Source organism: Rhizorhabdus histidinilytica (genome assembly GCF_900167915.1).
Classification (GTDB): domain Bacteria; phylum Pseudomonadota; class Alphaproteobacteria; order Sphingomonadales; family Sphingomonadaceae; genus Rhizorhabdus; species Rhizorhabdus histidinilytica.
In genome coordinates, this window is sequence record NZ_FUYM01000005.1 from 227,040 (window position 1) to 281,312 (window position 54,273).

57 protein-coding genes and 1 pseudogene (2 of these 58 running past the window's edge) are annotated in these 54,273 nt (G+C 68.7%); 36 read left to right on the forward strand and 22 right to left on the reverse strand.

What is annotated here, in order from left to right:
- Together B5X82_RS12960 and B5X82_RS12965 are read right to left on the reverse strand one after the other, a co-directional pair.
- Window positions 1-171, reverse strand: the start of a protein-coding gene (locus B5X82_RS12960) for a ketopantoate reductase family protein (RefSeq protein ID WP_079648579.1). 798 nt of this gene lie to the left of the window's left edge; the window shows 171 of its 969 coding nt (coding positions 1-171); the start codon lies at window positions 169-171; its stop codon lies off the left edge, out of view.
- Window positions 172-173: 2 nt separating this feature from the next.
- Complete coding sequence (locus B5X82_RS12965) at window positions 174-1,364, reverse strand: aromatic amino acid transaminase (RefSeq protein WP_079648580.1); 1,191 nt, start codon at window positions 1,362-1,364, stop codon at window positions 174-176.
- 174 nt (window positions 1,365-1,538) lie between these two features.
- Here B5X82_RS12965 and B5X82_RS12970 point away from each other — a divergent pair, with 174 nt between their 5' ends.
- Together B5X82_RS12970 and B5X82_RS12975 are read left to right on the forward strand one after the other, a co-directional pair.
- Window positions 1,539-2,018, forward strand: coding sequence for an Lrp/AsnC family transcriptional regulator (locus tag B5X82_RS12970; protein WP_079648581.1), 480 nt, complete (start codon window positions 1,539-1,541; stop codon window positions 2,016-2,018).
- 239 nt (window positions 2,019-2,257) lie between these two features.
- Window positions 2,258-2,998: pseudogene (locus tag B5X82_RS12975) on the forward strand (class II aldolase/adducin family protein); the annotation flags it as partial.
- Window positions 2,999-3,005: 7 nt separating this feature from the next.
- Here the strand turns inward: B5X82_RS12975 and rsmD are convergent.
- From rsmD to B5X82_RS12995, 4 genes are all read right to left on the reverse strand, one after another.
- Window positions 3,006-3,527 carry a 16S rRNA (guanine(966)-N(2))-methyltransferase RsmD gene (rsmD, locus tag B5X82_RS12980; RefSeq protein ID WP_079648583.1) on the reverse strand — a complete coding sequence of 174 codons (522 nt, stop codon included), beginning with the start codon at window positions 3,525-3,527 and terminating at the stop codon, window positions 3,006-3,008.
- Window positions 3,524-4,384 carry a pseudouridine synthase gene (locus B5X82_RS12985; RefSeq protein ID WP_139385100.1) on the reverse strand — a complete coding sequence of 287 codons (861 nt, stop codon included), beginning with the start codon at window positions 4,382-4,384 and terminating at the stop codon, window positions 3,524-3,526. The genes rsmD and B5X82_RS12985 overlap by 4 nt, the downstream gene beginning before the upstream one ends.
- A gap of 46 nt (window positions 4,385-4,430) precedes the next feature.
- A complete protein-coding gene (locus tag B5X82_RS12990) occupies window positions 4,431-5,117 on the reverse strand; it encodes a Crp/Fnr family transcriptional regulator (RefSeq protein WP_079648584.1) in 687 nt (228 codons plus the stop codon).
- 156 nt (window positions 5,118-5,273) lie between these two features.
- On the reverse strand, window positions 5,274-5,495 hold the full coding sequence (locus B5X82_RS12995) for a hypothetical protein (protein WP_012048915.1): 222 nt from the start codon (window positions 5,493-5,495) through the stop codon (window positions 5,274-5,276).
- Between the two features lie 95 nt (window positions 5,496-5,590).
- Between B5X82_RS12995 and B5X82_RS13000 the strand changes: the two genes are divergently transcribed.
- The 5 genes from B5X82_RS13000 (at window position 5,591) to B5X82_RS13020 (ending at window position 9,142) form a co-directional block, all read left to right on the forward strand.
- The gene (locus B5X82_RS13000) at window positions 5,591-6,127 is read left to right on the forward strand and encodes a hypothetical protein (protein WP_079648769.1); all 537 of its coding nucleotides are present in this window, start codon (window positions 5,591-5,593) and stop codon (window positions 6,125-6,127) included.
- 156 nt (window positions 6,128-6,283) lie between these two features.
- Complete coding sequence (crcB, locus tag B5X82_RS13005) at window positions 6,284-6,661, forward strand: fluoride efflux transporter CrcB (protein WP_079648585.1); 378 nt, start codon at window positions 6,284-6,286, stop codon at window positions 6,659-6,661.
- A complete protein-coding gene (locus tag B5X82_RS13010) occupies window positions 6,658-7,764 on the forward strand; it encodes an RluA family pseudouridine synthase (RefSeq protein WP_079648586.1) in 1,107 nt (368 codons plus the stop codon). The genes crcB and B5X82_RS13010 overlap by 4 nt, the downstream gene beginning before the upstream one ends.
- Window positions 7,761-8,453, forward strand: coding sequence for an HAD hydrolase-like protein (locus tag B5X82_RS13015; protein ID WP_079648587.1), 693 nt, complete (start codon window positions 7,761-7,763; stop codon window positions 8,451-8,453). Before B5X82_RS13010 ends, B5X82_RS13015 begins: the two co-directional genes overlap by 4 nt.
- Window positions 8,450-9,142 (forward strand): ATP12 family chaperone protein, encoded by a 693-nt coding sequence (locus tag B5X82_RS13020; RefSeq protein WP_079648588.1) that lies wholly within the window; start codon window positions 8,450-8,452, stop codon window positions 9,140-9,142. Before B5X82_RS13015 ends, B5X82_RS13020 begins: the two co-directional genes overlap by 4 nt.
- A gap of 4 nt (window positions 9,143-9,146) precedes the next feature.
- On the opposite strand, the gene B5X82_RS13025 is transcribed toward B5X82_RS13020, so the two are convergent.
- The 5 genes from B5X82_RS13025 to B5X82_RS13045 all read right to left on the reverse strand — a co-directional run bounded on the left by B5X82_RS13025 (window position 9,147) and on the right by B5X82_RS13045 (window position 13,176).
- Window positions 9,147-9,710, reverse strand: a complete 564-nt coding sequence (locus tag B5X82_RS13025) for a hypothetical protein (RefSeq protein ID WP_079648589.1) — start codon at window positions 9,708-9,710, stop codon at window positions 9,147-9,149.
- A 240-nt stretch (window positions 9,711-9,950) separates the two neighbouring features.
- Window positions 9,951-10,592: a guanylate kinase gene (gene gmk / locus B5X82_RS13030; RefSeq protein WP_079648590.1), complete on the reverse strand. Its 642-nt coding sequence runs from the start codon at window positions 10,590-10,592 to the stop codon at window positions 9,951-9,953.
- 179 nt (window positions 10,593-10,771) lie between these two features.
- Window positions 10,772-11,002 (reverse strand): hypothetical protein, encoded by a 231-nt coding sequence (locus tag B5X82_RS13035; RefSeq protein WP_079648770.1) that lies wholly within the window; start codon window positions 11,000-11,002, stop codon window positions 10,772-10,774.
- A gap of 79 nt (window positions 11,003-11,081) precedes the next feature.
- Window positions 11,082-12,476 carry a class II fumarate hydratase gene (gene fumC / locus B5X82_RS13040; protein WP_079648591.1) on the reverse strand — a complete coding sequence of 465 codons (1,395 nt, stop codon included), beginning with the start codon at window positions 12,474-12,476 and terminating at the stop codon, window positions 11,082-11,084.
- Window positions 12,477-12,684: 208 nt separating this feature from the next.
- Window positions 12,685-13,176, reverse strand: a complete 492-nt coding sequence (locus tag B5X82_RS13045; RefSeq protein ID WP_079648592.1) for an SspB family protein — start codon at window positions 13,174-13,176, stop codon at window positions 12,685-12,687.
- Window positions 13,177-13,315: 139 nt separating this feature from the next.
- Here B5X82_RS13045 and hisB point away from each other — a divergent pair, with 139 nt between their 5' ends.
- From hisB to hisF, 4 genes are all read left to right on the forward strand, one after another.
- Window positions 13,316-13,903 carry an imidazoleglycerol-phosphate dehydratase HisB gene (gene hisB / locus B5X82_RS13050; protein ID WP_079648593.1) on the forward strand — a complete coding sequence of 196 codons (588 nt, stop codon included), beginning with the start codon at window positions 13,316-13,318 and terminating at the stop codon, window positions 13,901-13,903.
- Between the two features lies 1 nt (window position 13,904).
- A complete protein-coding gene (gene hisH, locus B5X82_RS13055; RefSeq protein ID WP_079648594.1) occupies window positions 13,905-14,531 on the forward strand; it encodes an imidazole glycerol phosphate synthase subunit HisH in 627 nt (208 codons plus the stop codon).
- A 120-nt stretch (window positions 14,532-14,651) separates the two neighbouring features.
- Entirely contained in the window at window positions 14,652-15,398 is a 747-nt protein-coding gene (gene hisA / locus B5X82_RS13060; protein WP_079648595.1) for a 1-(5-phosphoribosyl)-5-[(5-phosphoribosylamino)methylideneamino]imidazole-4-carboxamide isomerase, read from the forward strand.
- Complete coding sequence (gene hisF, locus B5X82_RS13065) at window positions 15,395-16,156, forward strand: imidazole glycerol phosphate synthase subunit HisF (protein ID WP_079648596.1); 762 nt, start codon at window positions 15,395-15,397, stop codon at window positions 16,154-16,156. Before hisA ends, hisF begins: the two co-directional genes overlap by 4 nt.
- Here hisF and B5X82_RS13070 read toward each other — a convergent pair whose 3' ends face one another.
- The 3 genes from B5X82_RS13070 to pgi all read right to left on the reverse strand — a co-directional run bounded on the left by B5X82_RS13070 (window position 16,157) and on the right by pgi (window position 20,286).
- Window positions 16,157-17,293, reverse strand: coding sequence for a glycosyltransferase family protein (locus B5X82_RS13070; RefSeq protein WP_079648597.1), 1,137 nt, complete (start codon window positions 17,291-17,293; stop codon window positions 16,157-16,159). It abuts the gene before it with no gap.
- A gap of 27 nt (window positions 17,294-17,320) precedes the next feature.
- Complete coding sequence (gene gor, locus B5X82_RS13075; protein ID WP_079648598.1) at window positions 17,321-18,667, reverse strand: glutathione-disulfide reductase; 1,347 nt, start codon at window positions 18,665-18,667, stop codon at window positions 17,321-17,323.
- Window positions 18,668-18,783: 116 nt separating this feature from the next.
- A complete protein-coding gene (pgi, locus tag B5X82_RS13080) occupies window positions 18,784-20,286 on the reverse strand; it encodes a glucose-6-phosphate isomerase (protein WP_079648771.1) in 1,503 nt (500 codons plus the stop codon).
- A 173-nt stretch (window positions 20,287-20,459) separates the two neighbouring features.
- On the opposite strand from pgi, the gene B5X82_RS27245 reads away from it, so the two are divergent.
- From B5X82_RS27245 to acnA, 8 genes are all read left to right on the forward strand, one after another.
- The gene (locus B5X82_RS27245; RefSeq protein WP_079648599.1) at window positions 20,460-21,485 is read left to right on the forward strand and encodes a cache domain-containing protein; all 1,026 of its coding nucleotides are present in this window, start codon (window positions 20,460-20,462) and stop codon (window positions 21,483-21,485) included.
- Between the two features lie 150 nt (window positions 21,486-21,635).
- Entirely contained in the window at window positions 21,636-22,289 is a 654-nt protein-coding gene (locus tag B5X82_RS13090) for a phosphoribosylanthranilate isomerase (protein ID WP_079648600.1), read from the forward strand.
- Window positions 22,286-23,515 (forward strand): tryptophan synthase subunit beta, encoded by a 1,230-nt coding sequence (gene trpB, locus B5X82_RS13095; RefSeq protein WP_079648601.1) that lies wholly within the window; start codon window positions 22,286-22,288, stop codon window positions 23,513-23,515. The genes B5X82_RS13090 and trpB overlap by 4 nt, the downstream gene beginning before the upstream one ends.
- A 127-nt stretch (window positions 23,516-23,642) precedes the next feature.
- Entirely contained in the window at window positions 23,643-24,458 is an 816-nt protein-coding gene (trpA, locus tag B5X82_RS13100) for a tryptophan synthase subunit alpha (RefSeq protein WP_079648602.1), read from the forward strand.
- A complete protein-coding gene (gene accD / locus B5X82_RS13105) occupies window positions 24,455-25,309 on the forward strand; it encodes an acetyl-CoA carboxylase, carboxyltransferase subunit beta (RefSeq protein ID WP_079648603.1) in 855 nt (284 codons plus the stop codon). The genes trpA and accD overlap by 4 nt, the downstream gene beginning before the upstream one ends.
- 127 nt (window positions 25,310-25,436) lie before the next feature.
- Window positions 25,437-26,762: a bifunctional folylpolyglutamate synthase/dihydrofolate synthase gene (locus tag B5X82_RS13110; protein WP_079648604.1), complete on the forward strand. Its 1,326-nt coding sequence runs from the start codon at window positions 25,437-25,439 to the stop codon at window positions 26,760-26,762.
- A gap of 286 nt (window positions 26,763-27,048) precedes the next feature.
- Window positions 27,049-27,486, forward strand: a complete 438-nt coding sequence (locus B5X82_RS13115) for a DUF6628 family protein (protein WP_079648605.1) — start codon at window positions 27,049-27,051, stop codon at window positions 27,484-27,486.
- Between the two features lie 201 nt (window positions 27,487-27,687).
- The gene (acnA, locus tag B5X82_RS13120; RefSeq protein ID WP_079648606.1) at window positions 27,688-30,372 is read left to right on the forward strand and encodes an aconitate hydratase AcnA; all 2,685 of its coding nucleotides are present in this window, start codon (window positions 27,688-27,690) and stop codon (window positions 30,370-30,372) included.
- A 141-nt stretch (window positions 30,373-30,513) separates the two neighbouring features.
- On the opposite strand, the gene B5X82_RS13125 is transcribed toward acnA, so the two are convergent.
- Window positions 30,514-33,279: a bifunctional aconitate hydratase 2/2-methylisocitrate dehydratase gene (locus tag B5X82_RS13125; RefSeq protein WP_079648607.1), complete on the reverse strand. Its 2,766-nt coding sequence runs from the start codon at window positions 33,277-33,279 to the stop codon at window positions 30,514-30,516.
- Between the two features lie 133 nt (window positions 33,280-33,412).
- On the opposite strand from B5X82_RS13125, the gene B5X82_RS26380 reads away from it, so the two are divergent.
- The 5 genes from B5X82_RS26380 (at window position 33,413) to B5X82_RS13145 (ending at window position 36,809) form a co-directional block, all read left to right on the forward strand.
- Window positions 33,413-33,613 (forward strand): hypothetical protein, encoded by a 201-nt coding sequence (locus B5X82_RS26380; protein WP_139385101.1) that lies wholly within the window; start codon window positions 33,413-33,415, stop codon window positions 33,611-33,613.
- Between the two features lie 82 nt (window positions 33,614-33,695).
- The gene (locus tag B5X82_RS13130) at window positions 33,696-33,875 is read left to right on the forward strand and encodes a hypothetical protein (protein WP_079648608.1); all 180 of its coding nucleotides are present in this window, start codon (window positions 33,696-33,698) and stop codon (window positions 33,873-33,875) included.
- Window positions 33,875-34,162, forward strand: a complete 288-nt coding sequence (locus tag B5X82_RS13135) for a hypothetical protein (RefSeq protein WP_079648609.1) — start codon at window positions 33,875-33,877, stop codon at window positions 34,160-34,162. The genes B5X82_RS13130 and B5X82_RS13135 overlap by 1 nt, the downstream gene beginning before the upstream one ends.
- Before the next feature lie 444 nt (window positions 34,163-34,606).
- Window positions 34,607-35,410, forward strand: a complete 804-nt coding sequence (locus B5X82_RS13140) for a LytTR family DNA-binding domain-containing protein (RefSeq protein ID WP_176152554.1) — start codon at window positions 34,607-34,609, stop codon at window positions 35,408-35,410.
- A 67-nt stretch (window positions 35,411-35,477) separates the two neighbouring features.
- Complete coding sequence (locus tag B5X82_RS13145) at window positions 35,478-36,809, forward strand: MFS transporter (protein ID WP_079648611.1); 1,332 nt, start codon at window positions 35,478-35,480, stop codon at window positions 36,807-36,809.
- A gap of 9 nt (window positions 36,810-36,818) precedes the next feature.
- On the opposite strand, the gene ygfZ is transcribed toward B5X82_RS13145, so the two are convergent.
- Window positions 36,819-37,487: a CAF17-like 4Fe-4S cluster assembly/insertion protein YgfZ gene (gene ygfZ / locus B5X82_RS13150; RefSeq protein WP_079648772.1), complete on the reverse strand. Its 669-nt coding sequence runs from the start codon at window positions 37,485-37,487 to the stop codon at window positions 36,819-36,821.
- Window positions 37,488-37,527: 40 nt separating this feature from the next.
- On the opposite strand from ygfZ, the gene B5X82_RS13155 reads away from it, so the two are divergent.
- Window positions 37,528-38,853 (forward strand): dihydroorotase, encoded by a 1,326-nt coding sequence (locus B5X82_RS13155; protein WP_079648612.1) that lies wholly within the window; start codon window positions 37,528-37,530, stop codon window positions 38,851-38,853.
- Window positions 38,854-39,094: 241 nt separating this feature from the next.
- A complete protein-coding gene (locus B5X82_RS13160) occupies window positions 39,095-39,601 on the forward strand; it encodes a CHAP domain-containing protein (protein ID WP_377266482.1) in 507 nt (168 codons plus the stop codon).
- Between the two features lie 67 nt (window positions 39,602-39,668).
- Here B5X82_RS13160 and B5X82_RS13165 read toward each other — a convergent pair whose 3' ends face one another.
- From B5X82_RS13165 to B5X82_RS13175, 3 genes are read right to left on the reverse strand one after another with little or no spacing between them, the layout of a single operon-like run.
- Complete coding sequence (locus B5X82_RS13165; RefSeq protein ID WP_079648614.1) at window positions 39,669-40,025, reverse strand: type II toxin-antitoxin system RelE/ParE family toxin; 357 nt, start codon at window positions 40,023-40,025, stop codon at window positions 39,669-39,671.
- 3 nt (window positions 40,026-40,028) lie between these two features.
- A complete protein-coding gene (locus B5X82_RS13170; protein ID WP_012048947.1) occupies window positions 40,029-40,292 on the reverse strand; it encodes a type II toxin-antitoxin system Phd/YefM family antitoxin in 264 nt (87 codons plus the stop codon).
- A 54-nt stretch (window positions 40,293-40,346) separates the two neighbouring features.
- On the reverse strand, window positions 40,347-41,018 hold the full coding sequence (locus tag B5X82_RS13175; RefSeq protein WP_079648615.1) for an HAD family hydrolase: 672 nt from the start codon (window positions 41,016-41,018) through the stop codon (window positions 40,347-40,349).
- 122 nt (window positions 41,019-41,140) lie between these two features.
- On the opposite strand from B5X82_RS13175, the gene B5X82_RS13180 reads away from it, so the two are divergent.
- The 7 genes from B5X82_RS13180 to infC all read left to right on the forward strand — a co-directional run bounded on the left by B5X82_RS13180 (window position 41,141) and on the right by infC (window position 47,813).
- Window positions 41,141-42,238 (forward strand): ABC transporter permease, encoded by a 1,098-nt coding sequence (locus B5X82_RS13180; RefSeq protein ID WP_079648616.1) that lies wholly within the window; start codon window positions 41,141-41,143, stop codon window positions 42,236-42,238.
- Window positions 42,238-43,056, forward strand: coding sequence for an ABC transporter ATP-binding protein (locus B5X82_RS13185; protein WP_079648617.1), 819 nt, complete (start codon window positions 42,238-42,240; stop codon window positions 43,054-43,056). The genes B5X82_RS13180 and B5X82_RS13185 overlap by 1 nt, the downstream gene beginning before the upstream one ends.
- Window positions 43,057-43,063: 7 nt before the next feature.
- A complete protein-coding gene (locus tag B5X82_RS13190) occupies window positions 43,064-44,011 on the forward strand; it encodes an MlaD family protein (protein ID WP_079648618.1) in 948 nt (315 codons plus the stop codon).
- 4 nt (window positions 44,012-44,015) lie between these two features.
- The gene (locus B5X82_RS13195; RefSeq protein WP_079648619.1) at window positions 44,016-44,603 is read left to right on the forward strand and encodes an ABC-type transport auxiliary lipoprotein family protein; all 588 of its coding nucleotides are present in this window, start codon (window positions 44,016-44,018) and stop codon (window positions 44,601-44,603) included.
- A gap of 130 nt (window positions 44,604-44,733) precedes the next feature.
- Complete coding sequence (gene thrS, locus B5X82_RS13200) at window positions 44,734-46,740, forward strand: threonine--tRNA ligase (RefSeq protein WP_079648620.1); 2,007 nt, start codon at window positions 44,734-44,736, stop codon at window positions 46,738-46,740.
- Window positions 46,737-47,147 carry a putative quinol monooxygenase gene (locus B5X82_RS13205; protein ID WP_209047213.1) on the forward strand — a complete coding sequence of 137 codons (411 nt, stop codon included), beginning with the start codon at window positions 46,737-46,739 and terminating at the stop codon, window positions 47,145-47,147. Before thrS ends, B5X82_RS13205 begins: the two co-directional genes overlap by 4 nt.
- 126 nt (window positions 47,148-47,273) lie before the next feature.
- Window positions 47,274-47,813: a translation initiation factor IF-3 gene (gene infC / locus B5X82_RS13210; RefSeq protein ID WP_016745460.1), complete on the forward strand. Its 540-nt coding sequence runs from the start codon at window positions 47,274-47,276 to the stop codon at window positions 47,811-47,813.
- 26 nt (window positions 47,814-47,839) lie between these two features.
- Here infC and B5X82_RS13215 read toward each other — a convergent pair whose 3' ends face one another.
- The 3 genes from B5X82_RS13215 to B5X82_RS13225 form a co-directional block, all read right to left on the reverse strand.
- Window positions 47,840-48,493: a Pr6Pr family membrane protein gene (locus tag B5X82_RS13215; RefSeq protein ID WP_079648774.1), complete on the reverse strand. Its 654-nt coding sequence runs from the start codon at window positions 48,491-48,493 to the stop codon at window positions 47,840-47,842.
- Complete coding sequence (locus B5X82_RS13220; RefSeq protein WP_079648621.1) at window positions 48,490-48,879, reverse strand: VOC family protein; 390 nt, start codon at window positions 48,877-48,879, stop codon at window positions 48,490-48,492. Before B5X82_RS13220 ends, B5X82_RS13215 begins: the two co-directional genes overlap by 4 nt.
- Before the next feature lie 233 nt (window positions 48,880-49,112).
- Complete coding sequence (locus tag B5X82_RS13225) at window positions 49,113-49,364, reverse strand: hypothetical protein (RefSeq protein WP_079648622.1); 252 nt, start codon at window positions 49,362-49,364, stop codon at window positions 49,113-49,115.
- A 105-nt stretch (window positions 49,365-49,469) separates the two neighbouring features.
- Between B5X82_RS13225 and B5X82_RS13230 the strand changes: the two genes are divergently transcribed.
- The 3 genes in view from B5X82_RS13230 to B5X82_RS13240 are tightly spaced (at most 47 nt apart) and all read left to right on the forward strand, a layout consistent with a single transcriptional unit that may run on beyond the window.
- On the forward strand, window positions 49,470-52,826 hold the full coding sequence (locus B5X82_RS13230) for a polysaccharide deacetylase family protein (RefSeq protein WP_079648623.1): 3,357 nt from the start codon (window positions 49,470-49,472) through the stop codon (window positions 52,824-52,826).
- Window positions 52,827-52,873: 47 nt separating this feature from the next.
- Complete coding sequence (locus B5X82_RS13235) at window positions 52,874-53,173, forward strand: hypothetical protein (RefSeq protein ID WP_079648624.1); 300 nt, start codon at window positions 52,874-52,876, stop codon at window positions 53,171-53,173.
- Between the two features lie 15 nt (window positions 53,174-53,188).
- A protein-coding gene (locus B5X82_RS13240) for a DUF2029 domain-containing protein (RefSeq protein WP_079648625.1) crosses the window boundary here: on the forward strand, window positions 53,189-54,273 show its 5' portion. 283 nt of this gene lie beyond the right edge of the window; 1,085 of the gene's 1,368 nt are visible here — the first part of the coding sequence; it begins with the start codon at window positions 53,189-53,191; the stop codon falls past the right edge of the window.

Genomic DNA, 54,273 nt, shown 5'->3' on the forward strand with positions numbered 1-54,273 from the left:
CGGCCGCGCCGCCTGCACCGTGTCGCCGATGCGGACGCGCAGTCCGTCGCGTTCCACCGCCGCGCGGCGCGGTCCCCGCGCGAACAGCACGACCTCCTCGCCCGCCGCGGCGAGGCGGCAGGCGATGGTGCTGCCGATCGCGCCGGCGCCGATCACGCCGAACCGCGCCATGGTCAGGCGGCCGAGCGCATCTGCGCCGCACGCAACGCCGCGACGAAGCCGTCGACGCGCTCGGCGGCGAGCCCGGCGATGTTGATCCGGCCCGAATCGGGAATGTAGACCGCATGGTCGCCGCGCAGCCGCGCGACGAGCTCGGCGCCGAACGGCAGCAGGCTGAACATGCCCGACTGTCCCGCGACGGGGCCGAGGTCGATCGCGCCGACGACGCCATGGCCGGCGAGCGCCTGCCGCACCGCGTGGACGCGGGCGACCATCGCCGCCAGCTCCTGCCGCCAGTCGGCCGCGAGCGCCGCGTCGCCGAGGATGGTCGCGACGACCGCCGCGCCATGGTCGGGCGGCATCGACCAACTCGTCCGCGCCAGCGCCTGGAGGTTGCCGGTGATCAGATCACGCAACGCCCCGCCCCGGTTGATGCTGAACAGCGCGCCGGCCCGCTCCCGGTAGAGCCCGAAATTCTTGCTGCACGAATAGGTCAGCAGCGCATGGGGCAGCCGGTCGAGCAGCGCGCTGAGCCGCTCGCTATCCTCGTCCAGCGATCGGCCGAAGCCATGATAGGCGATGTCGATCAGCGGCACGACCCCGCGCGCGGCCAGCGCGTCGGCGATCGCGGCGAGGGCATCGGGCATCAGGTCGACCCCGGTCGGATTGTGGCACAGCGGCTGGAGCAGGAAAGCGTCGCCGGGCGCGGCGGCGGCGATGATGTCGAGCATGCGGTCGACCAGCGGCGCCTGGGTTGCGATGTCGAAGGCGGGGAAGCAGCGCACGTCGAGCCGCGCCTCGCCGAGCAGCGGCAGGTGGTTCGACCAGGTCGGGGTGCCGACCCAGATGGTGCGATCGGGCTTGCCCGCCGCGAGCAGCTCGGCGGCGAGCCGCAGCGCCGCGGTGCCGCCCGGCGTCTGGATCGCGGCGACGTCCTGCGCGTCCACCCCCGGCATCACCAGCGCGCGGACATGGTCGAGGAACACGGCGTTGCCCAGGATGCCGAGATAGGCCTTGGTCGGCTGGGTCTCCGCGAGCCGATGCTCGGCCGCCTTCACCGCGCGCATCACCGGGGTCCGTCCGGCCTCGTCGCGATAGACGCCGACGCTGAGGTCGAGGCGCGACGGCCGCCGGTCGGCGCCCGCGATCTGCGCGAGCGACAGCAGGGGGTCGGCGGGCTGGGGCTGGAGGCAGGGGAAGGGCACGGATCGTCTCACTGCTGGCCCGCGACATGTGCGGGCGCCATGATCCTAGCGAAGGCATAGCGAACGCGGCTTGCGTTGTTGCGGTGTTTTGCCCATGATTGCGGCCTCGCGTGCATGAATTGGCCCTATGATGCACATCGCTTTCATCAGGCTGGGAACAGGGGAAGACGTGCCATGTCCTCCAACGGCAAGCTCGACGGGTTCGACCGCAAGATCCTCGCCTGCGTGCAGGAGAATGGCGGCATCGGCCCGAGCGAGCTCAGCACCATGATCCACCTGTCGCCGGCGCAATGCTCGCGCCGGCTGCAGCGGCTGAAGGACGAGGGCTATGTCGAGAAGATCGCCGGCATCCTCGCCCGGCCGCGGCTCAACCTCAACGTCTCCTCCTACATCATCGTCAAGATCAAGGACCATGGCGCCGATACCGAGACGCGCTTCAAGCAGCTCGTCGACGCGCTGCCCGAAGTCACCTCGTGCGAATATATCGCCGGCGATGCCGACTATATCCTGCGCGTCGTAACCCGCGATCTCGAAAGCTATTCGGAGTTCATCTCGAACAAGCTGATGGTCGGCGGCGACATCGTCTCGATCCGGTCGAACATCATCCTCAAGGGGATGAAGCAGACCACGGCGCTGCCGCTCGACTATTGCTGACCGGCGCCCGGCCGATGCAACGGCTTTGCATTGTCCAAGGCCGAAGGTTCCTTGAAGATAGTTGTTTGCGCCATTCCGGGATTTTCAGAAAATTTCGAGCGCCATGCTTTAGAAATATGATGATGTTTTGCGCAAAATCGACCTGATGCGATCGCATTCCTTGACACCCTGCTGCGGCGGTCGATAGCTTTTCCCGATCGGCGGCGCCGCCCCGCCGCACGCGCCGGACAGCAGAGGAACATGCCATGGCCAGCATTCCGTCGGACGAAGCGCGGCTTCGCCAGCAGCTCACCGACTTCTACCATCTGGTCGATTATTTCGGCTGGTCGGAGCTGATCTTCAACCATATCTCGGCGCGGCTGCCGGGGCCCGACCATCATTATCTCGTCAATCCGTTCGGGCTCGACTATCGCGAGGTGCGCCCCGACAACCTGCTGGTCGTCGACGTTGCCGGCAACAAGCTCTGCTCGTCCAACCATGACGCCAACCCGGCCGGTTTCGCGCTGCATGGCGTGATCCACCAGAATCGGCCCGACGCGATGTGCGTAGCGCACACCCACAGCAACGCGCTGTCGGCGGTGGCGATGAAGCGCGACGGCTTCGACCACAACAACTTCTACGGCGCGCAGCTGTTCGGCCGGGTCGGCTATCATGATTTCGAGGGCATCACCCTCTATGACGACGAGCGGCCGCGCATGCTCGAAAGCCTCGGCGACAAGCATGTGCTCGTCTTGCGCAACCATGGCGTCGCGGTGTGTGAGCGCGACATCCCGACCACCTTCATGCTGCTCTGGACCGCCCAGCGCGCCGCCGAGATCCAGTGCATGGCGGGCCAGGCCGGCGGCGCCGACGTCCCCCTGCCCGATGAGGTCAAGCAGCGCTGCGCCGCCGACGCGCTGCGGCTCGTCGAGCACGCCCAGTTCGCCGAGTTGGTGTTCGACGCTCAGGTGCGCCGGATGAAGCAGCAGCGCGGCTGGTAGGGCCGGCTCAGGGCGCCGAGCGCAGCAAGGTGATCCGCGCCTTGCCGTGGACCCGCTCGGCTTCCACGGTGAAGCCGGGCACCGCCACCGCCTCGTCGCGCGCCGTCTCGATGCTCGCCCAGCCGCCCGGCGCCAGCCCGATCGCGGGCAGCACCTTCTGGCCGAGGCCGGTGCCGTAGGGCGGGTCGATCAGCACCAGGTCATAGGCGCCGCCCGCGAAGCTTTCCGCTGCGATCGTCCGGACCTCCGCCGCGGCGCCGAGCTTGGCGATGTTCGCCCGCAGCGCCTCGACCGCCGCCCGGTCGCGCTCGACGAAGGTGCAGCGGGCCGCACCGCGCGACAGCGCTTCCAGCCCCAGCGCGCCGGTGCCGGCGCAGACGTCGGCCACTGCCAGCCCCTCGAAGCTGCCGAGCCGACTCGCGAGCATCGAGAACAGCGCCTCGCGGGTGCGGTCAGAGGTCGGCCGGGTCGCCTGCCCCTGCGGCGCGATCAGCGGCCGGCCGCGCCACTGGCCGGCGATGATCCTCATTCCCGGCCGCCCTTCAGCGTCTTGCGGAAGGCGACGAGCTGGTGCTGGGCGATCTCGCCGACCTCGCCCGGCTGGAGATCGCCGAGCTCGAACGCGCCATAGGCGATGCGGATCAGCCGCGACACTTCGAGACCGAGATGCTCGAGCACGCGGCGCACCTCGCGGTTGCGGCCCTCGCGCAGCTTCATCTCGATCCAGACATTGGCGCCGGTGCGGCGTTCCATGTTCGCGTCGATCGATCCGTAGCGGACGCCGTCGATCTCGACGCCCTCGATCAGCGCTTCGAGCTGTTCCTGATGGACGTTGCCATAGGCGCGGGCGCGGTAGACGCGCTCGACCCCGGTCGAAGGCAGTTCGAGCTGGCGCTTGAACTCGCCGTCGGTGGTCAGCAGCAGCAGCCCTTCGGTGTTGAGGTCGAGCCGACCGACCGGCATCACCCGCGGCAGCCCGGCGGGCAGCCGGTCGTAGATGGTCGGCCGGCCCTTGGGATCGCGCTCGGTGGTGAGCAGCCCCCGGGGCTTGTGGAACAGGAACAGGCGGGTCGCCTCGGGCGCCGCCACCGGCTTGCCGTCCACCGTCACGCCCTTGAGCGAGGTGAGCAGCGTCGCCGGAGTGTCGATCGCCGCACCGTCGATCGCGACGCGGCCGTCGGCGATCATCCGCTCGATCTCGCGGCGCGAGGCGATGCCGGCGCGCGCAAGCAGCTTGGCGATGCGTTGCGGCTCGCGTCCGCCCTTGGCGGCGGCGCGGGCGGGGTGCGGGTTGGCCGGGGCGGCGGGCGCGGTGCGCGCCTGGCGGCGGCCGCGCTTCGGCGGCGGCAGGGCCTTGCCCGGCGGAGTCTTCTGAGGGGGACGCATCGCCGCGATGTAGCGCCGGCGGGCGTCGCGTGCCAGTTCTATCGGGTCAGTCCGCCGCCTCGGCGATCTGGGTAAGATAATCGGGATCGACGATCCGGATCTTGCCCTGGGTCAGCTCGATCACTCCCTCGCTCGCCCATGCGGCGAGCTGGCGGTTGATATTCTCTCGGCTGATGCCGACGAAGCTGCCGAGCTCGGACTGGCTGAGGTCGCGGGTCAGCTTGGCGCCGTGCATCTTCTGGTCGGTGAGCCGCTTGAGGTAGCGGGCGAGGCGCGGCGCGGTGGTGAAGGCGCGGTCGCTCTCGATCGTGCTGTCGGTCTCGCGCAGCCGGCGCGCCATCTCGCGCAGCAGCCGTACCGCCACCTTGGGATGGCGTTCGAGGAAGCCGAAGAAGCTGGCGCGCGGGATACGGAGCAGCCGCCCCGGCCACATCGCGGTCGCCGAGGCAGTACGCGGCTGGCCGTCGAGCACCGCGATCTCGCCCAGCACCGCGCCCGCCTCGGCATAGTCGAGGATGATCTCGCGCCCGTTCGGCGTCACCAGCGAGATGCGCACCACGCCATCGAGGATCAGGACCAGAGAGGTGCCCTCGTCGCCCTGGCGCAATATCTCCTCGTTCGAGCGGGTCGGCTGGAGCGAGCCGACCGACAGCAGGTCGGCCAGTTCGGCATCGTCGCAATCCGCGAAGACGCTGCCCTTCGGCAGGTGCGCGGCGAGTTCGGCTGGTGTCATCAAAGCCCCCCAACACGCGGCGACGCCCCATCGCCCGATTCGAGCCTGCCGCGCGCCCGTCGATTCGGCAAGCAATTGCGCCGTTTATCGGTGATTTCACACGTTAAGCGAGGGCGGCGTCACCGGCCGCCGCCCCGGAACGGTGCGGCGAATCGCTCAGAACAGGCCGCCGCCGATGATCAGCCGGACGATGCCGACGACCAGCACAAAGCTGTTGAGCCGCCGCCCGCTGTCGCGGTGGGAGAGGATGCCGAACGCCGCGCCCATCAGCGCCAGCGGCACGATCGCCCAGTTCATCCAGCCCAGGAAGGGGAAGAAACCGAGCATCGCGCCGAGCAGGGCGACAATGCCGATCGCGAGCGAGATGATGTTGAACATGGGACGCAACTTCGTCCAAGCTGCGCGGGATTGCAACTAGTGTTATATCTATATAACACACCGTCAGGATCTGGAAACTTCCCGGGAGAATGGTGATGCGCAAAGCCGTGCTGGGATTGTCGGTGCCGTTGCTGCTGCTCGGCGCCTGCGAGATGAAGGTCGGCAAGGACGAGGGGGCGAAGGACGGCGCCTCGGTCGAGATCAGCGCCGACGGCAATGTCGCGATCGCGGCGAAGGACGGGGCCGAAGGGGTTTCGGTCTCGGTGCCGGGCTTCGAGGGCAAGGTGAAGATCCCCGGCATGGAGCTGGGCGGCGACCATATGGATATCGACGGAATGAAGCTCTATCCGGGTACCAAGCTGTCGGGGATCAACGTCACCGATCAGAGCGGCGCGGGCGACGGCGTGGTCGAGATGCGCTTCACCAGCCCCGCCGATCCCGGCAAGGTCGCCGCCTATTATGCCGCCGCGGCGCCCGGCGCGAACTTCCGCGACGTCGCGGTCAAGCAGGTCGGCGCGGCGTCGACCATGACCGCGACCAAGGACGACGGCGACCACCTGACCATCACGATCAATCCGGCGGCGGGCGGATCGGCGGGCACCATCCTGATCCGCGACGCCGACGCGCGTTAGAGCGATTTCAAGGCAGGTGGAAACATCTGCCGGCTCGGAAATCGCGGCAAACAATAAACTGGAGCGGCCGATCCGATACAATCAGGTCGTAAACCGCTCCAGGCCGGCGAGGCGCCCGCACTGGCGCCCGGTCGCGGCAGCGGCTAAAGGGCGGGCATGCCCCCGCTTCTCCTCGTCATGGTCGGCGGCGCCATCGGCGCCGGCTTCCGCTACCATATCGGCTCGGTCGCGCTTCGGCAGCTCGGCCCCGCCTTCCCGTTCGGCACCTGGATCGTCAACCTGCTCGGCGGGCTGCTGATGGGTGTGCTCGCCGCAGTGGTCGCCCGCGCGCCGATCGAGGGCGAGCCGCTGCGCCTGTTCCTCGGCGTCGGCGTGCTCGGCGGTTTCACCACCTTCTCGGCCTTCACGCTGGAGACCTTCAACATGCTGACGCGCGGCGACTATGCGATGGCCTGCGCCTATGCGGTGTCGTCGGTCGCGGGATCGGTGCTGATGCTGTTCGCGGGCCTCGCGCTCGGCCGGGTGCTGGCATGAGCGGGGAGACCGACAGCCGCCAGTTCACGGTCGGCGACGACGACGACGGCATCCGGCTGGACCGCTGGTTCAAGCGTCACATGCCCGATACCAGCTTCAACATCGTCTCACGCTGGGCGCGCACCGGGCAGCTCAGGGTCAACGGCAAGCGCGCCGCCCCCGGCGACCGGATCGAAGCGGGCCAGATCATCCGCCTGCCCCCGGCCGAGATCGCCGCGGCGGCGACCGCCGCCAAGGCGCAGCGCCCCGCCCGCTCCCGCGCGCCGCTGACCGAGGAGGAGATCGCCTTCGCGCGCAGCCTGGTGATCCACCAGGACCGGCAGGCGATCGTGATCAACAAGCCGCCCGGCCTGGCCACCCAGGGCGGCACCAAGACCGAGGTCCATGTCGACCGGCTGCTCGACGCGCTCCAGTTCGACGCGGAGAGCCGGCCCAAGCTGGTCCACCGGCTCGACAAGGACACGTCCGGGGTGCTGCTGCTCGCCCGCACCTCGCGCGCCGCCGCGCATTTCGCCAAGGCGTTCAGCAGCCGCACCGCGCGCAAGATCTATTGGGCGATCGCGACCGGCGTGCCGTCGATCGACGACGGCATGATCGAGCTTCCGATCGCAAAGCAGCCGGGCACCGGCGGCGAAAAGATGCACGTCGACGAGAAGGAGGGCAGCCCGGCGCGGACCCGCTATCGCGTGATCGAGCGCGCCGGCAACCGCGCCTGCTGGGTCGAGCTGCAACCCTATACCGGGCGCACCCATCAGCTCCGCGTCCATCTTGCCGCGATCGGCCATCCGATCGTCGGCGACGGCAAATATGGCGGGGCCGAAGCCTTCCTCTCGGGCACGATCAGCCGCAAGATGCACCTTCACGCCCGCCGCCTGCGGGTCGACCATCCCGACGGCGGCACGCTCGACGTGGTCGCCGAGCTGCCCGAGCACATCGCCGATTCGCTGCGCAACCTGGGTTTCGACGAGGCCGAGGGCGATCTGCCGATCGACGAGGTCAAATTCTCCGAGACCGCCGAGGGCAAGCGCCGCGCGCAGGCCGCCAAGGCGAAGGACGCGCGCAAGGCGCGGCGCGGCGAGCGGCGCGGACGCAGCCGGGGATGAGCGGCTTCGCCTCGGGGCCCAACCGCCTCGCCATCTTCGACTGCGACGGCACGCTGGTCGACAGCCAGGCCAATATCTGCCGCGCGATGGCCGAGGCCTTCGCGATCGAGAAGCTGCCGGAGCCCGATGCCCCGGCGGTGCGCCGCGTCGTCGGCCTCAACCTGACCCAGGCGGTCGCGGTGCTGCTGCCCGACGCCGACCATGACCTGCACGTCCGGGTCGGCGAGACCTACAAGCGCGCCTTCCAGGCGATGCGCGGCGCGGGCGAGGTCGACGAGCCGCTGTTCCCCGGCGTCGCCGAGACGCTGCGCGCACTCGACGCGGACGGCTGGCTGCTCGCGGTGGCGACCGGCAAGTCCGATCGCGGGCTCCACCATTGCCTCGAGACGCACGGCATCCACGGCCTGTTCGTCTCGCTCCAGACCGCCGACCGCCACCCGTCCAAGCCGCATCCGTCGATGATCATCCAGGCGATGGCCGACGCCGGCGCGATCCCGGCGACCAGCGTGATGATCGGCGACACCAGCTTCGACATCGGCATGGGGGTCAATGCAGGCTGTGCGACGATCGGCGTCGCCTGGGGCTATCACACCCCCCGTGAGCTGTTCGACGAGGGCGCCGATTTCGTCGCCGACCGGCCCGACCAGCTTCCCGAGATCCTCCGACTCGCGCTATCGGCGCAGCCATGAAGCGATTCTACAAGCAGGTGTCGGTGGAGCCCGTCGCGGGCGGCCATGCGATCCGGCTCGACGGGCGTCCGGTGAAGACCCCGGCGCGCGCCGACCTTGCCCTCCCCACCTCGGCGCTGGCGCATGCCGTCGCCGCCGAGTGGGATGCGCAGACCGAGGAGATCGATCCGCGCCGGATGCCGCTGACCGGTCTCGCCAACGCCGCGATCGACCGGATCGCACCCGACCCTGCCGCCTTCGCCCAAGGCCTCGCCGCCTATGCCGAGACCGACCTGCTCTGCTACCGCGCCGACGGCCCGGCGCCGCTGGTCGCACGCCAGGCGGCGATCTGGGACCCGCTGCTCGACTGGGCGCGCGGCCGCTACGACGTCCATTTCGAGACGGTTGCGGGCATCGTCCACCGCCGCCAGCCCGACGAGACGGTGCAGCGGCTGGCGGCGGCGGTCGCCGCGCATGATGCCTTCCACCTCGCCGCGCTCCAGCCGCTCGTCACCATCGCCGGCTCGCTGGTGATTGCGCTGGCGGTGGTCGAAGGCCGAATCGACGCCGAAAAGGCCTTCGCCGCAGCGCATCTCGATGAGATGTGGCAGGCCGAGCAATGGGGCGAGGATGCCCTCGCCACCGAAGCCCGCGAAAACCGCCGCGCCGACTTCAAGGCGGCGGCACGGTTGTTGGGATTGCTGGCTTAGCGGTTCAGCTCAATATCCCGCCGCGCGGAAGGAACCAGCGGGCGATGATCAGGCCAGCGGCGGCCAGGCCGACGAAGTCGCTGACGAACAGGTAGATCCAGTAGCCGAAGCCGAAATGGTTGAAGATCGGCTGGCCGATATCGAGATAGAGCGTCGCCGCCAGCGCGAACAGGATGGCGACCTGCGCGCGGCCGGCGAAGTCGGCGATCCGCGAGCCGACCACGCCCATCGCCGCGGCGATGATCAGGCCGGTCACCAGCGCGAGGATGAAGCCGGTGCCGAGCGATCCGCTGTCGACCACCGGGAATCCGCCGGTGTTGAAATGGACGACCGCGACCGGCCCGCGCGCGAAGGCGATATCGCCCACCGCCGTCCCGGTCGCCGGGATCGAATAGGTGCCGGTCCCGCTCGCCGTCAGGGTCTCGGCAAGCGCCTGCTGGATCGCCGCCGACTGCGGCTGTTCGAGCCGGTTGAAGGCAAGCTGGCTGAGCGGCGTGCCCCAGAAGACGAAGCCGATCAGATAGAGCGCGACACCGGCGACGATACCGCCAGTCAAGGTCCTGGCCATGCGGGCCCTCCCGTCAATCCAAACCCGGGAGGCTAGGCCAAAGATCGTTCCGTGCAAGCAATACTGCGATGGGATGTGTCGTTTAGTCCTTGGACGCCGGAGATTTTCCCGCGATATTCAGGAACGGACTCGGCGAACGGGACGCGCAGCGTCCCGCAAGGCCGAACGGCCGCCCGAGCTTATGCGAGGATAGCCAAGTGCGCGGATGCGCACGCCGGCGCCTGAGGCCCAAACAAAAAACTACCCCGCAGGGGTGGTCAGCTTCCGGATGAACCCGATCAGGCCGGTCTGGCGGCTGCGCTTGAGGCGTTCGGCCTGGAGGATGTGCTGGACCTCGGCGAAGCAACGGTCGACGTCGTCGTTGATCAGCACATAGTCGTAGCCATCCCAGTGGCTGACCTCGGCCGCGGCGCGCTGCATCCGGCCGACGATCACCTCCTCGCTGTCGGTGGCGCGCTTGCGCAGCCGGTCCTCGAGCTCGACCATCGACGGCGGCAGGATGAATACGCGCACCACGTCGCCGCCACAGGTCTGGTAGAGCTGCTGCGCACCTTGCCAGTCGATGTCGAACAGCACGTCGCGCCCGTCGCTGAGCATCGCGTCGATCGGCTGGGCGGGCGATCCGTAGCGATGGTTGAACACGTGCGCCCATTCGAGGAACTCGTGGTTCGACACCATGTCGCGGAATTTTTCGAGATCGACGAAATGATAGTCGACGCCGTCGACCTCGCCGGGGCGCATCGGCCGGGTGGTTGCCGAGACCGACATCTTCAGATTGTCGTCGGAAGCGAGCAGGCGGCGTGCGATGGTGGACTTGCCGGCGCCCGAGGGCGAGGAGAGGACGAACAGGACGCCGCGGCGCTTGAGCGTGATATGGGCCATGGCGGCACTTGCCCCGGACAGGGGCGCCGCGTCAATCCTGCGCCGCCGGCAAAATCAGATGCTGGACCTTGATCGTTTCAGGCCGAATCAGCCTGAAACGTGAATCAAGGTCCCAACATTTTGAAGAGAGCCTGATTCACGCCATTGGCGGAAGCGCAGAGCGCTTCCGCCTCAGACGATCAGGCTCTAGCGGCCGGCGGCGGCGGGCCTTTCTCCGCGCCGCGATCGGCCTTGCGCCGGTCGAGCGCCTTCTTGGCGACATAGGCGCCGCCGAGCAGCAGGCCGATCGGCCCGGCGCGGCGGACGACGCTCGCGGCGGCGGCGCCAAGCACCGCGCCCTTCACCCCGCCCTCGCCGTCGCGGCGGTCGATCCTGTGGCCGATGAAGGCGCCGATGAGCTTGCCGATCATGCCGATATGTCCCTGATACACTGGTTCACCGAAAGAAGCGCGCGGGATGCGGGGAAGTTCCCCTCCCCGCCGTTGAGATTTACCGCCCGACCATCGTCTCGGGGCGCACCACCCGGTTGAAGGTCGCCTCGTCGATCAGGCCGAGGGCGAGGCCCGCCTGCTTGAGGGTCAGCCCCTCGTGATGGGCGTGCTTGGCGATCTTCGCGGCATTGTCGTAGCCGATCTCGGGCGCGAGCGCGGTGACCAGCATCAGCGAGCGGCCGACCAGGTCGTCGATACGGGCGCGGTCGGGCTCCATGCCCGCGAGCGCGCGCTGGGTGAAACTCTCCATGCCCGTGGCGAGCAGCGCGATCGAACGCAGGACTCCCGCGCCGATCAACGGCTTGAACACGTTGAGCTCGAGATGGCCCTGCAGCCCGCCGATCGTCACCGCCTGGTGGTTGCCGATCACCTGCGCCGATACCATCGTCAGCATCTCGCACTGGGTCGGGTTGACCTTGCCGGGCATGATCGAGCTGCCGGGCTCGTTCTCGGGCAGGATCAACTCGCCCAGCCCCGATCGCGGGCCCGATCCGAGCAGGCGGATATCGTTGGCGATCTTGGTGAGCGCGACCGCGAGGGTGCCGAGCGTGCCCGACAGGTGGACGAGCGGATCGTTCGAGGCCAGCGCCTCGAATTTGTTGGGCGCGGTGACGAAGGGCAGGCCGGCGAGCGCCGCGATCTCGGCAGCGACGTCCTCGGCGAAGCCTGGCGCGGCGTTGAGCCCGGTGCCGACCGCCGTGCCGCCCTGCGCGAGCTTGAGAATACCGCCGTTGACCGCGCCCTCCAGTCGCTTGCGGCTGGCGATGAGCTGCGCGGCATAGCCCGAGAATTCCTGGCCCAGCGTCAGCGGGGTCGCGTCCTGCAGATGGGTGCGGCCGATCTTGACGATGTCGTCCCACGCCAGCGCCTTGGCGATCAGCTCCTCCTGCATCGCCTCCAGCGCCGGATAGAGCCGGCGATGGACGGCGAGCGCGGCGGCGATGTGGAGCGCGGTCGGAAAGCTGTCGTTCGACGACTGGCCCATGTTGACATGGTCGTTGGGGTGGACCGGGCTCTTGCCGCCACGCACGCCGGTCAGCAGTTCGTTGGCGCGGCCGGCGATCACCTCGTTGACGTTCATGTTCGACTGGGTGCCCGATCCGGTCTGCCAGATGACCAGCGGGAACTGGTCGTCGAGCCGGCCCTCGACCACCTCGGCCGCCGCCGCCTCGATCGCGTCGGCGAGCTTCGGGTCGAGCCCGTGCTTGCGATTCACCCGCGCCGCCGCCCGCTTCACCAGCGCCAGGGCATGGACGATGTCGATCGGCATCCGCTCTTGGGGACCGAACGGGAAATTCTCGATCGAGCGCTGGGTCTGCGCGCCCCAATAGGCCGAGGCGGGGACTTCGATCGGGCCGAAGCTGTCGGTTTCGGTGCGGGTGTCGGTAGACATGACAATCCTCGGGCTCAGCGTGGCTACAGCCAATATGGGTCACCCCTGCCCCTCGCCTGCCTGCAAGGCAGGCGCTCGGGATAAACTTCGGCCTCTGGCCGAAGGCAGGGGTCCATGTCTCTCGTCACCCGCGACGGCATCCGAGAAGGGCGAGAGACATGGATGCCAGCCTGCGCTGGCATGACGAGTCTCGCAAATGGAAACGCGCCTACTTCTTGCGCGTGAAGTCGACCGAGACGACGTTCGACCCGTCCTCGACCGGCGCGGGCGGCGGCGAGGGGGCGTCGTTGCCGGCGAAGCTGTGGCCGGTGTCCTCGATCGCATCGTCGGCCTGCGCCTGGAACTGGAGCGCGAAGTTGACCGCCGGATCGACGAAGCCGGTCACCGCCGCGAAGGGAATCACGAGCCGGGCCGGGACCTGGTTGAACGACAGGCCGACCTCGAAACCGTCGGGACGCACCTTCAGGTCCCAGAAGCGATTCTGGATGACGATCGTCATCTCGTCGGGGAAGCGCTCCACCAGATGCTTGGGGATGTCGACGCCCTGGCCCTGGGTCTTGAAGGTGATGTAGAAATGATGGTCGCCGGGCAGGCCGCCCGCCTTCTCGACCTCGCCCAGCACCCGGCCGACCACGGCGCGGAGCGCCTCCTGGACGATCTCGTCATAGGGAATCAGGCTGTCGGGCGCTTGGTCGCTCATGGCGCTTTGGTGGACGCTCGACCCCGCCGGGTCAAGTCGTGCGTTGCAGCGCGGCGCAACCTCGCTATAGCGGCGCCGACCCGTGTGTGGGTTTTGCCACAGGTGCACGGGACAGGCCATAGGGAATCAGGGGGCCGCCATGCGGACCGCATCGATCACGCGCAACACCAGCGAGACCGCGATCGCGGTCGAGCTGAACCTCGACGGCACCGGCGTCTACAGCGTCGCGACCGGCATCGGCTTCCTCGACCATATGCTCGAGCAGCTGTCGCGCCACTCGCTGATCGACCTGACCGTGAAGATCGACGGCGACCTCCACATCGACCAGCACCACACCACCGAGGACAGCGGCATCGCGATCGGCGAGGCGCTGGCCAAGGCCCTCGGCGACAAGAAGGGCATCACCCGCTACGGCCATGCCTATGCGCCGATGGACGAGACGCTGACCCGCGTCGCGCTCGACATATCGGGGCGGCCGTGGACGGTGTGGAAGGTCGACCTCAAGGGCCCGCGCCTGGGCGAATGGGACACCGAGCTGATCGAGCACTGGTTCCAGAGCTTCGCGCAGGCGGCGGGCATCACCCTGCACGTCGAGAATCTCTACGGCACCAATCAGCATCACATCGTCGAGAGCTGCTACAAGGGCTTGGCTCGCGCGCTGCGCACCGCGGTGGAAATCGATCCGCGCAAGGCCGATTCGATTCCGTCGACCAAGGGGATGCTCTGAGGTGCCAGCGAAAGCGGCGGCGGCGATCGCACTGATCGACTATGGCGCGGGCAACCTGCGCTCGGTGGAGAATGCGCTGAAGGCGGCCGGCGGCGCGCCGACCGTCACCGCCGATCCCGACATCGTCGCCCGCGCCGACCGGATCGTGCTGCCCGGCGTCGGCGCCTTCGCCGCCTGCATGGGCGGATTGACCGCGATTCCCGGCATGGTCGCCGCGATGGAGGCGGCGGTGAAGGACCGCGGCGCTCCCTTCCTCGGCGTCTGCGTCGGCATGCAGCTCCTCGCCGATGCGGGGCACGAGCATGGCCGCACTCCCGGGCTCGGCTGGATCGGCGGCGACGTGCGGCTGATGACGCCCGCGCCCGGCTGCAAGGTGCCGCACATGGGCTGGAATGACGTCGTGCCAGCGGGCGATCACCCGCTGATCGTGCCCGGCGAGGCCTATTATCTGCACAGCTATGTCTTCGACGTCGCCGAGCCGACCGAGCGCCTCGCCACGACCGACCATGGCGGCCCGATCACCGCCGCCGTCGGTCGCGACAACATCGTTGGCGTCCAGTTCCACCCCGAGAAGAGCCAGGCCTATGGGCTGGCGCTGCTGGCGCGCTTCCTGGAGTGGAAGCCGTGACGCGCATCTCCGGCATCATCCCGGCGGAAGCCGGGATCTCGGGCGTCTCCAGCCCCGACCTCGTCTCCCCATCTCCTGAGACCCCGGCCTCCGCCGGGGTGACGCAATAGGGTTCCACGCGTGAGCATCATCGTCTTTCCCGCGATCGACCTGAAGGGCGGCCAGGTCGTCCGCCTTGCCGAGGGCGACATGAACCGTGCCACCGTCTATGGCGACGACCCCGCCGACCAGGCGCGCCGTTTCGCCGAAGCCGGCGCCGAATGGCTCCATGTCGTCGACCTCGACGGCGCCTTCGCCGGCCGCGCGGTCAATGCCGAGGCGGTCGAGGCGATCATCCGAGCCTTCCCCGGCAAGGTCGAGCTGGGCGGCGGCATCCGGGACCGCGCCGGGATCGACCGCTGGCTGGCGCTCGGCGTCGAGCGGGTGATCATCGGCACCGCCGCGCTGCAGAATCCCGATCTGGTCCGTGAGGCGGCGAAGGCGCTGCCGGGCCGGATCGTCGTCGGCGTCGACGCGCGCGACGGCTATGTCGCGACGCACGGCTGGGCCGAGGTGTCGACCGTCAGCATCACCGACCTCGCCGACCGCTTCGCCGATGCCGGGGTCGCCTCGCTGCTGTTCACCGACGTCGGCCGCGACGGGCTGCTCAAGGGCTGCAACGTCGAGGCGACCGTCGCCCTCGCCCGCCATGCCAGCATCCCGGTGATCGCCAGCGGCGGCGTCGCCGGCATCGCCGATATCGAGGCACTGGTCCCGCATGCCGGGGACGGCATCGAAGGCGTGATCACCGGCCGCGCGCTCTACGACGGCCGGCTCGATCTGGCCGAGGCCCTCCGGGTGGCCCAAGGGAAAGATACGCCGCGATGACCGTCCGGGTCCGTGTCATCCCCTGCCTCGACGTCGCCGGCGGGCGGGTCGTCAAAGGCGTCAACTTCGTCGACCTCGCCGATGCCGGCGATCCGGTCGAGCAGGCGCGGGTCTATGACGCGGCGGGGGCGGACGAGCTCTGTTTCCTCGACATCACCGCCAGCCATGAGGGACGCGGCACCATCCTCGACGTCGTCGCGCGGACGGCGGCGGTCTGCTTCATGCCGCTGACCGTCGGCGGCGGGGTGCGGACGCCCGAGGACGCCCGCGCGCTGCTGCTCGCCGGCGCGGACAAGGTCGCGGTCAACTCGGCGGCGGTGGCGCGGCCCGAGCTGTGCGCCGAGATGGCCGAGCGCTTCGGTGCGCAATGCGTCGTCGGCGCGGTCGACGCGCGCAACGTCGGCCCCGGCAAATGGGAGATCTACACCCATGGCGGCCGCAAGCCGACCGGCATCGACGCGGTCGACCATGCCAGGCGACTCGCGTCGCTGGGCGCGGGCGAGATATTGCTGACGTCGATGGACCGCGACGGCACCCGCGACGGCTATGACCTGGCGCTCACCCGCGCGATTTCCGATGCGGTGCCGGTGCCGGTGATCGCGAGCGGCGGGGTCGGCCATCTCGACCATCTGGTCGAGGGGGTGACCAAGGGCGGCGCCAGCGCGGTGCTCGCCGCCTCGATCTTCCACTTCGGCCAGCACAGCGTGGCGGAAGCGCATGCGGCGCTCCGGGCCGCGGGGCTTCCGGTCAGGAGCTGATCAGGCGGCTGGCCGTTCCGGCTCCATGGCCTGCAGCCGCTGCTCGAGGGCCGCGACCTGCCGCGCCAGCGTCTCGCACTGGACGTGGCTTTTCCGGACGTGCCAGGCGAGCATCCGTTCCTGGGCGATGAACGCGGTTTTGATGAGTCGGCGCCGCTTCTCGGCATTGCTCGCGAGCGGCGGATCGAAAAGCCGGTCGAGATAGGGCGGCTGGCGGAAGCGTTCGAGCCAGGCCTGGCGCGGCTCACGGGCGAAGGCGACGCCCTTGGCGTAGGAACCCACGATCTCCGCCGCGATCTGCGCCCCCGACAGCCTGCGTTCGCAGCAGCGCCCGGAGAAATTATAGCGGGCCGCCGCGTCGACATTGTCCGCATCCAGATAGCCCGGTCCGCCGAAATGATCGTAGACATAGACGGGCACATGGCTCGCCAGCGCATAGGGCACCGTCTTGCCGATCGATATGACGAGATCGGCCCCGGCGATCATCGCGGGCGTCACCAGCGTGACCCGGCCGCCGGCTTCACCGACATGATCGACGGTGATGTCCGGCCGCAACCGCATCATGGCGTCGGCCAGCGCCGGATCGAGATGGTTGCTGACCACGAGGATGCGGTGCGGAATTGCCGGCTTCTCGGTGAACGGCCGGAAGAAATCGTCGGGCGCGGCATTGTGGAACACGGTGGTCGGGGCATCATAGCCGACCCTGGCAAGATGCTCCGCGGTCAGCGCCGAATTGGCGAGGACATGGTCGACGAGGATCCGGTCATGCAGCCAGCCGCCGCTTTCCAGATAGGATCGCCGCGACAGCCGGCCGGCCACGATCCGGGTCGCCGGCCGTTCGTCGTCGCCCGGCCGATAGTCGAACAGGCCCAGCACCTGATGCTGGACATAGGCCATATCGTAACTGAACGGCCGAATCCGGTTGGGATCGGTGATCACCGGGGTACCGGTGGCCGCCGCGACCAGCTCCGCCATCGGCGCCGCCGCCCAGTTGGCGAAGACGGTGATGTCGCATCCCCTGGCGGCGAAGTGTTGCGCGGTTTCGAGGGCGACGACCTCGGACCCCGCCAGATGCTGCAGATGGTTGGTCGCGATCAGCAGGCGACGCGGCTGTCCCGTTGAAAGTCCTGCGTTCATTCCGACGGCTGCCCCCCCGAGTCCCGCCTATTTCATCAGCACCAGCTCTTCGGCCATCGAGGGATGGAGCGCAATGGTCTGGTCGAACTGCGCCTTGGTGAGGCCGGCCTTGACCGCGATCGCCGCGGCCTGGAGGATTTCGGGCGCGTCAGGGCTGATCATGTGGATGCCGAGCACCACGTCGGTCTCCGGATGGACCACCAGCTTGTAGAGCGATCGCTCGTTGCGGCCCGCCAGCACGTTCCGCATCGGGCGGAAGTCCGAGGTGAAGACCTTGACCGTGCCGAACTGCTCGCGCGCCTGGCGCTCGGTCAGGCCGACGCCCGCCATCGGCGGATTGCTGAACACCGCGCTCGGGATCGCGCCATAGTCGACGCGATGCGGCTTCTCGCCGAACACGGTGTCGGCGAAGGCCTGCCCCTCGCGGATCGCCACGGGCGTGAGCTGGACCCGGTCGGTGACGTCGCCGACCGCGTAGATCGACGGCACCGACGACCGGTTGTCCTCGTCGACGACGATCGCGCCCTTGTCGTTGAGCTCGACGCCGACCGCCTCGAGGCCGAGGCCGCCGGTCTTGGGGCTGCGGCCGATCGCGAACAGCAGCAGGTCGGTGTCGCACTTCGGATGGTCCTTGAAATGGACGCAGAGCGAACCGTCCTCGCGCTTCTCGACCTTCTCGAAGCTGGCGTTGAAGATGAACTCGATCCCCTTCTGGGTGGATATCTGGAACAGCCGGTCGCGGATCTGCTCGTCATAGCCGCGCAATATCTGGTCCGAGCGGTTGACCACCGTCACCTTGCTGCCGAGCGCATGGAAGATGCCGGCGAACTCGTTGGCGATATAGCCCGCGCCGGCGATCACCACCCGTTTGGGCAGCTCGTCGATGTAGAAGACCTCGTTCGAGGTGATGCCATGCTCGGCGCCGGGCACGTCGGGCACTACCGGCCAGGCGCCGGTCGCGATCAGGATGAAGCGGGCGGTGATCGTCCGGCCGCTCGCCAGCGTCACCGCGTTGGGACCGGAAACCGTCGCGCGCTCGTGGAACAGCTCGACCTTGTTGTTGTCGAGCGTGTTCGTATAGAGCCCTTCGAGCCGGTCGACATCGGCATTGACGTTGTCGCGCAGCGTCTTCCAGTCGAAGCGGATGTCGCCCAGCTCCCATCCGTAACGCGCCGCATCGTGCAGGTCCTCGGCGAAGTGCGACCCGTAGACGAGCATCTTCTTGGGCACGCAGCCGCGGATCACGCAGGTCCCGCCGACCCGATGCTCCTCCGCCACCGCCACCTTCGCGCCATAGGCGGCGGCGACGCGCGCCGCACGCACCCCGCCCGAACCGGCGCCGATCACGAACAGATCATAGTCGAACTCGGCCATCGGCCCGCATTCCTCCGCTTGAGACGGGGTCGATATGGCGGTTGCGGCGCGCGGGCGCAAACCGATCCTGCCGATGACAGTGATCGAACGCGTTCCCCGCGACGAAGCTGGCCGCCCTAGCCCAGCGCGCGGGCGATCAGGGCACGGGTCGAGGGGTCGAAGCGCTCGGTGCCTTCGCTCTCGATCGACTTCGCGATCTCCTTGCCAAGCTCGACGCCGAACTGGTCGAACGGGTTGATCCCGAGCATCACCGCATTGGCGAAGGTGCGATGCTCGTAGAAAGCGATCAGCGCGCCGAGCCGACGGGCATCGAGCCGGTCGAGCAGGATCGTCGTCGACGGCCGGTCGCCGGGATAGGCGCGCGCCGGATCGCCATTGTCGCGGCCCGCCATCAACGCCGCGCCCTGCGCAAAGCAATTGACCAGCAGGGTGCGGTGGTGCGCGTCGTCGAGGACGTGGTCGGGCTCGATCGCCGCGACGAACTCGACCGGCACCAGCCGCGTGCCCTGGTGGAGGAGCTGGAACACCGCATGCTGCGCGTCGGTGCCGACACCGCCCCAGGTGATCGCCGCGGTCGGGCCGTCGACCGGCGATCCGTCGGCCTTCACCCCCTTGCCGTTCGATTCCATCTCGAGCTGCTGGAGATAGGCGGGCAGCAGTCGCAGCCGCTCGTCATAGGCGAAGACGGCGCGCGTCTCGGCACCGCGCAGCACCGAATAATATTGGTCGACGAAGGCCGCGAGCAGCGGGATGTTGGTGCTGGGCGGCGCCAGCCGGAAATGGCGGTCCATCGCCGCCGCGCCCTCCAGCAGTTCCTCGAACGCGTCCCAGCCGAGCGCGAGCGCGGCCGGGAAGCCGATCGACGACCATAGCGAATAGCGCCCGCCGACGCTTTCGGAGAAGGGCAGGATGCGGGTCTCGTCGATCCCCCATTCCACCGCCTTCTCGGGCGAAGCGGTCAGCGCGATCACCCGCGAATAAGGGTCCTCGACATTGTCCTCCTCCATCCAGCTCAGCACCGAGCGGGCGTTGAGCATCGTCTCGGTGGTGGTGAAGGTCTTCGAGGCGACGACGAGCAGCGTCGCCTGCGGATCGAAGCGGCGGAACACCGCGTCGAGCGCGGCGCCATCGACGTTCGAGACGACGGCGACGTCGTAACGGCCGGCATCGCGGCCGAGCGCGTCGACCAGCAGGTCCGGGCCGAGCGCCGATCCGCCGATGCCGACATGGAGGATATGACGGATCGGGCCGAACACCTCGGCCTCGATCGCGTCGATCATGCCGCGCATCCGGGCGTGGAAGCCCCGCGCGCGGGCGACGCTGTCGGGGGCGCCCTGGCCACGCTCGGCGGGATGCTCGGCGGCGCGGCCCTCGGTGACGTTGACCACCGCCCCTGCGAACAGCGCGTCGCGCCGCCCGGCGAAGTCGTTCGCCTCGGCCAGTGCAGCGAAGCGGTCGATCAGCGCCGCCGACAGGTGCGTCTTGGAGAAGTCGAACAGGATGCCGGCCTCTTCCATCGACAGCCGCGAGAGCCGGTCGGGTTCGTTGGTGAACAGCTCGGTCAGGCTGGTCGCCGGGGTGTCGCGAAGGGCGTTCCAGGCGGCTTTGGCCTCCGTCATCGATCGATTCTCCATATTGCAGCGCGGCGAATGGCGGTTTCCAGCCGGATTTCCGACTCCCACTTACCGATTATTCACCATTTCCACCCACATGTTCCACCGAAAGAGCAGCCAATTGCCATCCGCATGATGCGGAGGGTGCCGCAAACGAGGTCGAATCGGGGGGACCCCGCATGCAGGACGACATATTGCGCCTGGCCTATGAGGTCTCGCGCGTCACGGAAGAGAAGGTCGATCGCATCGACCGGGTTATGAAGCAGACCGGCATGCTGGCGATCAACGCCCGGCTGGAGGCCGCCCGCGCCGGCGAGGCGGGCCGCGCCTTTTCGGTGGTCGCGCAAGAGCTCGGAGCGCTCGCCAACGCGATCTCGGGGATCGGCGGCGAGCTGCGCTCGGCGATCGCCTCCAACATCGCCTCGCTGCGCACCGCGGGCAGCCAGATGCTCGTCGACTTCAAGGGCACCCGCCACACCGACCTCGCCCGCTCGGCGGTCGAGATCGTCGATCGCAACCTCTACGAACGTTCATGCGACGTGCGCTGGTGGGCGACCGACAGCTCGGTGACGCAGGTGCTGGAGGACCCGACCCGCGCCACCGTCACCCACGCCACCGAAAGGCTGGCGACGATCCTGCGCTCCTACACCGTCTATCTCGACCTGTGGATCGCCGACCGCAGTGGCCGGGTGATCGCGACCGGACGCCCCGACCGCTATCCCGGCGCGATCGGCCAGGACGTCTCGCACGAAGACTGGTTCCGTGCCGCGATGACCACCAGGACCGGCGACGAATTCCGGGTCTGCGACATCGCCGCCAACCCGACCCTCGGCGGCGCCCAGGTCGCGACCTATTCGACCGCGGTCCGCGCCGGCGGCCACAGCCGGGGCACCGCGATCGGCGCGCTCGGCATCTTCTTCGACTGGGCGCCGCAGGCGGCGGCGGTGCTCGACGGCATCGGCCTGTCGCCGGCCGAGCGCGCGACCTCGCGGCTGATGCTGCTCGACGCCGGCCATCGCATCATCGCCGCGTCGGACGGACAGGGCATCTGCACTGGCCATTATCCGCTCCAGACCGACGGACGCGACAGCGGCTATTACAGCCAGGGCGGCAAGCTGGTCGCCTTCGCGCTGACCCCCGGCTACGAGACCTATCGCGGCCTCGGCTGGCTCGGCTGTATCGAGAGCGAGCTGGTCGAGGAGTGACCCTCTCCCCCGTTATCCCGGCGAAAGCCGGAATCTCCCCTGCCTTCCCGTACCGAAGAAGGAAAAGTGGGATTCCGGCCTTCGCCGGAATGACGATTCGGGGGGCAGGCGCCATCGACAGAGGTTGACGCGGCGCCAGGACGGGCCGACATGCGCGCCATGCAGCGCGTGACCGCCAAGATCTGCGGGCTTTCGACGCCGGACACGGTGGACGCCGCCGTACGCCACGGCGCCAGCCATGCCGGCTTCGTCTTCTTCCCGAAAAGCCCGCGCCACGTCAGCTTCGAGCAGGCGGCGGCGCTGACGATGCGGCTGCCGCGCCATGTCGGCCGGGTCGGCGTGTTCGTCGATCCCGAGGAGGCGGTGGTCGACCAGGCGATCCGGATCGGCGGGGTCGACACGATCCAGCTCCATGGCAAGGAACCGCCCGAGCGGCTCGCCGCGCTGCGCGCGCGCCACCCCGGCATCGCGGTCTGGAAGGCCGTGCCCGTCCGCACCCGCGCCGATCTCGACGCTGCCGCGCGGTATCGTCCGGTCGCCGACCTGATCCTTTACGACGCCAAGACGCCCGAGGGCACCCTGCCCGGCGGCATGGGGCTGCGCTTCGACTGGGCGCTGCTCGACGGCTTCCGCCACCCGCAGCGCTGGGCGCTGTCGGGCGGGATCGACGCCGACAACGTCGCCGATGCGGCGGGCCGCACCGGTGCCCGGCTGATCGACATCTCCTCGGGCGTCGAAAGCGCGCCGGGCATCAAGGCGGTGGACAAGATCGCCGCCTTCCTTCAACGGGTCGCGACATTATGAACGCCCCAAATACCAGCCCGCGTCCCAATACGCTGAGGAACGGTCCCGACGAGCACGGCCAGTTCGGACAGTTCGGCGGACGCTATGTCAGCGAGACGCTGATGCCGCTGATCCTCGACCTCGAGCGCGAATATCGCGCGGCGCAGGCCGACCCTGCCTTCAAGGCCGAGCTCGACGACCTGATGCGTCACTATGTCGGACGGCCGAGCCCGCTCTATTTTGCCGAGCGGCTGACCGAGCATCTGGGCGGGGCGAAGATCTACCTGAAGCGCGAGGAGCTGAACCACACCGGCGCGCACAAGATCAACAACTGCATCGGCCAGATCCTGCTCGCCCGCCGCATGGGCAAGACGCGGATCATCGCCGAGACCGGCGCCGGCCAGCACGGCGTCGCCACCGCCACCGTCGCGGCGCGCTTCGGCCTGCCCTGCACCATCTTCATGGGCGCGGTCGACGTCGCGCGGCAGCAGCCCAACGTGTTCCGCATGAAGCTGCTCGGCGCCGAGGTGAACGCCGTCACCTCGGGCGCGCAGACGCTCAAGGATGCGATGAACGAGGCGCTGCGCGACTGGGTCGCGAACGTCCACGACACCTTCTACATCATCGGCACCGCGGCCGGCCCACACCCCTATCCCGAGCTGGTCCGCGACTTCCAGTCGGTGATCGGCCATGAGGCGCGCGCGCAGATCCTGGAGGCGGAGGGGCGCCTGCCCGACATGCTGATCGCGGCGGTCGGCGGCGGTTCCAACGCGATCGGCCTGTTCCACCCCTTTCTCGACGACGCCGGGGTGCGGATGATCGGGGTCGAGGCGGCGGGCGAAGGACTCGACACCGACAAGCATGCCGCCAGCCTTGCCGGTGGATCGCCGGGCGTGCTCCACGGCAACCGCACCTACCTGCTCCAGGACGACGACGGCCAGATCACCGAGGCGCACTCGATCTCGGCCGGGCTCGACTATCCGGGGATCGGCCCCGAGCATAGCTGGCTGCACGAGATCGGCCGCGCCGAATATCACCCCGTCACCGATGCCGAGGCGCTCGCCAGCTTCCAGCGACTCGCCAGGCTCGAGGGGATCATCCCCGCGCTCGAATCGGCGCATGCGCTGGCGGCGGTCGAGAAGCTCGCCCCGACCATGGGCAAGGACCAGCTGATCGTCCTCAACCTGTCGGGCCGCGGCGACAAGGACATCTTCACCGTCGCCGCCGCGCTGGGGGTTGAGATATGAGCCATCTTCTTCTTTCCCCCCTCCCTTTCAATGGAGGGGCCGGGGGTGGGTCGCGAGTGACGAAGTCGCGAGCCTCTTCCGTTCTCCCCCACCCCCCGGCCCCCTCCCCTGAAGGGGAGTGGGAGCGATGAGCCGCCTGTCCGACGCCTTCGCCCGCGCCCGCGCCGAGGGGCGGGCCGCACTGGTCACCTTCGTCACCGGCGGCGATCCGACCCCGGCCGACATGGGGCCGATCCTCGACGCGCTGGTCGCGGGCGGCGCCGACGTGATCGAGCTGGGCATGCCCTTCACCGACCCGATGGCCGACGGCCCGGCGATCCAGCGCGCCAACCTCCGCGCGCTCGGCGCGGGGACGACCACCGCCGACCTGCTGGCGATCGCCGCCGCCTTCCGGGAGCGCCACCCGTCGGTGCCGCTGGTGCTGATGGGCTATGCCAATCCGATGGTCCGGCGCGGGCCCGAGTGGTTCGCCGCCGAGGCCGCCCGCGCCGGTGTCGACGGGGTGATCTGCGTCGACATCCCGCCCGAGCAGGACGGCGCGCTCGGCCCGGCACTGCGCTCGGCCGGGGTCGCCCCGATCCGCCTCGCCACCCCGACCACCGACGCGGCACGGCTGCCGGTGGTGCTGGAGGGCGCGTCGGGCTTCCTCTATTATGTCTCGGTGGCAGGGATCACCGGCATGCAGCAGGCCGGACAGGCCAGCATCGAGGCGGCGGTCGCGCGCTTCAAGGCGGCGACCGACCTGCCGGTCGCGGTCGGCTTCGGCGTGCGCGGGCCCGAGCAGGCCGAAGCGATCGGCCGGGTCGCCGACGGCGTCGTCGTCGGTTCGGCGATCGTCGACCTGATCGGCGAGCATGGCGCCGCCGCCGCAGGCCCGGTCCGCGAATTCACCGCCACCCTCAGCGCGGCGTTGCGCCGCGCCGCCCAGGAGAAGGCCGCATGAGCTGGCTCGACAGCGTCCGCAAGAAGATCCCGTTCATCGCCAAGCGCGAGAGCCCGGACAATCTCTGGCACAAATGCCCGTCGTGCCAGCAGATGATCTTCGCCAAGGAGTATGAGGAGAATCTGTCGGTCTGCCCGAAATGCGGCCATCACGGCCGGATCGGCCCCGACGCGCGCTTCGACCAGCTCTTCGACGGCGGCGTCTACACGCTGCTGCCCGCCCCGCAGGTGCGCGAGGACCCGCTCAAGTTCCGCGATTCGAAGCGCTACACGGACCGCATGAAGGAGGCGCGCGCCAAGACCGGCGAACAGGACGCGCTGATCAACGCGCGCGGCACGATCGAGGGGTTCAAGGCGGTCGTCGGCGTGCAGGACTTCGCCTTCATGGGCGGGTCGATGGGCCTCGCCGTCGGCGCCGCCTTCGTCGCGGGCGTCCAGGCGGCGATCGCCGACCAGTGCCCCTATGTCATCTTCACCGCGGCGGGCGGCGCGCGCATGCAGGAGGGTATCCTCTCGCTGATGCAGATGCCCAAGACCACCGTCGCGATCGCCCAGCTCCGCGAGGCGGGCCTGCCCTATATCGTCGTGATGACCGATCCGACGACGGGCGGGGTCACCGCCTCCTACGCGATGCTCGGCGACATCCAGATCGCCGAGCCGGGCGCTCTGATCGGTTTCGCCGGCCAGCGCGTGATCGAGCAGACGATCCGCGAGAAACTGCCCGAGGGCTTCCAGCGTGCCGAATATCTGCTCGAGCACGGCATGCTCGACATGGTCGTCAAGCGCCACGACCTGCGCGCCGAGCTGGCGCGGCTGATCGACTATCTCTGTCCGGGGAAGAAGGCGGCGTGACTTCCCCCTCCCTTTCAAGGGAGGAGGTCAGGGGGTGGGTGAATCGGTTGCCGTCGGAGCGACGGCCCGCCCTATCCTGCGACGTCACCCACCCCCCAGCCCCCTCCCTTGAAAGGGAGGGGGTGTAATGCCCGACCACGCCGTCTCCACCGATCCCGCCGTCCAGGCGCAGCTCGACCGGCTGTGGCGGCTGTCGCCCGGCGCCGACATCCTCGGGCTCGACCGGATCGCACGGCTGTGCGATCGGCTCGGCAATCCCGAACGCGCGCTGCCGCCGGTGTTCCACGTCGCCGGCACCAACGGCAAGGGATCGACCTGCGCCTATCTGCGCGCCGCGATCGAGGCGGCCGGGATGAGCGCGCACGTCTTCACCAGCCCGCACCTGATCCGCTTCAACGAGCGCATCCGCATCGCCGGCTCGCTGATCGAGGACGCCGCGCTCGCCGCACTGCTCGCCGAGGTGCTCGACGTGGCGGAAGGGATCGGCGCGAGCTTCTTCGAAGTGACGACCGCCGCCGCCTTCCTGGCCTTCAGCCGCACCCCCGCCGACGCCTGCATCGTCGAGGTCGGGCTCGGCGGCCGGCTTGACGCGACCAATGTCATCGCCGATCCGCTGGTCTGCGGCATCGCCCAGCTCGGGCTCGACCATCAGAGCTTCCTCGGCGACACGATCGAGGCGATCGCGGCGGAGAAGGCCGGTATCGCCAAGCCGGGCGTGCCGATCCTGACCCTTCATTATCCCGCCACCGTCGCCAACGAGATCGGCCGCGCGGTCCGCGAGGCCGGCGCCGAATGGCATGTCAAGGGTGGCTCGTGGGACGCCGCCGCCTATCAGGGCCGGCTCCACTATCGCGATGCGCAGGGCAAGCTCGACCTGCCGTTGCCCGGGCTCGCCGGCCAGCATCAGGCGATGAACGCCGCCCTGGCGGTGGCGATGCTGCGCCACCAGGACGCGATCGCGATTCCCGCCTCGGCGCTGCGCGCGGCGATGGGCTGGGCCGATTGGCCGGCGCGGCTCCAGCATTTGCGCGGCGGCGCGCTGCTCGACCGGCTGCCGCCCGGATCGGACCTGTGGATCGACGGCGGCCACAATCCCTCGGCGGGTCGGGTGATCGGCGATTTCCTGCGCGGCCATGTCGCGCCCGATCGGCCGCTCCACATCGTCCTCGGCCTGCTCGCCAACAAGGATGCGGGCGGCTTCCTCGCCGCGATGGGCCGGGTGCCGGCGCATTTCCACATGGTGCCGGTGCCGGGCCACGAGCATCACGCGCCCGCCGCCCTCGCCGACACCGCCCGCCTCGCCGGCTTCGCCGCCGACGCCGCGACCGGCTTCGAGGACGCCCTCGCGGCGATCGCGGCCGGCGCCGGCGACGTCCCGCCGATGGTGCTGATCGGCGGCTCGCTCTACCTCGCGGGCAAGGCGCTGGAAGCCAACGGGACGGTGATCGACTGAGGTCGGCGCCTTCCCCGACCTCGCCTCCTCTCCCCGAGACCCCGGCCTCCGCCAGGGTGACATATCTCTTCCCCCTTCCCCGTCATTCCCGCGAAGGCGGGAATCCATCGGCGAACATATTCCGAACCAACAGAGACACGACCAGGCGGCCTGGTGGATTCCCGCCTTCGCGGGAATGACGATGGGATAGGGCACCACCCCATTCAGTCGCACCGCAGCATTTTATTGCGATTGACTCGCAATATCAAACATGCTCTTCTCCGCTCGCCGAGAGGGAGAGAAGTGCATGTCCGACGGAACCGCCGCATCGACCGCCAGCCTGCTGCCCCATGGCGCGCCCGACGACAGCGGCGCGCTGTTGTTCCTGCAGACGGTGCGCCGGATGGGCGTCGGCGGGCTGGGCGACGCCTATGCGGTCAGCCTGCTGATCGGCGCGTTCGGCCTGTCCTTCCGCCGCCCGCTGGTGCTCACCCGCGCGCTGATGGCGGAACTGGCGCGCGCCTCGCAGCGCTCGATCATGATCGCGCCGTCCTGCTGCTGTCGGATGACGCTCGCGGAATCGATCCTGCTCGGCGCGGTCGCGACGGCGCGCGAGCAGCCGGCGGCCGCGCACCGGCGCCTCCGCCAGCTCTGCGGCGTCGACCGGGCGCTGGGCATATTGTCGAGCGCGCAGGCGGTGGCGCAGGCCTTCGCCGATCTGGGCCGGCCGATCGAGGCCGCCTGACCTTCCACCGCCTGAGGAGCGACTCGTCCGGACAGGGTCCCGCCCTTCCTTTCGTCCCATAGGTGGGCGGCGATAGCGGATGCGATAGCGCCGCCGGGACGGCGCGCGTCCACATCATCGACCGCCGGGACACTTTTACTGCTAGTCCCCCGTCGCTATATCCCAGCTCGACTCTCGCAATCGCAGCATAGGGGCTCAGCCATGACGGCCGTCGGTCAGGACACTCTCAAGACCCGTTCCACCCTCAACGTCGACGGCAAGCACTACGCCTATTACTCGCTCGCCAAGGCGGCCGAGAAACTGGGCGACATCTCCCGCCTGCCCTTCTCGATGAAGGTGCTGCTGGAGAACCTGCTCCGCTTCGAGGACGGCACCACCGTCACCACCGACGACGTCCAGGCGATCGTCGACTGGCAGAAGGAGCGCACGTCGGAGCGGGAGATCCAGTATCGTCCGGCCCGCGTCCTGATGCAGGACTTCACCGGCGTTCCCTGCGTCGTCGACCTCGCGGCGATGCGCGACGCGATGAACACGCTCGGCGGCGACGCGCAGAAGATCAACCCGCTGGTCCCCGTCCACCTGGTCATCGACCATTCGGTGATGGTCGACAGCTTCGGCAACCCCAAGGCGTTCGACGAGAATGTCGCGCTCGAATATGCCCGCAACGGCGAGCGCTACGAGTTCCTCCGCTGGGGTTCGAAGGCGCTCAACAACTTCAAGGTCGTCCCCCCCGGAACCGGCATCTGCCACCAGGTCAACCTCGAGAACCTCGCCCAGGCGGTGTGGAGCTCGGCCGACGGATCGGGCGTCGAGGTCGCCTATCCCGACACCTGCGTCGGCACCGACAGCCACACCACCATGATCAACGGCCTGGGCGTGCTCGGCTGGGGCGTCGGCGGCATCGAGGCCGAGGCGGCGATGCTGGGCCAGCCGGTGTCGATGCTGATCCCCGAGGTCGTCGGCTTCAAGCTGTCGGGCACCCTCAACGAGGGTATCACCGCGACCGACCTGGTGCTGACCGTCACCCAGATGCTGCGCGCCAAGGGCGTGGTCGGCCGCTTCGTCGAATTCTACGGCCCCGGCCTCGACGCGCTGTCGCTGGCCGACCGCGCGACCATCGCCAACATGGCGCCCGAATATGGGGCCACCTGCGGCTTCTTCCCGATCGACGACGCGACCCTCGTCTACATGCGCCTCACCGGCCGCTCGGCCGAGAATGTCGCGCTGGTCGAGGCCTATGCCAAGGAACAGGGCTTCTGGCGCGACGCGACGGCGCCCGATCCGGTGTTCACCGACACGCTGCACCTGGACATGTCGACCGTCCAGCCGTCCCTCGCCGGCCCGAAACGCCCGCAGGACCGCGTCCTGCTCGCCTCCGTCGACGAAGGCTTCAACAGCGAACTGGCGACCGGCTACAAGAAGGGCGACGAGAGCGACAAGCGCGTCGCCGTCGAGGGCACCGACTTCGACCTCGGCCATGGCGACGTGGTGATCGCCGCGATCACCAGCTGCACCAACACCTCCAACCCGTCCGTCCTGGTCGCCGCCGGGCTGGTCGCCCGCAAGGCGAACGCGCTCGGCCTCAAGGCCAAGCCGTGGGTCAAGACCTCGCTCGCCCCGGGGTCGCAGGTCGTCACCGACTATCTCGAGAAGGCCGGGCTCCAGAAGGACCTCGACGCGATCGGCTTCAATCTGGTCGGCTATGGCTGCACCACCTGCATCGGCAATTCGGGCCCGCTGCCCGATCCGATCTCGAAGGCGATCAACGGCAACGACCTCGTCGCCTCGGCGGTCCTCTCGGGCAACCGCAACTTCGAGGGCCGCGTCTCGCCCGACGTCCGCGCCAACTATCTGGCGTCGCCGCCGCTGGTCGTCGCCTATGCGTTGTTCGGCACCACCGCCAAGGACATCACCCAGGATCCGATCGGCACCTCGACCGACGGCAAGCCGGTCTATCTGAAGGACATCTGGCCAACCACGGCGGAGGTCGCCAACACCGTCGCCGCCGCGATCGACAGCGAGATGTTCGCCAGCCGCTACGCCAATGTCTTCCAGGGCGACAAGAACTGGCAGGCGATCGACGTCGAGGGGTCGGACACCTACACCTGGCGCGCGGGCTCGACCTATGTCGCCAACCCGCCCTATTTCGAAGGCATGTCGATGACCCCGGCCCCGGTGCGGGACATCGTCGAGGCGCGCCCGCTCGCCATCTTCGCCGACTCGATCACCACCGACCACATCAGCCCGGCCGGTTCGATCAAGGTCGACAGCCCGGCAGGCCGCTACCTGACCGAGCACCAGGTCACCAAGGCCGACTTCAACAGCTACGGCGCGCGCCGCGGCAACCATGAGGTCATGATGCGCGGCACCTTCGCCAACATCCGCATCAAGAACCAGATGATCCCCGGCATCGAGGGCGGCCTGACCAAGCACATCCCCTCGGGCGAGGTGATGGCGATCTACGACGCGGCGATGAAGTACAAGCAGGAGGGCACCCCGCTCGTCGTCGTCGCTGGCAAGGAATATGGCACCGGATCGTCGCGCGACTGGGCGGCGAAGGGCACCAACCTGCTCGGCGTCCGCGCCGTCATCGCCGAGAGCTTCGAGCGCATCCACCGTTCGAACCTGGTCGGCATGGGCGTGCTGCCGCTGCAGTTCGCGGAAGGCGTCGACCGCAACACGCTCAAGCTCGACGGCACCGAGACCTTCACGATCGAGGATGTCGCCGGCCTGCGCCCCCGCCAGACCGTCAGCGTGAAGCTCACCCGCGCCGACGGCTCGACCGAGACCTTCGAGACCCGTTGCCGGATCGATACCGTCAACGAGCTCGAATATTTCCTCAACGGCGGCATCCTCCAGTACGTGCTGCGCAAGCTCGCCGCGTAAGAAGGAATAATCCCCCTCCCGCTTGCGGGAGGGGTTAGGGGTGGGGGCGCGGCCCGATGAGTCGCGCTTCACCTTTGGCGTCGGAGGCCTCCCCGGCCCCTCCCGCAAGCGGGAGGGGAGAAGGAGGCAGGCCCGCTCTGTTCAGGCCGCCTGGGGCGGTGCGAACTTGGTCAGGTCGATCCCGTCCACGGCCGCCTTGTACTCGTCGGCGCTCGGCGTGCGGCCGAGGATCGTCGACAGCACCACCACCGGGGTCGACGCCAGCAGCGACTCGCCCTTCTTGTTGGCGCTGTCCTCGACGACGCGGCCTTGGAACAGGCGGGTCGAGGTGGCGAGGACGGTGTCGCCCTTCGCGGCCTTCTCCTGGTTGCCCATGCAGAGGTTGCAGCCCGGACGCTCGAGATAGAGGATGTTCTCATACTCGGTCCGGCTGGCCGACTTCGGATTCTCGTCGTCGAATTCGAAGCCCGAATATTTCTGCAGGATTTCCCAGTCGCCTTCGGCCTTGAGCTCGTCGACGATGTTGTAGGTCGGCGGAGCGACGACGAGCGGCGCCTTGAACTCGACCCGGCCTTCCGCCGCCTCGATGTTCTTGAGCATCTGGGCGAGGATCTTCATATCGCCCTTGTGCACCATGCACGAGCCGATGAAGCCCAGGTCGACCTTCTTGGCGCCGCCATAATAGGACACCGGGCGGATCGTGTCGTGGGTGTAGCGCTTCGAGACGTCGGGGTTGTTCACGTCCGGATCGGCGATCATCGGCTCGTCGATCAGGTCGAGGTCGACGACGATCTCGGCGAAATATTTCGCATTGGCGTCAGGCGCCAGGGCCGGCTTCTCGCCCAGGCGGATTTCGGCGATGCGCGTATCCGCCTTCGCGATCAGGTTCGCCAGCGTGCCGGCGGCGTTGTCCATGCCCTTGTCGATCATGATCTGGATGCGCGCCTTGGCGATCTCCAGCGAGGCGATCAGCGTCTCGTCGTTCGAAATGCAGATCGAGGCCTTGGCCTTCATCTCCGCCGTCCAGTCGGTGAAGGTGAACGCCTGGTCGGCGAGCAGCGTGCCGATATGGACTTCGATCACGCGGCCCTGGAAGACGTTCTCGCCGCCGGTCTGGGCGAGCATCTGCGCCTGGGTGGCGTGCACCACGTCGCGGAAGTCCATATGCGGCTGCATCTTGCCCTTGAAGGTGACCTTCACCGACTGCGGGATCGGCATGGTCGCCTCACCGGTGGCGAGCGCCAGAGCGACGGTGCCCGAATCCGCGCCGAAGGCCACGCCCTTGGACATGCGGGTGTGGCTGTCGCCGCCGATGATGATCGCCCAGTCGTCCACGGTGATGTCGTTCAGCACCTTGTGGATCACGTCCGTCATCGGATGATAGACGCCCTTCGGGTCGCGGGCGGTGATCAGGCCGAAATTGTTCATGAAGGACATGAGCTTCGGGATGTTCGCCTGCGCCTTCTTGTCCCACACCGATGCCGTGTGGCAGCCCGACTGATAGGCGCCGTCGACGAGCGGCGAGATGACGGTCGCCGCCATCGCCTCGAGCTCCTGCGCGGTCATCAGGCCGGTGGTGTCCTGCGAGCCGACGATGTTGACCTTGACGCGCACGTCCGAACCCGCGTGCAGCACCTTGCCCGGCGTCACGCCCACCGCGTTGCGGTTGAAGATCTTCTCGACCGCGGTCAGGCCCTGGCCCTCGACGGTGATTTCCTTGTTCGCCGCGAACACCGGAGTCGGCTCGATCCCGAGGGTGCGGGCAGCGAAGGTCTGGAGCTTCTTGCCGAAGACGATGGCATAGGAGCTGCCGGCCTTCATGAACTCCATCTTCTGCGGGGTGAACGAAGCAGCGATGTCGACCAGTTCCGCCCCGTCTTCGCTGCGCAGCTTCTTGTTCTTGACGTCGATCTTGAGGACGGTGCCGGTCTCGACCGAGAATTTCTCCTCCAGGACCGGATTGCCGTCATTGTTCAGGATCGGATTACCGTCCGGACCGGTCTGCTTGACCCAGTTCTTCAGGTTGATGCCGATACCGCCGGTCACGTCGACGGTGGTCGCGAAGATCGGCGAGATGCCGTTGGTTCCCGCGACGACCGGTGCGTAATTGACGAAAGGCACATAGGGGCTCTGCTGCTTGCCGGTCCACAGCGCCACATTGTTCACGCCCGACATGCGTGACGAGCCCACGCCCATCGTGCCCTTCTCGGCGATCAGCATCACGCGCTTGTCGGGGTGCTGCGCCTTCAGCGCGACGATCGCCTGCTGCGCCTCGGGCGAGATCATGCACTGGCCGTGCAGCTCACGGTCCGAGCGCGAATGCGCCTGGTTGCCGGGGGACAGGAGATCGGTCGAGATATCGCCTTCGCCGGCGATGAAGGTGACGATCTTGATCTCGTCCTCGACCTCGGGAAGCTTGGTGAAGAATTCCGCCTTGGCGTAACTTTCGAGGATGTCCTTGGCGATGGCGTTGCCGGCGTTGAAGGCTTCGCTCAGCCGGTGCATGTCGGCGTCGTAGAGGAAGACCTGGGTCTTCAGCACCTCGCCCGCCAGCGTGGCGATCGCGGGAGCATCGCCGAGAGCGATGTCGAGCAGCACTTCGACCGACGGGCCGCCCTTCATGTGCGACAGCAGCTCGAGCGCGAAGGCCGGCGTGATCTCCGGCACGACCACGTCGCCCAGGATGATCTGCTTCAGGAAGCCGGCCTTGACCGCGGCGGCGCTCGTCGTGCCGGGCAGCGTGTTGTAGATGAAGAATTTGAGGGCATCGGCCCGGTGCTCGTTGCCGGCATCCTTGATGATGGCGATGATCTCGAAGATGAGGCCGCCATCGTCGATCGGTTTGGGCGCAAGTCCCTGAATTTTCCTGCTTTCGATTTCGGCGAGATAATCCAGGTAGATGCTCATAATGTTCCCAACCTCCTGAAGTGCACGGAGCCTGGCGCAAACGGCGCCAAACGGCGTTAATTCGGCCTCGGACTGACGGGCGCTCCGGTACGCCAACAGGGCTGGACTGGCAAGGTACCGACAGGCGTTTCCCATGATGCAGACGGACCGGAGCACAGACATGATTGCTGCCCGGCCGGTTCGACCAAAGACGACGTCCCGGCGATCTTTCCTGACCGGGCATCAGATCAGCAAGCTGGACTTCGACATTATGACGCGCGTCTCGTCATGGCCGGCGGGCCTGCATCGCCGCCGCCTATCCGTTCCGCCCGAAAATAAAGCGGCTTTTTCCTAATCTATGACAAGGACGGCGCCCGGCCGGCCACTATGCTCGCCCCATCGGATCGGGGGATTCGACGAGAAAGGGGCATCTCTCCATGCCGCAGTCCGACCTCGCCTTCCATCGTTCGCGCCGGCAGCAATGCCTCGCCATGGCGCTCGCTTCACCGCTCGTGGAAGCGCGCCGGGTCCATGAGGAGCTGGCGCGGCTGCATTCCGCTCGCATCGCAAGCCTCCTGAACGACGAACCGCGATTGTTCCCCCGGCCCGTGGCCTGATGCCGCAGCCGGGACGTCAGCGCTCCGCCCCACCCAGCGGTGCCTGGCAGACCGGCTGGCTTGTCCGCAGGCTCGCCCTCGATCCTCCCGCCTGGGAGGAAGCCGACCGCCGGACGCGGCTGATCCGCACCGCGCTGGTCCATTTCCCCAGTCGCGCGGTCGCGATCGCTTTCCTCAACGACCCTCATGAAGCGCTGGGGGACCACCCCCCGATCCTCATCGCCGCGACCAGTGAACTGGGCCTTCAATCCGCCCTTGCGCTGATGACGGTCAAGGCGCCGGGGTGAGGCCGCCGGCATAGCCGCTGCGTTTCCAGCAGCGCCCCCGCGTCATCGGAATCACGGTCAGCTCGGCGCGTTCCGACGGCCGTGCGACACGGCCGGCGTCTCCGCCATGGATCGCGACCGTCAGCGGAGCGGCGGGCGGCGGGGCGTCACCTCCAGAGGCACCGCCGCCGCCCGCCCGGCGAGGAGGAAGCCAGCCGGCCCGATCCAGGCCCGACCGCCGCCCTGTTCCTCGCCCGCATCGGCCGGCTCCGTCCGATCCTCGCCGGAGCTGCTTGGAGCAATGTCCGGGGAAAAGGAAACGGCCGCCGACTCGAAGGTCGCAGGTAGGTGATGATCTGGAATCCGGCGAGCATTGCTTCGCCAACGGGCGAACGGGCCGATGGTCCAGCAGGACGCATGTGCTTGGCTCTTGCCCCGGCGCGGCGCTTGGCACAAGAAACGCCGATGGAGCTGGACGACCTCCTCAAGCGCCCCGAACGCTGGGCGAGCGTGCTCGGATGGGCGACGCTGGCCGGGCTCGAATTCGGCCTGATCGGCCCCTTCGGCAGCTATGCCTCGCACCTGTTCACCCGGATCGCCTATTGGACGCTGCTGTTCTGGCTCGGCAGCGTGCTGCTCTGGCCCTGCGTCGTCGCGGCGTTGGCACTGGGGCCGCGCCGGGGGCTTCCGCCGCTCTTCTCGGGGGTCACGGTCATCCTGATCGCCTGCGTGCCGCTGGCGATGCTTGGCGCGATCGGCACCCATTTGTTCTGGCCGGTGCGGGCGGCGGGAATGCGCACGCTGGAATGGTATGGGCTGACGGTCGTCGTGGCGCTGCCGGCAATGGCCGGGCTGCTCTGGATCGAGCTCGGCCGGACGCGGCTGCTCGCCGCGTGGCGCGGCCGGACCATGGCTGGCGGAGCGCCGCCGGCGGAAGCGCGCGCCCCCGCCCCGGAGCGGCCCGACCATCTCCTCGCCAACGCGCTGTGCCTGCAGATGGAGGATCATCATGTCCGCATCCACCTGCATGGCCGATCGGTCCTCCACCATGGGGTGCTGCGCGACATCGTCGAGGCTCTCGACGATCGGCGCGGGCTGCAGGTCCACCGATCCTGGTGGGTGGCGCGCGACGCGGTGCGTGGCTGGCAACGCGACGGGCGCTCGGTCGGCCTGATCCTGGTCAACGGGCTGCGGGTACCGGTGGCGCGCAACCGGGTGGCCCTGCTCCGTGAACATGGCTGGCTCGACGAGGCGTTGCAGGCCGCCTGAGGCGGCTCTGGCCCAACGCGCATCGACGCCCTACAGATCGTCCGACGCGAGGGGAGAGCCGATCAAGATGCAACACGAGCAAAGCGCCGACCTTCCCTATCTCCGCAAGATCGTCGGCGCGTCGATGGCCGGCACCGTCGTCGAATGGTATGAATTCTTCCTCTACGGCACCGCCGCGACGCTGGTGTTCGGCAAGCTGTTCTTCCCGCCGACCGGCAACGAGCTCGACGGCATCATCGCCGCCTTCGGCACCTATGCGGTCGGCTTCATCGCCCGGCCGCTGGGCGGGATCGTGTTCGGCCATGTCGGCGACCGCATCGGCCGCAAGTCGCTGCTCCAGTTCAGCCTCGTCCTGATCGGTACGTCGACCTTCCTGATGGGCTGCCTGCCGACCTTCGCGACGATCGGCTATTGGGCGCCGCTGCTGCTGGTGCTGCTTCGTTTCGTACAGGGCTTCGCGCTGGGCGGCGAATGGGGCGGCGCGGTGCTGCTCGTCACCGAACACAGCCCCAATCGCAGCCGCGGTTTCTGGGGCAGCTTCCCGCAGGCGGGCATCCCGATGGGCAACCTGCTCGCGACGATCGTCCTGCTGCTGCTGTCGGCGACGCTCAGCGAGGGCGAGTTCCTCGCCTGGGGCTGGCGGGTCGGCTTCTGGCTGTCGGTGATCATTGTCGGCGTCGGTTATTATATCCGCACCAAGGTCAGCGATTCGCCGATCTTCGAGGCGGCGAAGGCCGAGGCCGAGCAGCGCGCCGACGCCGGCTATGGCGTGGCCGAGGTGTTCCGCCACTATCCCCGCGGGGTGTTCACCGCGATGGGCCTGCGGGTGGCGGAGAACATCCTCTATTATATGGTCGTCACCTTCTCGATCACCTATCTCGCCCATATCGGCGTCGACACGACCGAGATCCTGGCGCTGCTGTTCTGCGCGCACCTGCTGCACATCGTGCTGATCCCGTCGATCGGGCGGCTCGCCGACCGGATCGGGCGCAAGCCGGTCTATATCGCCGGCGCCGCGCTCACCATCGCCTGGCCGTTCGTCGCCTTCCCGCTGTTCGACACCGGCGCGGCGCCGATCATCCTCGCCGGGATCATGATCGGCATGGCGGTCCACGCGCTGATGTACGCGCCGCAGCCCGCGATCCTGACCGAGATGTTTCCGACGCGGATGCGCTATTCCGGGGTGTCGCTGGGCTATCAGGTGACGGCGATCTTTGCCGGCTCCTGGGCGCCGCTGATCGGCGCCGCGCTGCTGCGCGCCTATGACAGCTGGCAGCCGATCGCGCTCTACGTCGCCGGCGCGGGGGCGATCAGCCTGGTCTCGGCACTGGTCATGACCGAGACGCGCGGCATCTCGCTGCTCGCGATCGATCGCGCCGACCGCGAGCGCACCGCCTAACGCGGCCGGCTAGGCCTTCTCCGCCAGTCCGTCCTTCATCCAGCCGGGCATCAGCGCCGGATCGAGGCCGTCGACCTGCCGCCGCTCGACCGTGCCGTCGGGCAGCATCACCAACCGCCGGTTGACCTTGGCGCGCCAGTTCATCCGGGCGGTGTTCTCCTGCCCGACATAGCAGCCCTTGGAGAAGCTGACGCCATTCAGCAGGTCGGCATTGCATTCGAGCCAGAGATTCCTGTCCGAGCCGAGCTCGGCGACGCCCTCGGGCACGCCGAGCGCGCGGCGATGCGCGTGCCAGCCCTCGGCGGCACCGTCGGCCGGCGCGATCCAGCGCCGCCCGAGCGCGGCCAGGCGCGGATCGGGCATGCCCTGCTCGCCGTCGGGCGCCCAGTGGACGGCGAGCCCCTCGTCGCGCGCGATCGCGATCGGCTTGCGCAGCCGGTAGAGCGTCAGCCGCCGGGCCAGCGCGTCGGCCTGTTCCGCCTCGCAGTCGATCAGCAGGTCGTCGCCGTCCGCCCAGACGATGAAGTCGAACAGCGCCTTGCCTTGCGGGGTCAGCAGCCCCGCCCAGACGGGCAGCGGCCCCGCCACGTCGCTGGTGACGAGGCCTTGCAGGAAGTCGCGCACGCCCTGTCCCGAAAGACGGATCAGCGCGCGGTCGGAAAGGGTGGTGCCGGACATGGAGCGAAGGTAGGAAGCGGGCGACGAAAAGGAAAGCGCCATGCCCAGCTACGACATGATCCTCAGGAACGGCACCATATGGACCGTCGGCGGCCCCCTTCGGACCGATGTCGGGGTCAGGAACGGCAAGATCGCCGGGATCGGCGTCGCGGGCGATGCCGGCGAGACGATCGACTGCACCGGCCTCGACGTGCTGCCGGGCGTGATCGACAGTCAGGTCCATTTCCGCGAGCCGGGGCTGGAGGCGAAGGAGGACCTTGAATCGGGCAGCCGATCGGCAGTGCTCGGCGGCGTCACCGCCGTGTTCGAGATGCCGAACACCAAGCCCAATACCGATTCGGCCGAGGCGATCGCCGACAAGCTCGCCCGCGCCAGGAACCGGATGTGGTGCGACCATGCCTTCTATGTCGGGGCGACCGCCGACAATGCCGAGGCGCTGGCCGAGCTCGAGATGCTGCCCGGCACCGCTGGCGTGAAGATCTTCATGGGATCGTCGACCGGCAGCCTGCTGGTCGCCGAGGACGAGCATCTCGCCCGCGTGCTGCGATCGGGCCGGCGCCGCGTCGCGATCCATGCCGAGGACGAGGAGCGGATGATCGCGCGGCAGGGCGAGCGGGTCGAGGGCGATCCGGCGAGCCATCCGGTGTGGCGCGACGACGAGAGCGCGCTGCTCGCCACCCGCCGCATCCTCCGCATCGCGCGCGAGACGGGGCGCAAGATCCACATCCTCCACATCACCACCCCCGACGAGCTGGCGCTGATCGCAGAGAACAAGGACATCGCCACCTGCGAGGTGACGCCCCAGCATCTGACGCTGGCGGGCGAGGAGGCCTATCCCCGGCTCGGCACCTATGCGCAGATGAACCCGCCGATCCGATCGGGCGCGCACCGCGACGGGCTGTGGCACTATCTGCGCCAGGGCGTGCCCGACGTGCTCGGCTCCGACCATGCGCCGCACACGATCGAGGAGAAGGCCAGGACCTACCCGGCGTCGCCGAGCGGCATGCCCGGCGTCCAGACGCTGCTGCCGCTGATGCTCGACCATGTCGCCAACGGGCGGCTGTCGCTCCAGCACCTGATCGAGCTGACCTCGGCGGGGCCCCAAAGGGTGTTCGGCCTGCGCACCAAGGGCCGGATCGCGCTCGGCTACGATGCCGACTTCACCGTCGTCGACCTCAAGGCGCGCTGGACGATCGAGCAGGACTGGCTCGCCTCGCGCTGCGGCTGGTCACCCTTCACCGGCATGGGGATCACCGGCAAGCCGGTCGGCACGATCATCCGCGGCCACCGCGTGATGTGGGAAGGCACCCTCGCCAACGCCGCGATCGGCGCGCCGGTGCAATATGACAGCGTCCCGCTGAGCTGAAGCGCGGCTGTTGCCGGGCACTGCGAATCGCCCGTGCTGCGGCAAGTGATTCGCACATGGCACGACATCCCGCCGGCCCGGCTCTACGACCTTCGTCGCAAGCCGCCTGTGGATAAGTCGCAGGTCACCGCGCGACGAAAACGACTCGCCGCTTGTTAGGATTTCATCAACCATGCCGGGGTTCCCTGCGCGTCCCTGTGATGCCAGTCACAGGCTCACGGGACGGGTGGGGAACTACCAGATGACCAAAACGATGCGCGCGATTGTCGGTTCCATGCTGCTTGCATGCATGACTCTCGCGCCCACCGCGGCCAATGCGCAGATGCTCCAGTGCGCGCCCTTCGCCCGCATGTTCTCCGGAATCCAGCTGTTCGGCGCCGCCGCTACCTGGTGGAACCAGGCAGTCGGCAAATATCTGCGCGGCGACACGCCCGCGGTCGGCGCCGTGCTGGTGTTCAAGGCGATCGGCTCGATGCGCTCGGGCCATGTCGCCACCGTCACCCAGGTCGTGAGCGACCGGGTCATCAAGATCACCCATGCCAACTGGTCGATCATCAACGGCCGGCGCGGCCAGGTCGAGCGCGACGTTACCGTCGTCGACGCTTCGCCGAACAACGACTGGAGCAAGGTGAAGGTCTGGTTCGCGCCGATCGGCAAGGTCGGCAACACCGCCTATCCGGTCAACGGCTTCATCTACAAGGACAGCCCCAAGTCGACCGCCGCCGCGGTCCAGGCCGTCCAGGGCTGAGTTTTTTCGTTCGGCCTTGCGGAGCCTGACGGCTCCGTTCCCCGTCACGTCACCCCAGCGGAAGGCGTCAGGCCCCCAGCAGCCGCTCTTCGAGCAGGCTTCGGAAATCGCGCCGCGCATCGGCGACGATCATGACCGTGACCACCGGTCCCTCGCGATCCTCCTCGGGCAGGTGGATCAATCGAAATGCCGGCAGGGAAAGCTGCCGATAGGCATGAATCCCGAGGCTTTCCAGTTCCGGCGGAACGGGCCCGCGCGTCGGCCATTCGGCCAGCCCCTCGATCGCCGCGACGATCCGGTCGAGCAACGCGTCGGCGCCGTCCTCGCCATCCGCACCGCACTGCGCCAACCGCCGGCGATAGAGGCCCGAAAGATCATTCTCCGCGCCGACGGTCAGCCGGACCCTGACGCGTTTCCCGGCCATCGGTCAGCGCGAACGGATGCGTTCGGCCAGGCCCTCTGCCGGGACCATGTCGCCCCGCGCCATTTCCTCGCGGCCAAGTGCAAGCAGCTTGAGCAGCGCCAGCGCTTCCTGCGTGGCCTCCCACGATCCCACGTCCTGCAGCACCGCGCGGGCTTCGCCATTCTGGGTTATGATCAGCGGCGGCGCTCCTTCCCCGAGCTCGCGGATCAGGTCGGCGCTGTGCGCCTTGAGATAGCTGATCGGCTTGATGCGGTCGTGGCGTCCCATCGGCGGCCTTTCGGTACGAATTTAGTCCGAATATAGTCCGGGCTGCACCGCCCCTCAATCCCAGTCGACGATCGTCCAGCCGCGCTTGCGTGCTTCCTCCCGCAGGCCGGCATGGGGGTTGGCGGCGATCGCCTCGTCGGCCCATGCGAGCACCGGCACGTCGGAGATATGATCCGAATAGAAGCGGATGCGGCACTGGGCGCGGTCGAGCCCCTGCAGGCCCATCCAGGCCTCGATCATGCGCAGCTTGGCGGGGCCGTAGCAATTCTCGCCGTCGACCTTGTGGCTGACATAGTCGTCGATGCCGCGGATCGCCCCGGTCGCGACGATGTCGTCCATGCCCAGCCGGGCGGCGATCGGTTCGACCCAGATGCGCGACGAGGCGGTGGCGAGGACGAGGCGGCGGCCGGCGGCGCGATTCTCCGCCAGGCTCTCGAGCGCGCCGGCGCGGACGTTGCGGCGCATCACCGCGTCGGCGAAGCTCTCGGCGATCGGGGTCAGCCGGTCGGCATGGATACGCCGGCCGATCAGCATCGCCTGGTTGAGCTCCTTGACCGTCTTGCGCTCGATCAGCTTCGCCACATAGGCGAGCATCACCAGCGCCGCGAAGGGCACGAAGACCAGCCGCCAGGGCGCGAGTCGCAACGCGGCGTGGATCATGAAGGGGGTGAAGGTCCCGGTCCGCGTGATCGTGCGGTCCATGTCGTAGATGGCGAGTTCGGTCATCGCGGCGCTCTATAGGGAAGAATGGGCCAAAGGAACAACCGGAGCCAAGGAACTATCCCGTCGCGCGCACATTCATTTCGGATGCTTGCCGATCCCGCGCTTTTCGATCACTTCTGGTCGCCATGACCGCCCCGGCCGATTTCCGCTTCGATCAGCACGTGCTGCATTTCAGCGGCGAGCTGACGCTCGCTCGGATCGGCGACCTGTCGCGGCGGCTCGAGGCGTTGGGCGAGGCGCCGCGCACGATCGACCTGGGCGAGGTCGATCGGATCGATACGGTCGGCGCCTGGCTGGTCCACCGCATCGCCCGCGAGCACGACGTCGAGATCGTCGGCGCGGACGCGGACGTCTGCCAGCTGATCGAGCAGATCGCCGAGGCCGACAAGCCGCTCAAGATCCGCCCCGATTCGAGCCCGCCCTTCATCCGCGTGCTCCGCGAGATCGGCGACGCGACCTCGGCCGCCGCCCATTCCCTCGCCGGGCTGATCGGTTTCTTCGGCGCGACCCTGATCGGGCTGTGGGGGCTCGCCACCCATCCGCGCCGTTTCCGCTACAACGCGATGGCGCGCCAGTTCGAGGTGGTCGGCGTCAAGGCGCTGGCGATCATCGGGCTGATGAGCTTCCTGATCGGGATCGTCATCGCCCAGCAGGGCGCGGTCCAGCTCCGCCAGTTCGGCGCGGAGGTGTTCGCGGTCAACCTGATCGGCCGCATCACCCTGCGCGAGCTGGGCGTGCTGATGACCGCGATCATGGTCGCCGGCCGGTCGGGCAGCGCCTTCGCCGCCCAGCTCGGCTCGATGAAGCTGGCCGAGGAGGTCGACGCGATGCGCACGATCGGCGTGTCGCCGATGGAGGCGCTGATCCTGCCGCGCATCCTGTCCACGGTGGTGCTGATGCCGCTGCTCGGCTTCTATTCGGCGGTGATCGCGATCATCGGCGGCGGCATCTTCTGCTGGATCGACCTCGACATTCCGCCGATCACCTATGTCCAGCGCATCCGAGAGGTGGTGCCGATGACCGACCTGTGGGTCGGCCTGATCAAGGCGCCGGTGTTCGGCATGCTGATCGCGCTGTGCGGCTGCTACCAGGGGATGCAGGTCGAGGGGAATGCCGAGGAGGTCGGCCTGCGCACCACCGCCTCCGTGGTCCAGGCGATCTTCCTGGTCATCGTCCTCGACGCGGTGTTCGCCGTGTTCTTCTCGTCGATCGGGTGGATCTGATGGCGCGGCTCAATACCGCCGACGACGAGACCGTCATCCATGTCGAGGGTCTGCGCAACGCCTTCGGCGAACAGGTCGTCCACGACGGGCTCGACCTCGACGTCAAGCGTGGCGAGATATTGGGCGTGGTCGGCGGATCGGGCACCGGCAAGTCGGTGCTGATGCGATCGATCATCGGGCTGCAACCGCCCCAGGCCGGCGTCGTCGAGGTGTTCGGCGAGCCGATGATCGGCCGCGAGGACCATGAGGCGCAGCAGGTCCGCCGCCGCTGGGGCGTGCTGTTCCAGGGCGGCGCGCTGTTTTCGACCCTGACCGTGGCCGAGAACGTCCAGGTGCCGATCCGCGAATATTATCGCCAGCTCGACGACCAACTGCTCGACGAGATCGCCGCCTATAAGGTGGCCATGTCGGGGCTGCCGCCCGAGGCGGGGCCCAAATATCCGTCCGAGCTGTCGGGCGGCATGAAGAAGCGCGCCGGCCTCGCCCGCGCGCTGGCGCTCGACCCGCAGCTGCTGTTCCTCGACGAGCCGACCGCCGGGCTCGACCCGATCAGCGCCGCCGCCTTCGACGAACTGATCCGGTCGCTGCAGCGGACGCTGGGCCTCACCGTCTTCCTGATCACCCACGATCTCGATACGCTCCACGCGATCTGCGACCGCGTCGCGGTGCTGGCGGACAAGCGCGTGATCGCGGTTGGAACGATCCCGGAATTATTGGCGTTGGACCATCCGTGGATTCAGGAATATTTCAACGGCCCGCGGGGCCGGGTGGCGGCGGAGGCCGCGGAACGGGCGGCAGTGAAGGAAACCGGGGAATGAAAAGCTGATGGAAACCCGGTCGAACCATGTGCTGGTGGGGGGCGTCGTGCTCGCCCTGCTGGTCGCGCTGCTCGTCTTCATCGTCTGGCTGGCCGGCTTCAACGTCGCCAGCATCCAGCGCTACGACATCTTCTTCAAGACCTCGGTCGACGGGCTCGCCAAGGGATCGCCGGTCAACTTCTCGGGTGTGCCGGTCGGCAAGATCGAGGAGATCAAGCTGATGCCCGACAGCCCGGAATTCGTCCGCGTCCGCATCGCGGTCGACCAGGACACGCCGATCCTGCAGGGCACCACCGCGACGATCGCCGGCATCGGCTTCACCGGGGTCAGCCAGATCAACCTCGACGGTGCGGTCAAGGGCGCGCCGCCGATCACCGAGCCGGGGCCCTATGGCAAGCCGGTAATCCCGACCAAGCCGGGCGCGCTGGGCGAGCTGCTCAACTCCGCGCCCGAGCTGCTCAACCGCATCTCGACCCTGACCGAGCGGCTGACCGAGCTGCTCAACGACAGGAACCAGAAGTCGATCAGCGGCATCCTCGCCCATGTCGACAAGCTGTCGGGCGATCTCGCCGACCGCGGCCCCGAGATCGCCGCCGCGATCGTCCAGCTCAAGACGACGATGGAGCAGGCGGGCAACGCCGCCGAACGGGTCGGCCAGCTCGCCGAGACGACCAACGGGGTGATGGCCGAGGACGTCAAGCCGGCGATGGCCAATCTCAACAAGGCGACCACCGCCGCCCAGCACACGCTCGAGACGCTCGACGCCACGATCACCGACGCACGGCCTGGCATCAAGGCCTTCTCGACACAGACGGTGCCGCAGATCAACCAGCTCGCACGCAACCTGGCGGAGATGTCGGAGGCGCTCGGCGCCATCTCGAACAAGCTCGACCGGGGCGGGGCGGGCGCCGTGCTCGGCGGCTCCAAGCTGCCCGACTACAAGCCAAGGAACTGACCGCATGCTGCGCCGCACGATCCTCGCGCTCACCGCCGCCGGCCTGCTAGCGGGCTGCATCAGCTTCGGCGAGGACCCGCCCGAACGGCTGATGAGCCTGACCTCGGCCGCCAAGGTCGCCGCCGACCAGGGCAAGGTCACCCGCGACACCCAGGCGATCAGCGTCGCCCCGCCCGCCCTGCCGGCGGCGCTGCGCAACCAGCGGATCGCAGTCGAGACGGGTGGCGCCTTCGCCTATCTGCCCAAGTCCGGCTGGGTCGACACGCCGTCGCAGCTGTTCCGTTCGGTCCTCGCCGAGACGATAGAGGCCCGCACCGGCCGCTTCGTCCCCGACACCCGCAACGGCGCGATCACCCCCGACACCCGCCTGTCGGGCACGCTGCTGGCGTTCCAGCTGCTCGGCGGCCAGGGCAAGGTGCTTGCGATCTACGACGCGACGCTGGCGAAGAGCGGCTCCGACGAGATCCGCGCGCGCCGTTTCGAGCGGACCGTGCCCGTCGCCGGCGAGGACCCCCGTTCGGTGGCGGCCGCGCTCAACGAAGCGGCGAACGGCATCGCGACCGACGTCGCCGACTGGATCGGAGCAGGCTGAGCGGCGCCCACCCGCTCTCCTCATCGCCGAGCCCGCCTCCGCAGGGGGCGCCGATATCGGGCGCTTGCCCCGCAGGCCCGTTCGCGGGCATAAGCCGCGCTCCGCGACCCTCAAGGATTGTCTTTCTCCCATGTCCGATCTTCTGACCATCACGCTTCCCGACGGCTCGGTGCGCGAGGTGAAGACCGGCACTACCCCCGCCGAGATCGCCGCCGCGATCGGCCCCGGCCTTGCCAAGGCGGCACTCGCCGCGCGGGTCGACGGCGAGCTGCGCGACCTCGACCGGCCGCTGGAGAAGGATTCGGCGCTCGCGCTGGTGACGGTGCGCGACGAAGCCGATGCGCTCGACCTCGCCCGCCACGACTATGCCCATGTCCTGGCCGAGGCGGTGCAGGCCCTGTTCCCCGGCACCCAGATCACCTTCGGTCCGTCGACCGACGACGGCTTCTACTACGACTTCGCGCCGGCCCCCGGCCGCGGACCGTTCACCGACGAGGAACTGCCCGCGATCGAGGCCGAGATGCGCCGCATCATCGCCGCGAACAAGCCGCTGCGCCGCGAGGTGTGGAGCCGCGAGCAGCTCATCTCGCGCTGGAAGCAGCAGGGCGAGACCTTCAAGGCGGAATGGGCCGCCGAGCTGCCCGGCGACGAGCCGCTGACGGTCTACTGGTCGGGCGAGGACTGGCTCGACATGTGCCGCGGGCCGCATCTGCCCTCGACCGGCAAGCTCGACCCGCAGGCGTTCAAGCTGACCCGCGTATCGGGCGCCTATTGGCGCGGCGACCAGAAGAACGCGATGCTGAGCCGCATCTACGGCACCGGCTGGCTCAACAAGAAGCAGCTCGACGCCCATCTGACCCGGCTCGAGGAGGCCGCCAAGCGCGACCATCGCCGCATCGGCCAGGAGATGGACCTGTTCCACCTCCAGTCGGAGGCGCAGGGGTCGGTGTTCTGGCATCCCAAGGGCTTCCGCCTGTGGCGGGTGCTCGAAGCCTATATGCGCCGCAAGCTCGATGCCGCCGGCTATGTCGAGGTCAAGACCCCGCAGCTGATGGACGCGCGCCAGTGGGAGCAGTCGGGCCACTGGGGCAAATATCGCGAGAACATGTTCGTCGTCCCCGACGAGATCCCCAATATCGAGGAGGAGGGGCCGGTCCTGTCGGGCGACAGCGAGCTGATGGCGCTCAAGCCGATGAACTGCCCCGCGCACGTCCTGATCTTCCGCCAGGGGATCAAGAGCTACCGCGACCTGCCGATCCGCATGGCCGAGTTCGGCTGCTGCCACCGCAACGAGCCGCACGGCGCGCTGCACGGCATCATGCGCGTGCGCCAGTTCACCCAGGACGACGCGCACATCTTCGTCCGTGAGGACCAGCTGATCGCGGAGATCAAGGATTTCTGCGACCTGCTCGACGCCGTCTATCGCGACCTCGGCTTCGAGAAGTACGCGATCAAGCTGGCGCTGCGCCCCGAGAAGCGCTTCGGCAGCGAGGCGATGTGGGACAAGGCCGAGCAGACGCTGCGCGACGCGGTGGCCGCTTCCGGTCGCGCAACCGAGGCGTTCGGCTGGGAGGAGCTGGAGGGCGAGGGCGCCTTCTACGCACCGAAGCTGGAGTTCCACCTGACCGATGCGATCGGCCGCACCTGGCAGGTCGGCACGATCCAGGCCGATACCGTCCTGCCCGAGCGGCTCGACGCTTCCTATGTCGGCGAGGACGGCGAGCGGCACCGGCCGGTGATGCTCCACCGCGCGATCCTCGGCACCTTCGAGCGCTTCATCGGCATCCTGATCGAGCATCATGCCGGCCGCTTCCCGCTCTGGCTCGCGCCGGTGCAGGCGGTGGTGGCGACGATCGTCTCCGACGCCGACGATTATGCACGCGAGGTCGAGGCGAAGCTGGCGGCGGCCGGGCTGCGCGTCGAAAGCGACCTGCGCAACGAGAAGATCAACTACAAGGTGCGCGAGCACAGCCTCGCCAAGGTCCCGGCGCTGCTGGTGGTCGGCAAGCGCGAGGCCGAGGAGGGCACCGTCGCGATCCGCCGCCTGGGCGAGCAGGCGCAGACCGTGCTGCCGCTCGACGAGGCGATCGCCGCGCTGCTGGCCGAGGCGACCCCGCCCGACCTGCGGCGGGCATGACCGGGACAGGCGATGGCATCGACCGCCGGGGCGCGCTCGCGGGCGGCATCGCCATCGCCATGCTCGGCGCCGCACCGGGCTTCGCCGCGAGACCGGAGGGACGCATGTACGGACTGATGGGACGAATGATCGCCCGGCCGGGCCAGCGCGAGGCGCTGATCGCGATCCTGCTGGAAGGCACCGGCGCCATGCCGGGCTGCCTGGCCTATGTCGTCGCCAGGGACCTGAAGGACGCGGACGCCATCTGGGTGACCGAGGTGTGGGATTCGAAGGACAGCCACGCCGCCTCGCTCGAACTGCCCGCCGTCCGCGCCTCGATCGCCCGCGGCAAGCCGCTGATCGCCGGCTTCGACAATTATACCGAGACCGAGCCGGTGGGGGGCGTCGGCCTACCCGGCCCCGCCTGACGCAAGCCGGACACAGGCCGCGACAAAGCGTCGCCGCGATGCGCGCGCCCATCTTTCCAAGCGGCGCGTTAAGGCTTATATCGCGCCCGTCAGACCGCCATAGGAGATTCTGCTATACGTCCCCCGATGATGCGCCGCCCCCTGGGGCAGCCGCCGATGCCGCTCAATGGCCCGCGCTATAATGAGTTCATCCAGTCGCCCAAGGTCCGGGTGATCGATGAAGAGGGCGAGAATCTGGGCGTGATGTATACGCGCGAGGCGATCGAGCAGGCCCAGGAGGCCGGGCTCGACCTGGTCGAGGTGTCCCCGAACGCCGATCCGCCCGTGTGCAAGTTCCTCGATGTCGGCAAGTTCAAGTATGAGGCCCAGAAAAAGGCCAATCTTGCCCGGAAGTCGCAGAAGACGCAGGAGATCAAGGAGATCAAGATGCGTCCGAACATCGACGACCACGACTATGAAACCAAGATGAAGAAGATCCACGAGTTCATCGACGAGGGCGACAAGGTGAAGGTTACCTTGCGCTTCCGCGGTCGCGAGCTCGCGCACGGCCAGCTCGGCATGCAGGTCCTCCAGCGCGTCCAGGCCGACATGGCCGAGACCGCCAAGGTCGAGCAGTTCCCGCGCATGGAAGGCCGCCAGATGCTGATGGTGATCGCGCCGAAGTAAGTCGGCGCGTCATCTTCCCTCCCACGTCATCCCGGCCTCCGGGATGACGCTTCACTGCGCGGAATCTCCAACCGCCCGTCGACCCAGCGCAGCGCGTAGCCCAGCGCCAGGAACAGCGCCCCGATCCCCAGCATGTTGGCGAGCGCGGTCGGATAGCCGAGCCGGCCCGCATCCATGAACGGATAGGGATACCAGCCGCCGACCGCGCCGTGGAGCAGCGTCCAGAGCGCGAAGCCGAGCGGATAGAGCAGCCAGCGCCACGGCGCCGTCCGATCGATCGCGCCGTGCGACGGGAAGGCGAACCAGCTGGCGGTCCAGGCGGTCGGGACGACCTGGTGGACCAGCGCGTTCGCGGTCCAGCCGACCGCGCCGGGTAGCGTCACGTCGCGCAGCAGCAGGTGATAGACCAGCGCGACCACCAGGATGTCGAGCGTCACCGCCGCCCGCCAGGAAGGACGCCCGGCCAGCACCGCGAGCCGGCCCCGCCCCATCGCGATGCCCACGGCGGTGACCGCTACCAGCATGTTGGTCAGGATGGTGAAATAGCTGAGGAAGCGGACCGATCGCACCGCCACCTCGCCGTCATGGCCGAGCACCACCAGATAGTGGAGGACGACCCCGGTCGCGGCGCATGCCGCCACCAGCGCATGTGCCGCGCGACTGGCCCGGCCCACGGTCATGGAGCCGCCGGCGGCTCCCACAGCTCGATCGCATGGCCTTCGGGATCGTGGATGCGGGCGAAGCGGCCGACCTCGGGCGTGTCCCATTCGGCGCGCGTCTCGACCGCGATGCCGGCGTCGCGGAGCTTAGCGATCAGCGCGTCGAGCCCCGCTACGCGCAGGTTGAGCATGAACGCCTTGTCGGCAGGGAAATAGTCGCTTGCCGCCTGGAACGGCTGGAACACCACCGGCCCCGCCGTGACCGACCAGGACCAGGGCTGCGGATCGCCGGTCCCCTCGGCCGCGCACCCGTTGCCGACGCCGAGATGGTCGCGATACCAGGCGGCGAGCCCGTCCGGGTCCGCCGCGCGGAAGAAGAAGCCGCCGAAGCCGAGCACGCCCATCATCCGTCCTCCTTGCACGGCGATCATGAACCTTCGGCGACGGCTTGGCGAGGTGGGGAATCGCTTCCCTCCCTTTCCCCAAACACGTCATGCCGGCCCCTCGACTGCCTGCAAGGCAGGCGCTCGGGATACACTTCAGCCAAAGGCTGGAGGCCGGCGTCTCCGGAGAGAGGAGGTGAGGTCGAGGCAGGAAAGGTCCGAGATGCCGGCCTCCGCCGGCATGACGAGGTGGCCTCCTAGACCGGCGCCTTCCGACGGATCAAATAGCGGTAGACGCCGATCAGGTTGATCACGAGCAGGATGACGTTCTGCGTGCCGATCCCGGCGGCGTCGGGCTTCAGGAAACCCCAGCCGATCAGCGCGATCGAGGAGGTCACGAAGATCACGAAACCGATGCCGGTCCAGCGGCGGCCGAGGTCGAGCGAGACGATCAGCGCCGCGAGCGCGCCTGCGCCCGCGCCATACCATTGAAGCGCGGTAGTCAGCATATTGAAAGCTTCCCCTTGCCAGAGCCCGGTCCTTGGGGTTTCAACCCTTCTGTTGCGGGCACGTTCCGGAAATCGTCCCGCGGATTCGGGTGCAACGGGTGCCGCATGGATGGCCGGCCGATCTTCTACGATGCCTCGGGACGCCGCCGGCGCCGCTTCGCGCTGGCGATCGCGGCGTTCGCGCTGCTGCTGCTGCTGTCGGCGGCCGCCTTCTTCGGGTCGATCGTCCGGGTCGCGCCGCAGCCGCCGCTGCCTTTCGAGGTCGAGCGCCCCGCCGTCGCTCCGCTCAAGGCCGTCGATCATTCGCTGGTCGGCGCGAGCGCGCGCAAGGTCCGCCACATGTGGCGCGATTTCCGCCGCCTGCTGGCGCACGGCACCGCCGGCGCCGGCTTGCCGCCGACCGCCTATGCCTTCCATGCGCCATGGGATGACGCCTCGGCCGCGTCGCTGGCACGCCATGTCGACGACATCGACTGGCTGATCCCCGGCTGGATCTCGATCACCGGCCTCGACCACAAGGTGACGAGCTTCCCCGACGCGCGCGGCAAGGCGATCATCAGCCATGCCCGCCATCGGCCGAAGCTGATGCCGATGATCCAGAATGCGCTCGGCGGGGCGTGGGATGGACCCGGCATTGCGGCGCTGCTGCGCGACTCAAAGGCTCGCGCCGCGACGCTCGACCGGATCGCCGCGCTGCTCGCCGCCAACCAGGCGAGCGGCGTCTTCTTCGACTTCGAGGAACTGCCCGCCGACGCGCACCCCGCCTATCGTGCCTTCCTCGCCGAGGCGCGCCGCCGCCTGCCCGGCATGCAGATCGCGATCGCGGTGCCGGTCGCCGACGGCGCCTGGGACCTGAAGGCCTATGCGCGGGTCGCCGACAAGCTGTTCCTGATGGCCTATGACGAGCATTCGGAGCCCGGCGACCCGGGGCCGATCGCCTCGCGCCCCTGGTTTGCCGATTCGGTCGCGCGGGCGGTGCGCGGCCTGCCGCCCGACCGGGTGGTGGTGGCGCTCGGCTCCTATGCCTATGACTGGGAGAAGGGCGGCGACACCGTCGCCCATTCGGTCGAGGACGTCTGGCTCGCCGCGCACGACAGCGGTGTGGTGCCGCGCTTCGACCCGGCCAGCGGCAACAGCAGCTTCGCCTATCTCGAAGGCGGCGTCCGCCACGACATCTGGCTGCTCGACGCCGCCGCAATGCACGGCCAGATCGCGACGCTGCGCACGCTCGGCCTCAACCAGGTGGCGCTGTGGCGGCTGGGGACCGAGGACCCGTCGATATGGACCATGTTCGGACGTGGGGCGGGCGGCGGGCGGCGGCTGCCCCCGGCGCATGCGATCGAGGCGATTCCCGCCGGCAACAACGTCGACATCGAGGGATCGGGCGAGATATTGCGGATCGGCGCGGTGCCGGTGCCCGGCCATCGCAGCGTCTCCACCGATCGCGCCGGCATGATCACCGCCGTCCGCTTCGACCGGTTGCCGACCCCCTATCAGATCCAGCGTACCGGCTATCGGCCGAAGCTGGTCGCGCTGACCTTCGACGACGGGCCCGACCCGGTCTGGACTCCGAAGATCCTCGACATCCTCAAGGCCGAGAAGGTCTCCGCCACCTTCTTCATCGTCGGCGAGAACGCGCTGACCCAGCGGTCGCTGCTCGAACGGCTGGTGGCCGAGGGGCACGAGGTCGGCAGCCACACCTATACCCACCCCAATCTCGCCCAGGCGACCGCCGCGCAGACCGCGCTCGAGCTCAACGCCAACCAGCGGCTGTTCCAGGCCTATACCGGCCGCTCGCTGCGGCTGTTCCGCGCGCCCTATTTCGGCGACGCCGAGCCGACCACCGCCGACGAGATCGTGCCGGTCGAGGAGGCGCAGCGACGCGGCTACCTGTCGGTCGGCCTGCATGTCGACCCCGACGACTGGAAGCGGCCCGGCGTCGCCGAGATCGTCCAGCGGACGATCGACGGGGTCGAGAGCGGCAGCCCCGACTTCTCCGCCAACGTCGTCCTGCTCCACGATTCGGGCGGGGACCGGGCGCAGACCGTCGCCGCGCTGCCGATCGTGATCCGCGAGCTGCGCGCGCGCGGCTACCGGCTCGTGCCCGTCTCGGTGCTCGCCGGGCTGTCGCCCGCCACGGTCAATCCGCCGATCTCCAAGGGCGACCGGCTGGCGGCGCAGACCGACCTGGCGCTGTTCAGCGCGCTCGGCTGGATCACGATCGCGATCAAATGGCTGTTCATCGTCGCGATCAGCCTCGGCATCGCCCGCGCCGTGCTGCTCTCCGGCCTCGCGCTGGTCCAGGCCCGACGCGAGGCGCGCACCGTATTCCCGCCGATCGATCCCGATCGCTTCGTCACCGTGCTCATCCCCGCCTATAACGAGGAGCGGGTGATCGAGCGGTCGGTGCGGCGGGTGCTCGACAGCCGTGAGGTCCGGGTCGAGGTGATCGTCATCGACGACGGGTCGAAGGACCGGACCAGCGCGATCGTCGCCGAGGCCTTCGCCGACGAGCAGCGGGTGCGGCTGCTGACGGTCGAGAATGGCGGCAAGGCGCGTGCGCTCAACCGCGGACTCGAGCTGGTCCGGGGCGAGATCGTCATCGCACTCGATGCCGACACCCAGTTCGAGCCGACGACGATCGCGCGGCTGGCGCGCTGGTTCGACGATCCGGCGCTCGGCGCGGTCGCCGGCAACGCCAAGGTCGGCAACCGGGTCAACCTCGTCACCCGCTGGCAGGCGCTCGAATATATCACCGCGCAGAATCTGGAGCGGCGCGCGCTCGCCCGGCTGGACGCGATGACGGTGGTGCCCGGCGCGGTCGGCGCGTGGCGGCTCGCCGCGATCCGCGCGGTCGGCGGCTATCCGCCCGATACGCTGGCCGAGGATCAGGACCTGACGATCGCGATCCAGCGCGCCGGCTGGGGCGTCCATTACGACCAATATGCCGTCGCCTGGACCGAGGCGCCCGAAAACGTCCGCGCGCTCGCCAAGCAGCGCTTCCGCTGGGCCTATGGCACGCTGCAATGCCTGTGGAAGCATCGCCGTGTGATGGCGAGCGGCGAGCCGCGCGGCCTCGCCCGCATCGGCCTGCCGCAGGCGGTGCTGTTCCAGATCCTGCTCGCCGCCATCTCGCCCGTGATCGACCTCGCGCTGATCGTCAGCCTGATCGCGACCTGGTTCGAGGTGCAGGCCCACGGCTGGGCGCAGAGCAGTACCGACATCGACCGGATGCTCGCCTACTGGCTGATCTTCACCGCGATCGACCTGCTCGCCGCCTTCATCGCCTTCGCGCTCGAACGGCGGGAGAAGTGGCGGCTGCTGTGGCTGCTGATCCCGCAACGCATCGGCTATCGCCAGATCATGTACTATGTGGTTCTCAAGGCGCTGGCGCAGGCGCTGCGCGGACCCCGGGTGGGCTGGGGCAAGCTCGAACGATCGGGCCGGGTGGCGACGGGCTGAACCGGTTCGCGGCGCCGGCGTTGGGGAAGTGGGAGAGGAGAAAGACCATGGATACGTCCGACACGCGCAAGCTCCGGGAAACGCTCGATCTGCTCGGCATCCGGGCGCAGGCGACCGCCGCCGGGATGGTGCAGATGATGCTCGAGCTGCATCGCGCCGGGGTGCTTGACGACGCCGCGGTCGACCGGGTCAAGGGCGCGATCTGCGGCGACCTGATGCTGTCCTGCCCGCAGGCGATCGACCGCCGCGAATATGAGGCTTCGCTGCGCCGCCGGCTCGACGCGCTGTTCGCGGGCCAGGAGCCGGTCGGCCGCCGGATGCCCGCTTTCGGGGAAAAGCCGGAATAAGGGACGGCGACGGCAATGATCGAGCGCCGACCGGGACTGTTCATCGCGGCGCTGTGCTTCCTGCTCGCCGTCCTCCAGCTCGCCGCGTTCCGCTGGGGGGTGATCACCCCCGACAGCGTCGTCCAGTATGGCCAGGCGATCAGCGGCCAGTATGACGACTGGCATCCGCCGATCACCGCCTGGCTCTGGCGCCAGCTCCTCCACGTCGCGCCGGGCGGGGCGGCATTCCTGCTGCTCGACGTCGCGCTCTATTGGGGTGCGGCCGGGTTGCTCGCCGAGCTGTTGCGACGGCGGCACGGCTGGAGCGCGGCGGCGCTGCCGATCCTGTTCGCGCTGGCGCCGATCCCGTTTGGTCAGGTCGGCGCGGTGCTCAAGGACCCGCTGATGGCGTGCCTGCTGCTGATGGCGGCGGTGCTGCTAGCCTGGCGCGAGGAGGGCGCGGCCCGGCGGGCGGGGTGGATCGCGCTGCCGCTGATCCTGCTGGCCGGCGCGATCCGGATCAACGGGATGTTCGCGGCGCTGCCGCTGCTGATGCTGGCGGCCCCGCGACGCTGGCTCCGGCAGCCGATGATTTTTGTAGCGACCGCTACAGGCGCGCTGGCGCTCTTGCTGGGCGCGAGCTGGACGCTCAACGAGGCGCTGCTGCGCCCACAACATTCGCAGCCGATCCTGTCGCTGGTCAATTTCGACCTCGCCGGGATCGTCGCGCAGGGCGGGCCGAGCGGCTATCCCGGCCTCGACCCCGTCCGCGTCCGCGCGCTGGTCCGCCATTGCTACGACCCGCGCCTATACGGCGCGCATGACGAAGCCGTCTGCGCGGTCGCCGGCGATGCGCTGGCGAGGCATGTCGCGCACACCGGCGACAGCCCGGTCGGGATCTGGCTCAACGCGATCATCCCGGCGCCGGGCACCTATCTCCGCCACCGCCTTGCCCATCTCGACTGGAACTGGCGGCTCGCGGTGCCCGCCGTCCCCGACGACGCGGTCTACATGATGAGCGCGCCGAACCGTTTCGGGCTCGAATTCATCCCGGATACCGGCACCCATATCGTCGTCGATGCGGCGCGGGCGATGGCCGGCTCGCCGTTCGGCCGCCCGGC

Bases quoted from the DNA above. Each gene is read 5' to 3' on its own strand.
- B5X82_RS12970 (WP_079648581.1), top strand. From the start codon at position 1,539: ATGTCCTCCAACGGCAAGCTCGACGGGTTCGACCGCAAGATCCTCGCC.
- rsmD (WP_079648583.1), bottom strand. From the start codon at position 3,527: ATGAGGATCATCGCCGGCCAGTGGCGCGGCCGGCCGCTGATCGCGCCG.
- B5X82_RS12985 (WP_139385100.1), bottom strand. From the start codon at position 4,384: ATGCGTCCCCCTCAGAAGACTCCGCCGGGCAAGGCCCTGCCGCCGCCG.
- B5X82_RS12990 (WP_079648584.1), bottom strand. From the start codon at position 5,117: ATGACACCAGCCGAACTCGCCGCGCACCTGCCGAAGGGCAGCGTCTTC.
- B5X82_RS12995 (WP_012048915.1), bottom strand. From the start codon at position 5,495: ATGTTCAACATCATCTCGCTCGCGATCGGCATTGTCGCCCTGCTCGGC.
- B5X82_RS13000 (WP_079648769.1), top strand. From the start codon at position 5,591: ATGCGCAAAGCCGTGCTGGGATTGTCGGTGCCGTTGCTGCTGCTCGGC.
- crcB (WP_079648585.1), top strand. From the start codon at position 6,284: ATGCCCCCGCTTCTCCTCGTCATGGTCGGCGGCGCCATCGGCGCCGGC.
- B5X82_RS13010 (WP_079648586.1), top strand. From the start codon at position 6,658: ATGAGCGGGGAGACCGACAGCCGCCAGTTCACGGTCGGCGACGACGAC.
- B5X82_RS13015 (WP_079648587.1), top strand. From the start codon at position 7,761: ATGAGCGGCTTCGCCTCGGGGCCCAACCGCCTCGCCATCTTCGACTGC.
- B5X82_RS13020 (WP_079648588.1), top strand. From the start codon at position 8,450: ATGAAGCGATTCTACAAGCAGGTGTCGGTGGAGCCCGTCGCGGGCGGC.
- B5X82_RS13025 (WP_079648589.1), bottom strand. From the start codon at position 9,710: ATGGCCAGGACCTTGACTGGCGGTATCGTCGCCGGTGTCGCGCTCTAT.
- gmk (WP_079648590.1), bottom strand. From the start codon at position 10,592: ATGGCCCATATCACGCTCAAGCGCCGCGGCGTCCTGTTCGTCCTCTCC.
- B5X82_RS13035 (WP_079648770.1), bottom strand. From the start codon at position 11,002: ATGATCGGCAAGCTCATCGGCGCCTTCATCGGCCACAGGATCGACCGC.
- fumC (WP_079648591.1), bottom strand. From the start codon at position 12,476: ATGTCTACCGACACCCGCACCGAAACCGACAGCTTCGGCCCGATCGAA.
- B5X82_RS13045 (WP_079648592.1), bottom strand. From the start codon at position 13,176: ATGAGCGACCAAGCGCCCGACAGCCTGATTCCCTATGACGAGATCGTC.
- hisB (WP_079648593.1), top strand. From the start codon at position 13,316: ATGCGGACCGCATCGATCACGCGCAACACCAGCGAGACCGCGATCGCG.
- hisF (WP_079648596.1), top strand. From the start codon at position 15,395: ATGACCGTCCGGGTCCGTGTCATCCCCTGCCTCGACGTCGCCGGCGGG.
- B5X82_RS13070 (WP_079648597.1), bottom strand. From the start codon at position 17,293: ATGAACGCAGGACTTTCAACGGGACAGCCGCGTCGCCTGCTGATCGCG.
- gor (WP_079648598.1), bottom strand. From the start codon at position 18,667: ATGGCCGAGTTCGACTATGATCTGTTCGTGATCGGCGCCGGTTCGGGC.
- pgi (WP_079648771.1), bottom strand. From the start codon at position 20,286: ATGACGGAGGCCAAAGCCGCCTGGAACGCCCTTCGCGACACCCCGGCG.
- B5X82_RS27245 (WP_079648599.1), top strand. From the start codon at position 20,460: ATGCAGGACGACATATTGCGCCTGGCCTATGAGGTCTCGCGCGTCACG.
- B5X82_RS13090 (WP_079648600.1), top strand. From the start codon at position 21,636: ATGCGCGCCATGCAGCGCGTGACCGCCAAGATCTGCGGGCTTTCGACG.
- trpB (WP_079648601.1), top strand. From the start codon at position 22,286: ATGAACGCCCCAAATACCAGCCCGCGTCCCAATACGCTGAGGAACGGT.
- trpA (WP_079648602.1), top strand. From the start codon at position 23,643: ATGAGCCGCCTGTCCGACGCCTTCGCCCGCGCCCGCGCCGAGGGGCGG.
- accD (WP_079648603.1), top strand. From the start codon at position 24,455: ATGAGCTGGCTCGACAGCGTCCGCAAGAAGATCCCGTTCATCGCCAAG.
- B5X82_RS13110 (WP_079648604.1), top strand. From the start codon at position 25,437: ATGCCCGACCACGCCGTCTCCACCGATCCCGCCGTCCAGGCGCAGCTC.
- B5X82_RS13115 (WP_079648605.1), top strand. From the start codon at position 27,049: ATGTCCGACGGAACCGCCGCATCGACCGCCAGCCTGCTGCCCCATGGC.
- acnA (WP_079648606.1), top strand. From the start codon at position 27,688: ATGACGGCCGTCGGTCAGGACACTCTCAAGACCCGTTCCACCCTCAAC.
- B5X82_RS13125 (WP_079648607.1), bottom strand. From the start codon at position 33,279: ATGAGCATCTACCTGGATTATCTCGCCGAAATCGAAAGCAGGAAAATT.
- B5X82_RS26380 (WP_139385101.1), top strand. From the start codon at position 33,413: ATGATGCAGACGGACCGGAGCACAGACATGATTGCTGCCCGGCCGGTT.
- B5X82_RS13130 (WP_079648608.1), top strand. From the start codon at position 33,696: ATGCCGCAGTCCGACCTCGCCTTCCATCGTTCGCGCCGGCAGCAATGC.
- B5X82_RS13135 (WP_079648609.1), top strand. From the start codon at position 33,875: ATGCCGCAGCCGGGACGTCAGCGCTCCGCCCCACCCAGCGGTGCCTGG.
- B5X82_RS13140 (WP_176152554.1), top strand. From the start codon at position 34,607: ATGGAGCTGGACGACCTCCTCAAGCGCCCCGAACGCTGGGCGAGCGTG.
- B5X82_RS13145 (WP_079648611.1), top strand. From the start codon at position 35,478: ATGCAACACGAGCAAAGCGCCGACCTTCCCTATCTCCGCAAGATCGTC.
- ygfZ (WP_079648772.1), bottom strand. From the start codon at position 37,487: ATGTCCGGCACCACCCTTTCCGACCGCGCGCTGATCCGTCTTTCGGGA.
- B5X82_RS13155 (WP_079648612.1), top strand. From the start codon at position 37,528: ATGCCCAGCTACGACATGATCCTCAGGAACGGCACCATATGGACCGTC.
- B5X82_RS13160 (WP_377266482.1), top strand. From the start codon at position 39,095: ATGACCAAAACGATGCGCGCGATTGTCGGTTCCATGCTGCTTGCATGC.
- B5X82_RS13165 (WP_079648614.1), bottom strand. From the start codon at position 40,025: ATGGCCGGGAAACGCGTCAGGGTCCGGCTGACCGTCGGCGCGGAGAAT.
- B5X82_RS13170 (WP_012048947.1), bottom strand. From the start codon at position 40,292: ATGGGACGCCACGACCGCATCAAGCCGATCAGCTATCTCAAGGCGCAC.
- B5X82_RS13175 (WP_079648615.1), bottom strand. From the start codon at position 41,018: ATGACCGAACTCGCCATCTACGACATGGACCGCACGATCACGCGGACC.
- B5X82_RS13180 (WP_079648616.1), top strand. From the start codon at position 41,141: ATGACCGCCCCGGCCGATTTCCGCTTCGATCAGCACGTGCTGCATTTC.
- B5X82_RS13185 (WP_079648617.1), top strand. From the start codon at position 42,238: ATGGCGCGGCTCAATACCGCCGACGACGAGACCGTCATCCATGTCGAG.
- B5X82_RS13190 (WP_079648618.1), top strand. From the start codon at position 43,064: ATGGAAACCCGGTCGAACCATGTGCTGGTGGGGGGCGTCGTGCTCGCC.
- B5X82_RS13195 (WP_079648619.1), top strand. From the start codon at position 44,016: ATGCTGCGCCGCACGATCCTCGCGCTCACCGCCGCCGGCCTGCTAGCG.
- thrS (WP_079648620.1), top strand. From the start codon at position 44,734: ATGTCCGATCTTCTGACCATCACGCTTCCCGACGGCTCGGTGCGCGAG.
- B5X82_RS13205 (WP_209047213.1), top strand. From the start codon at position 46,737: ATGACCGGGACAGGCGATGGCATCGACCGCCGGGGCGCGCTCGCGGGC.
- infC (WP_016745460.1), top strand. From the start codon at position 47,274: ATGATGCGCCGCCCCCTGGGGCAGCCGCCGATGCCGCTCAATGGCCCG.
- B5X82_RS13215 (WP_079648774.1), bottom strand. From the start codon at position 48,493: ATGACCGTGGGCCGGGCCAGTCGCGCGGCACATGCGCTGGTGGCGGCA.
- B5X82_RS13220 (WP_079648621.1), bottom strand. From the start codon at position 48,879: ATGATGGGCGTGCTCGGCTTCGGCGGCTTCTTCTTCCGCGCGGCGGAC.
- B5X82_RS13225 (WP_079648622.1), bottom strand. From the start codon at position 49,364: ATGCTGACTACCGCGCTTCAATGGTATGGCGCGGGCGCAGGCGCGCTC.
- B5X82_RS13230 (WP_079648623.1), top strand. From the start codon at position 49,470: ATGGATGGCCGGCCGATCTTCTACGATGCCTCGGGACGCCGCCGGCGC.
- B5X82_RS13235 (WP_079648624.1), top strand. From the start codon at position 52,874: ATGGATACGTCCGACACGCGCAAGCTCCGGGAAACGCTCGATCTGCTC.